The organism is Bacteroidetes Order II. bacterium (genome assembly GCA_016788705.1).
Taxonomy (GTDB): Bacteria; Bacteroidota; Rhodothermia; order Rhodothermales; family UBA2364; genus UBA2364.
Genome location: JAEUSQ010000039.1, coordinates 173015 through 230685 on the forward strand (window position 1 = coordinate 173015; position 57671 = coordinate 230685).

At 45.7% G+C, this 57671-nt stretch carries 49 protein-coding genes and 1 riboswitch (2 of these 50 running past the window's edge); of the genes, 25 read left to right on the forward strand and 24 right to left on the reverse strand.

All coding sequences use genetic code 11. The annotated features are described in order from the left end of the window. From JNN12_10500 to JNN12_10570, 15 genes are all read right to left on the reverse strand, one after another. Window positions 1-2114, reverse strand: the 5' portion of a protein-coding gene (locus tag JNN12_10500; GenBank protein ID MBL7978758.1) for a hypothetical protein. The gene continues 619 nt to the left of window position 1, outside the view; the window shows 2114 of its 2733 coding nt (coding positions 1-2114); it begins with the start codon at window positions 2112-2114; its stop codon lies off the left edge, out of view. Window positions 2115-2225: 111 nt separating this feature from the next. Next, window positions 2226-3158 (reverse strand): FecR domain-containing protein, encoded by a 933-nt coding sequence (locus JNN12_10505; GenBank protein ID MBL7978759.1) that lies wholly within the window; start codon window positions 3156-3158, stop codon window positions 2226-2228. Further along, window positions 3151-3756 carry an RNA polymerase sigma-70 factor gene (locus JNN12_10510; GenBank protein ID MBL7978760.1) on the reverse strand — a complete coding sequence of 202 codons (606 nt, stop codon included), beginning with the start codon at window positions 3754-3756 and terminating at the stop codon, window positions 3151-3153. Before JNN12_10510 ends, JNN12_10505 begins: the two co-directional genes overlap by 8 nt. A 73-nt stretch (window positions 3757-3829) precedes the next feature. Then, window positions 3830-5335, reverse strand: coding sequence for a TPM domain-containing protein (locus tag JNN12_10515; protein MBL7978761.1), 1506 nt, complete (start codon window positions 5333-5335; stop codon window positions 3830-3832). Beyond that, the gene (locus JNN12_10520) at window positions 5308-6447 is read right to left on the reverse strand and encodes an FAD-dependent monooxygenase (protein ID MBL7978762.1); all 1140 of its coding nucleotides are present in this window, start codon (window positions 6445-6447) and stop codon (window positions 5308-5310) included. Before JNN12_10520 ends, JNN12_10515 begins: the two co-directional genes overlap by 28 nt. 2 nt (window positions 6448-6449) lie before the next feature. After that, window positions 6450-7757: an argininosuccinate lyase gene (gene argH / locus JNN12_10525; GenBank protein MBL7978763.1), complete on the reverse strand. Its 1308-nt coding sequence runs from the start codon at window positions 7755-7757 to the stop codon at window positions 6450-6452. 19 nt (window positions 7758-7776) lie between these two features. Continuing rightward, entirely contained in the window at window positions 7777-8862 is a 1086-nt protein-coding gene (locus JNN12_10530; GenBank protein ID MBL7978764.1) for a M20/M25/M40 family metallo-hydrolase, read from the reverse strand. A gap of 243 nt (window positions 8863-9105) precedes the next feature. After that, complete coding sequence (gene argB, locus JNN12_10535; protein ID MBL7978765.1) at window positions 9106-9882, reverse strand: acetylglutamate kinase; 777 nt, start codon at window positions 9880-9882, stop codon at window positions 9106-9108. 13 nt (window positions 9883-9895) lie between these two features. Beyond that, entirely contained in the window at window positions 9896-10900 is a 1005-nt protein-coding gene (locus JNN12_10540; protein MBL7978766.1) for an N-acetylornithine carbamoyltransferase, read from the reverse strand. An 8-nt stretch (window positions 10901-10908) separates the two neighbouring features. Further along, window positions 10909-12093: an aspartate aminotransferase family protein gene (locus tag JNN12_10545; protein ID MBL7978767.1), complete on the reverse strand. Its 1185-nt coding sequence runs from the start codon at window positions 12091-12093 to the stop codon at window positions 10909-10911. A 19-nt stretch (window positions 12094-12112) separates the two neighbouring features. Then, the gene (locus JNN12_10550) at window positions 12113-12526 is read right to left on the reverse strand and encodes a DUF2177 family protein (GenBank protein MBL7978768.1); all 414 of its coding nucleotides are present in this window, start codon (window positions 12524-12526) and stop codon (window positions 12113-12115) included. 21 nt (window positions 12527-12547) lie between these two features. After that, on the reverse strand, window positions 12548-13561 hold the full coding sequence (gene argC / locus JNN12_10555; protein MBL7978769.1) for an N-acetyl-gamma-glutamyl-phosphate reductase: 1014 nt from the start codon (window positions 13559-13561) through the stop codon (window positions 12548-12550). Continuing rightward, window positions 13551-14615 (reverse strand): hypothetical protein, encoded by a 1065-nt coding sequence (locus tag JNN12_10560; protein ID MBL7978770.1) that lies wholly within the window; start codon window positions 14613-14615, stop codon window positions 13551-13553. The genes argC and JNN12_10560 overlap by 11 nt, the downstream gene beginning before the upstream one ends. Before the next feature lie 36 nt (window positions 14616-14651). Then, window positions 14652-15875, reverse strand: coding sequence for an argininosuccinate synthase (locus JNN12_10565; GenBank protein MBL7978771.1), 1224 nt, complete (start codon window positions 15873-15875; stop codon window positions 14652-14654). Between the two features lie 598 nt (window positions 15876-16473). Beyond that, the gene (locus JNN12_10570) at window positions 16474-17178 is read right to left on the reverse strand and encodes a 16S rRNA (uracil(1498)-N(3))-methyltransferase (protein ID MBL7978772.1); all 705 of its coding nucleotides are present in this window, start codon (window positions 17176-17178) and stop codon (window positions 16474-16476) included. A 61-nt stretch (window positions 17179-17239) separates the two neighbouring features. Between JNN12_10570 and JNN12_10575 the strand changes: the two genes are divergently transcribed. From JNN12_10575 to JNN12_10620, 10 genes are all read left to right on the forward strand, one after another. Next, window positions 17240-18214 (forward strand): GNAT family N-acetyltransferase, encoded by a 975-nt coding sequence (locus JNN12_10575; GenBank protein ID MBL7978773.1) that lies wholly within the window; start codon window positions 17240-17242, stop codon window positions 18212-18214. Between the two features lie 5 nt (window positions 18215-18219). After that, window positions 18220-19839 carry a hypothetical protein gene (locus JNN12_10580; GenBank protein MBL7978774.1) on the forward strand — a complete coding sequence of 540 codons (1620 nt, stop codon included), beginning with the start codon at window positions 18220-18222 and terminating at the stop codon, window positions 19837-19839. After that, the gene (locus JNN12_10585) at window positions 19833-21290 is read left to right on the forward strand and encodes an oligosaccharide flippase family protein (protein MBL7978775.1); all 1458 of its coding nucleotides are present in this window, start codon (window positions 19833-19835) and stop codon (window positions 21288-21290) included. Before JNN12_10580 ends, JNN12_10585 begins: the two co-directional genes overlap by 7 nt. Window positions 21291-21532: 242 nt before the next feature. After that, window positions 21533-21625, forward strand: a riboswitch (TPP riboswitch). Between the two features lie 66 nt (window positions 21626-21691). Continuing rightward, complete coding sequence (locus tag JNN12_10590; protein ID MBL7978776.1) at window positions 21692-24130, forward strand: TonB-dependent receptor; 2439 nt, start codon at window positions 21692-21694, stop codon at window positions 24128-24130. Between the two features lie 174 nt (window positions 24131-24304). After that, window positions 24305-24595: a co-chaperone GroES gene (locus JNN12_10595; protein ID MBL7978777.1), complete on the forward strand. Its 291-nt coding sequence runs from the start codon at window positions 24305-24307 to the stop codon at window positions 24593-24595. A gap of 55 nt (window positions 24596-24650) precedes the next feature. Continuing rightward, a complete protein-coding gene (gene groL, locus JNN12_10600) occupies window positions 24651-26282 on the forward strand; it encodes a chaperonin GroEL (GenBank protein ID MBL7978778.1) in 1632 nt (543 codons plus the stop codon). Window positions 26283-26672: 390 nt separating this feature from the next. After that, window positions 26673-27896, forward strand: coding sequence for a hypothetical protein (locus JNN12_10605; protein MBL7978779.1), 1224 nt, complete (start codon window positions 26673-26675; stop codon window positions 27894-27896). Between the two features lie 119 nt (window positions 27897-28015). Beyond that, complete coding sequence (locus tag JNN12_10610) at window positions 28016-28588, forward strand: hypothetical protein (protein ID MBL7978780.1); 573 nt, start codon at window positions 28016-28018, stop codon at window positions 28586-28588. 85 nt (window positions 28589-28673) lie between these two features. Beyond that, window positions 28674-29399 (forward strand): hypothetical protein, encoded by a 726-nt coding sequence (locus tag JNN12_10615; GenBank protein MBL7978781.1) that lies wholly within the window; start codon window positions 28674-28676, stop codon window positions 29397-29399. Window positions 29400-29423: 24 nt separating this feature from the next. Next, on the forward strand, window positions 29424-30149 hold the full coding sequence (locus tag JNN12_10620; GenBank protein ID MBL7978782.1) for a hypothetical protein: 726 nt from the start codon (window positions 29424-29426) through the stop codon (window positions 30147-30149). A gap of 98 nt (window positions 30150-30247) precedes the next feature. Here JNN12_10620 and JNN12_10625 read toward each other — a convergent pair whose 3' ends face one another. Then, window positions 30248-32386, reverse strand: coding sequence for a T9SS type A sorting domain-containing protein (locus JNN12_10625; GenBank protein MBL7978783.1), 2139 nt, complete (start codon window positions 32384-32386; stop codon window positions 30248-30250). 713 nt (window positions 32387-33099) lie between these two features. Between JNN12_10625 and JNN12_10630 the strand changes: the two genes are divergently transcribed. The 8 genes from JNN12_10630 to JNN12_10665 are packed head-to-tail and all read left to right on the forward strand — an operon-like array spanning window position 33100 to window position 43389. Beyond that, entirely contained in the window at window positions 33100-33579 is a 480-nt protein-coding gene (locus JNN12_10630; protein ID MBL7978784.1) for a nucleoside deaminase, read from the forward strand. A gap of 2 nt (window positions 33580-33581) precedes the next feature. Then, complete coding sequence (locus tag JNN12_10635) at window positions 33582-34991, forward strand: FAD binding domain-containing protein (GenBank protein ID MBL7978785.1); 1410 nt, start codon at window positions 33582-33584, stop codon at window positions 34989-34991. A 9-nt stretch (window positions 34992-35000) separates the two neighbouring features. Further along, window positions 35001-37289: a molybdopterin-dependent oxidoreductase gene (locus tag JNN12_10640; protein ID MBL7978786.1), complete on the forward strand. Its 2289-nt coding sequence runs from the start codon at window positions 35001-35003 to the stop codon at window positions 37287-37289. After that, the gene (allB, locus tag JNN12_10645; protein ID MBL7978787.1) at window positions 37286-38638 is read left to right on the forward strand and encodes an allantoinase AllB; all 1353 of its coding nucleotides are present in this window, start codon (window positions 37286-37288) and stop codon (window positions 38636-38638) included. The genes JNN12_10640 and allB overlap by 4 nt, the downstream gene beginning before the upstream one ends. Further along, window positions 38608-39633 (forward strand): allantoicase, encoded by a 1026-nt coding sequence (gene alc, locus JNN12_10650; GenBank protein MBL7978788.1) that lies wholly within the window; start codon window positions 38608-38610, stop codon window positions 39631-39633. Before allB ends, alc begins: the two co-directional genes overlap by 31 nt. Window positions 39634-39645: 12 nt before the next feature. Continuing rightward, window positions 39646-41025 carry a urate hydroxylase PuuD gene (locus JNN12_10655; protein ID MBL7978789.1) on the forward strand — a complete coding sequence of 460 codons (1380 nt, stop codon included), beginning with the start codon at window positions 39646-39648 and terminating at the stop codon, window positions 41023-41025. Between the two features lie 16 nt (window positions 41026-41041). Next, entirely contained in the window at window positions 41042-41911 is an 870-nt protein-coding gene (uraD, locus tag JNN12_10660) for a 2-oxo-4-hydroxy-4-carboxy-5-ureidoimidazoline decarboxylase (GenBank protein MBL7978790.1), read from the forward strand. A gap of 41 nt (window positions 41912-41952) precedes the next feature. Further along, the gene (locus JNN12_10665) at window positions 41953-43389 is read left to right on the forward strand and encodes a hypothetical protein (protein MBL7978791.1); all 1437 of its coding nucleotides are present in this window, start codon (window positions 41953-41955) and stop codon (window positions 43387-43389) included. A gap of 4 nt (window positions 43390-43393) precedes the next feature. On the opposite strand, the gene JNN12_10670 is transcribed toward JNN12_10665, so the two are convergent. Further along, a complete protein-coding gene (locus tag JNN12_10670) occupies window positions 43394-43852 on the reverse strand; it encodes a TonB-dependent receptor plug domain-containing protein (GenBank protein ID MBL7978792.1) in 459 nt (152 codons plus the stop codon). Between the two features lie 290 nt (window positions 43853-44142). Here JNN12_10670 and JNN12_10675 point away from each other — a divergent pair, with 290 nt between their 5' ends. The 7 genes from JNN12_10675 (at window position 44143) to JNN12_10705 (ending at window position 52018) form a co-directional block, all read left to right on the forward strand. Then, on the forward strand, window positions 44143-46722 hold the full coding sequence (locus tag JNN12_10675) for a hypothetical protein (protein ID MBL7978793.1): 2580 nt from the start codon (window positions 44143-44145) through the stop codon (window positions 46720-46722). Window positions 46723-46865: 143 nt separating this feature from the next. Then, entirely contained in the window at window positions 46866-47726 is an 861-nt protein-coding gene (locus tag JNN12_10680) for a dienelactone hydrolase family protein (protein ID MBL7978794.1), read from the forward strand. Window positions 47727-47881: 155 nt separating this feature from the next. Continuing rightward, a complete protein-coding gene (gene rpsF / locus JNN12_10685; GenBank protein MBL7978795.1) occupies window positions 47882-48211 on the forward strand; it encodes a 30S ribosomal protein S6 in 330 nt (109 codons plus the stop codon). A 20-nt stretch (window positions 48212-48231) separates the two neighbouring features. Next, window positions 48232-48525: a 30S ribosomal protein S18 gene (locus JNN12_10690; protein ID MBL7978796.1), complete on the forward strand. Its 294-nt coding sequence runs from the start codon at window positions 48232-48234 to the stop codon at window positions 48523-48525. Window positions 48526-48555: 30 nt separating this feature from the next. Next, complete coding sequence (locus JNN12_10695) at window positions 48556-49002, forward strand: 50S ribosomal protein L9 (GenBank protein MBL7978797.1); 447 nt, start codon at window positions 48556-48558, stop codon at window positions 49000-49002. Window positions 49003-49146: 144 nt separating this feature from the next. Continuing rightward, complete coding sequence (locus JNN12_10700) at window positions 49147-49620, forward strand: hypothetical protein (GenBank protein MBL7978798.1); 474 nt, start codon at window positions 49147-49149, stop codon at window positions 49618-49620. Window positions 49621-49747: 127 nt separating this feature from the next. Next, on the forward strand, window positions 49748-52018 hold the full coding sequence (locus JNN12_10705; protein MBL7978799.1) for a glutamine--tRNA ligase/YqeY domain fusion protein: 2271 nt from the start codon (window positions 49748-49750) through the stop codon (window positions 52016-52018). Between the two features lie 7 nt (window positions 52019-52025). Here the strand turns inward: JNN12_10705 and JNN12_10710 are convergent, their stop codons facing one another. The 7 genes from JNN12_10710 to secD form a co-directional block, all read right to left on the reverse strand. Continuing rightward, the gene (locus JNN12_10710; protein MBL7978800.1) at window positions 52026-52616 is read right to left on the reverse strand and encodes a hypothetical protein; all 591 of its coding nucleotides are present in this window, start codon (window positions 52614-52616) and stop codon (window positions 52026-52028) included. Then, window positions 52613-53308 (reverse strand): DNA alkylation repair protein, encoded by a 696-nt coding sequence (locus JNN12_10715; protein ID MBL7978801.1) that lies wholly within the window; start codon window positions 53306-53308, stop codon window positions 52613-52615. Before JNN12_10715 ends, JNN12_10710 begins: the two co-directional genes overlap by 4 nt. Before the next feature lie 81 nt (window positions 53309-53389). Further along, window positions 53390-54685 (reverse strand): adenylosuccinate synthase, encoded by a 1296-nt coding sequence (locus JNN12_10720; protein ID MBL7978802.1) that lies wholly within the window; start codon window positions 54683-54685, stop codon window positions 53390-53392. A gap of 123 nt (window positions 54686-54808) precedes the next feature. Beyond that, window positions 54809-55138: an STAS domain-containing protein gene (locus JNN12_10725; GenBank protein MBL7978803.1), complete on the reverse strand. Its 330-nt coding sequence runs from the start codon at window positions 55136-55138 to the stop codon at window positions 54809-54811. Window positions 55139-55236: 98 nt separating this feature from the next. Then, a complete protein-coding gene (locus tag JNN12_10730) occupies window positions 55237-56322 on the reverse strand; it encodes a calcium/sodium antiporter (GenBank protein ID MBL7978804.1) in 1086 nt (361 codons plus the stop codon). 101 nt (window positions 56323-56423) lie between these two features. Continuing rightward, window positions 56424-57341, reverse strand: coding sequence for a protein translocase subunit SecF (gene secF, locus JNN12_10735; protein ID MBL7978805.1), 918 nt, complete (start codon window positions 57339-57341; stop codon window positions 56424-56426). 65 nt (window positions 57342-57406) lie between these two features. Further along, window positions 57407-57671, reverse strand: partial view of a protein translocase subunit SecD gene (gene secD, locus JNN12_10740; protein MBL7978806.1) — the end only. Its footprint extends 1490 nt past the window's final position; the window shows 265 of its 1755 coding nt (coding positions 1491-1755); its start codon lies beyond the right edge, outside the window; it ends in the stop codon at window positions 57407-57409.

Sequence of the window (57671 nt, forward strand, 5' to 3'; positions counted from 1 at the left end):
GACAATGCCCACAATTGCCCGTAGTCTAAAATACGTAGGTTTCTGAGTTTTTTTTGATAAACCTCGCCCCCCAATTCCAGCCCAAAACCTGTTTTCCAGTCCAGTCGGGCCGCAATATGTCGGGCATAAGGGACGTAGCGATCCGAAACGGGAACCCAAAAACGCAAAGAAGGCAATAAGGCGCTTGGGCTAAAGCTACTATACTCGAATTGTTGTATGAACTGACGAAAGATACCGAAGGATAAAAAGCCCGAAAATGTACCGTATTTGGCAGGACGGTTCAAAAGCCGTACCGTGAACCTTGGTTCGGGATAAACCCCTTTTCCGATAAGCCATGTCCCACGAAACCCACTTTCTAAAATAGTATAGGTGCCAATATGATGAGAATATGTTCCATAGACAGCCCATCGTGGTTGTTTTATCGCCATGTCCACGGTTTGCGTGGTCCAATGTTTTAATCCAACACGGTTTACCGCATACACGCCTTCGGCCCCCACTGTCCAACGTAAGGCCGTCCATTTTGTCTGGAGCCAACCTTCCTGATAGCGGTTGCCATCATCGGCGGGAACGGGGTCATCGCGCAATTCGAGCACGGTTCCATCTGGCAAGACGATTGGAACAAACCTTAAGTTATCCAAATAGTTGTATTGGTGTGCAAGTTGGTAGATTGCCGCCATCACTGTTACCGTTCTCAAAATACCTTTGGGGGACAAATAGCGCCAAGAAACCCGGCCAGCCCCGTTTCCCCAGCGGTAAAAGTCTCGATTGATGACCTGCGCAGTGGTGTCGGTTGTTAAGGCATTACCACTCAAGGTATTCCAACCGAGGTAAAAGGCGACTTGCAGGGCATGGCTTTTGCCCCAATCCCATCTTCCGGCCCCATGAAGGTCGTTAAAATCGGCTTTGGTTTGCCCAAACGCGGCCAAGTCGGGGTTTTTCAAGGTACGTGCTGCTTCAAAAAACAGCGGATTACGTTGTACAATGGCGGCAAAGGGCAAAAACTCATCCGGATAGCCCCAGTTTTGCAATACACGCGACATCGTGGTGGATTGGTACATTTTACCCAAGCTGAGGCGTGCGGAAATCATGGCTTTCACCCGGACCTCTTTATTTTCTCGCCGCATCGCCCACCGAGTATTTAGGCTCAAATGGTCTATTTGGGTTTCTATCGCCCGATTCTGGTGCTCAGGAAGCCGCAAATTGTGCTCAAAGGCCATAACGCCTGCCAATGCACTGCCTTCTTCCACCCCAAATCCGGCCTTATGCAAGGTCATTTGCCCTACGGCAAAAGGAGAAAACGTACTAACAATCCCCCTCAATTGTAAGGGTTCAAAAACGGGCATGTCGTCCAAGCGAATCAGGTGTTCACCTGATTCGCCGCCCTGTATGTGTACTTCGCCCCGTGCGTCGTTCATATACACCCCGTTCAAGGTAGCTGTACTTTGGAGCACATCTGCCGTCCCCAACCCCCGTAGAGCAAGGCGTACCTCGTCCATCACCTCGCTTTCACCCAACCCTAAATGTCCTTGTTTGCCCTCGATGATGACCGGAAGCACTTCTAAAGGTAGGGGTTTTACGCGGATTTGAAGAGAGTCTGAACGTGTTGCGGTGTGGCGTATCTGAATGGTCAGGGGTTCATAGCCCAATAACCGAACGTGCAAGGCATAGTGCGGTAGCGACAAGCCCTCCACCGAAAACCCCGCTTTCTCGTCCAAAACAATCCGCTGCTGGTTTTCCGCCAACCAAACCGTGGCGTACGGCAAGGGTTTTCCTGTCCCGGCTTCTCGTATGCTTCCATACAGTGCATAGGATAGCGAAGGTGGACGAACGATCTGTTTTTCCTTCGCTGGCTCAATCAGATAGGTATTGTGGCCAATTTTCCGAAACTGCAATCCTGTATTTTGAAGCAAACAAGATAAAACCTGTTCCGCTTTTCCTTGTAATCGAACACATTGTGTAGAGACGCCCAAAGGTATTTCGGCCCGATAGACCAAATTAATCCCCAAAGCACTGGCCGAGGTCAATAAGGCACTTTGTAGGCTCGCCATTTGTGCTGTCAGAGGCGGAGGAAGCGTCGCCAAAAAAAGGAAAAAAAATCGGAGAATATGCGACACGTATTTTAAAAAAAAGCCCATTCATTTAATCTGGCCCATCAGGCCAAATAATGGATTATTTTAATAAATCAAGCGGCTTTTATGCTTCAAAAGTGGGTTTCATCCCAAAACTTAGCGTAGGACAAATCCATTTTTTTGCGGTACCACCTGACAGGATGCCGAGGCACACACGTCGGTCAATAAGGCTTCCAAAGCTGGTCTTTGCGCGTAATGCAACGTAATGGCAATGGCGCCAAGCCGCTTGTTTTCCACAAAAATGGGGCGATCATAAAGCCGCACCAAATGCGCTGCAAGGTCTTGTACAGCAACATTCGTCATTGCAAACCCACCGTTAAGCCAAGAAAGTTCAGTTTTCACTTCAATGTTTTGCGGGTCTTCTACCTTTCCGTCATATACCTCGGCCCATTGACCTGGCAAGAGCAACAAGGCTTGTCCCTCTTGGCTACCCGCTAAGGCCACTTTCCCCGTTTCCAGAACCACTTCCGTTTTCTGGCCAATGGTTCGAACGTTAAACCGCGTCCCCATCACCCGAACAATTGCATTAAACGTTTGAACCGAGAAGGGTTTCCCATTGTGTGACACTTCAAAAAAAGCTTCTCCTTTTAATAAAACTTTACGGTGGGCATCCGTTTGTAAAAATCGTATTTCGGAGCCACTATTGAGTTTCACCTGCGAACCATCTGGTAGTTTTTCAGTCCGAATTTCGCCCGCTTTTGCTAAAAACACCCGTTCTTGGGGTATTTCTGGTTGCACCATTTTATACAAAACAACCGAGGCCACCAGAAAAACCAGCGAGGCCACAATGCCATACATCCAAGAATTGCGCACCATGGGACGTACCTGAGCCAGACGTTTGGATGTTTCCGAAGGCACGATGGTTTTTTGCGCAATGGCTTCCCACATACGGGCTTCCTGCGTTGCATCGTTAAACCGAGGCGAGAAATCCGCTTTATCGGTTATTTGCCACATCAACGCAAGGTCTGCAACCTCTTCGGTGGGCAGTTCGGGCAGTTCCTTGAATACGTCTTGTAACTTTTTAGGCATTTTTGGTGTTAAATTCGACATATTTTTTCCAATCAGAATCATTTTTTATCATCAAATCCCGCAACGTTTGCAGCGCCAGTCCAATATGGCGGTTCACTGTTGCAGGCGAAAGCGACATCAATTCAGCAATCTCGTCGTGGCTTAGCCCTTCAAAGCGGCTCAGCCGAAAAGCCTCTCTTCTACGTTCCGGCAAGGCTTCGATCCAATCATCTAATTGCTCCGCCAGCGCACTGGTTTCCAGACTTTCCAATGGGTTCGGATCAGCAGATAACGTGTGATTTGCCGCCTCTATTTGCACCATTTGTTGATGGAAACTTCGTTTGGCATTCAGCGCCAAGTTCCTGGCAATGGTATAAAGCAAGGCGCGAATGGATTTATGTCCGTCTATCTCTGAGCGGATGTTCCATAATTTGATAAACACTTCCTGCACAATGTCCTCCGTTACCGCTTCGTCTCGAACAATCCACCAAACATAGTTCATTAAAGGAACCCTAAAAAGCTGGAACAATGCCGAAAATGCTTCTTGATCTTCGTTTTTCAGCCGAAGTCCCAATAGTTGCGGATCTTGTATTTGCGCTATCGCACGAATGGGGTGCATAAGGGATCAAACTTAGAGGTAACTAATGTAAATACAACGCAAACACGGCCTACAATCAATTCATCCAATTATTTTACCAAGTTCCGCTTGCACCCGCTCCACCAGATGCACCGCCGCCCCATTCGCTCTGGCCGGAAGAAGTATCCCTTATGGGTGTGTGGACTGTGGTGGGACGGTCATTCGGTTCATAAATTTGCGAAGAAGGGGCATTGGAAAGGCCAGTGGCACTACTACGATTTTTTTCTTCATAAGAGTGTCCACAAAATTGGCACCGATATAGATAACGACGTGGCGATTCATCCTCATAACCACCTATCATCGTCAGGTATTTGCACTTTTCACATGTCAGGTAGCCAAATAGACGAAGGTTATACGCCACTTTTTCCACCACCTTGCCGTTTTGGTCCACCCAAACATCATGGCGACACGTTTTTAAGGCTTCTTCCATGTGTTCACCTGCATTCAATTTGTTGGTTTTCTCGCTGGCAGATAAACGTCTAACTCCCGCAAAGGGTTTTTTTGCCTGTGATTTGCGTGTTTTTTCGCTCCATTGATTTTGTTGATGCCGGATATACCACTGTTTCCACCACGCATAAACCAAGAGCGTTAGTGGAAAAATTATTTTTTTTAATTTGCAATAACGATTCTCTTCCGCCAGTACCAGGGCCAGAGCAGGATGAAATTTGTATGGGATGGCCGCTTCTTTCCCCTTTCGAATGCAGTCTGCGAGCAAGGCGAACCCAACTCCAGTATAAATCCCAATCCCAATCCGGTTGACCAATGGCAGTTGCACGCCAAGCCATTTTACAACAAGCACCAAGACATCGCCCCCCGACAGCGTAAGAAGCCCTACTGCAGCGGCAAATGGTAAACGCTTATAAGGAGATGATATTAGTAAATATAAACCCAATAAAAACAACAATAATACTAAAACAAACCAAACATTTTCCCACCAATCTGCTGTGGCTTCATTCTCCGCTTTCTGGTGCAACTCACGTGCCCGACTGGGTTGTAGGAGCAATGTATGTATCTCTTTCACCACATTTGAAATCCCCATTGCATAGGCGGCCTTTTTGAAATGCGGCACCAATATACTGCCTCCCAATTGTGCGGTTACATAATCTGTTAATACAGGTTCCAAGCCATACCCGATTTCAAAGGCCCACTCACGGTTTTCGACGGCCACCAAAAGCAATATCCCGTTGTTTATACCACGTTGCCCAACCCCCCAACGATTCAGCAATTCGGTGGCAAGCATTTTAGCTGACTTACCCTTCAGTTCTTTTACCACAACAACGGCCATTTGCGCCTTTGTCTCGTGTTCCATATTCATCAAAAGACGATTGAGATGGGCTACTTCAGCGATGGTCAAGAGGTTGTTCGGGTTGCTTACATAGGCGTTTGGACCCCATTTTTTAGGATTAGGCAGGTCTTGCGCGGCTGTCAGATCACCTAAGCCCAATAAGCAAAACCAACATGTTATTACCAGAAATATTTTTCCCATCATTTTGAAACCATTCAACTTAAGAGGCCCATATTTTTTGGCCAAAATCAGTACCAATCGGTTGAATAAAGCCATGCCAAGGATTTCTGAGCAGGAGGTGTGAGACGTAAAAGGGCATTCCGCCACGGTTGTAACCACCCCGGCGTTTTCTGGGCAACGGCTCCAATCTGACGAGACATTTGTACAACTTTCCGAACCCTTGGTTGTCGCTTTCGGACATACGCTTGCAAGGCCAGCTCAAGCGAGGAGTGGTCGTTAAGAACTTTCGATAATACCAATGCATCTTCTATCGCCATGCCTGCACCTTGGCCCAAGTTAGGCGTCGTTGCGTGGGCAGCGTCTCCCAATAAAATCAAGCGTTTATGGGCAAAATTTTGTAATGGTTTCAGGTCTCCAATATCTGCCCAGTGGGTCTCTGTGGTATGTGTTGCACGTAGTACTTCCGGTATAGGGGCATGAAAATTCCGAAAGAGGACTGAGAGCTTTTCTGGTGTTAAGGCAGCCATTTCGGGGTCATTTTGCTTGGCATTTAGGCAGGCAAACCAATATAAACGGTTGTTCGACAACGGGACGAGGCCAAACCGCTTACCCTTTCCCCAAGATTCTGAAAACCGGGTGATGGGCTTTGGGAGCCTATTTTGGTCTATCACCCCACGCCAACAAGTATAACCCGCATAACGATATACCGAATCTGGCCAAAACTGCTTCCGAATGAAGGAATGGATCCCATCGGCCGCCACCAATAAATCGCAGGCATGCGTCAATCCAGAAGCAAACAAGGTTGTTATCTCATGGTCATTTACTTGCACTTCTACGCAGTTTTCATTCAGAAACAATGAACCTGATTTTAATTGACCCCGCAACAAACGGTGAAGGTCTGCCCGGTGTACGGTGAAATTCCGGCCCTCTGCTATGCTTTCAGCACCATCAAAGTCAGTTCCCAAAATCACTTTGCCGTACTGATCCAGAACATATGCATCCCCTATCCATTGACCGATGGACTCCACAGGAAGGTCTTGATTCAACAAAGAAAGGGCTTTGATGGCATTTGCCGCCAAAACCAAGCCTGCGCCAACAGCCTTGATTTCATTTGCTTGTTCAAAAACAAACACCTCATGGCCATTTTGTTGCAAGGCGATGGCCGCTGTAAGCCCACCGATCCCTGCTCCGATGATGCCAATTTTCATTTTTAGCGGTTTATTTGTTCCATTACAGCCTGCGCCTGCGCCAAGATCCAGTGGCCTTGTAAATTGCCCAGTGTTCCAGGTGTACGATAAGCATGTAAAATATCGGAAAGATCGGGCGTTTTCAGGTTGGGTAAATTTTCGGCGGCCATGCGATAGGCATCGCGAAATGGAACCCCTTGAGACACCCGCTCCAAGGCATCTGCCGTGGCAAAAAGGTCAGGAGAAAGTTGTGCGGCCAAAAAATCCCGATTAAAAGACAACTTAGGGACGATGAGGTTCAGGGCTGTGAGCATATCCTGTGCCACCATCATGGCCCGCATCACCGCTTCTTTGGTCAATTGTAAATCGCGATGATATCCGGAAGGCAAATTGGCCGGAAGCGATAGGAGAAGTTGTAGTTCTGCAACCAAACGATGGTAGCTGGCGCGTGCAATTTCTAAAATATCTGGATTTTGCTTTTGCGGCATGATGCTGCTGCCCGTACAGTATTCCGGAGGTAATTTCACCGCATCAAATTCGGCTGAGTTCATCAAAACTAAATCGGCAGCGGCCCGGTTGATGCTGGCCCCCACTTGTGCCAATGCCTGCACTACGTTCATTTCCATTTTACCACGAGAAAGTTGCGCGGCAGTCACATGAAGTTGTACCTCTGCAAAACCGAGTACAGCGGCCACTTCCCGCCTTGGTAATGTCAAAAATGGAACCCCATATCCGGCAGCACTTCCCATTGGTGAAATATTTACCACTTCATACGCACCCTTCAGAACCCGCAAGTCCATGGTTAAAACTTCCGCATACCCCATCGCCCAAAGACCTACGGATGAAGGCATGGCGCGTTGGTAGTGGGTGTACCCCGGCATCAAAACCTCGGCATTTTCGGTTCCAAGAGCCACAAAAGCATGGATCAATGTATGGGTTTCTTCCATGACATGGTAAAGGGCCTCTTTGAGATAGAGACGTAAAGCCGTCAAAACCTGATCGTTTCTCGAACGGCCTGTATGGATTTTCTTCCCAAGGTCTCCCAACTTTTGTATCAGCAACCGTTCTATAACGGTATGGCAGTCCTCGTCTTCGGGCAAGACATGCAGGGTTTCTGCCATAGCATCCAGTTCATCGAGTGCCAACTGGATGTCCACCAATTCGACTTCGGTTAAAACACCAATCTGGGCCAAACCGATGGCATGACCACGGGTACCTTTAAGGTCATAGGGCAACAAAATAGTATCCCAGCGCCAATCTTCCCCAACCGTAAATCGAATCATCCAATCATTTACTGTGTTGCCTTTACTCCAGATATTTTCATTGGCCATATACTTATTTTTTAATGGATTATGTCAATTCAAAATAGGCTTTTATGATGTCGCGATAAGCCTCAACCCCACGAACCACTTCGGCAAGTTCCACATGTTCGTCTGGTGTATGGGAAAGTTCAGAAAACCCCGGCCCAATTTTTACGGTTGGAATGTCTTTCAAAAAAATCCAGTCGCTGGCCGTTGGAGATCCAAAAGGAGTGGCCGTAGGCATGGCTTTTAGACACGCCCGGACAATGGCTTCTTCCGGCATCGTCCCCACCGGAATAATGCGTTTACTATGCACTTCTACGTCCGAAGAAACCGCTTCCTGCACCAATAATACCATTTCATCGTGATCGTAAGCAGGCGTAGAACGAATATCCACTTTCATCCAGACATAATCTGGGATGATATTGTGGGCTTTCCCGCCTTCGATCATCGTGACATGAAGGGTTGGGAAGCCCAAGTAAGCGTCTTCACGACCAAAACGAAAGTCCGATAAGGTTAAAACATCTTTCGCGGCTATGGTGATGGCATTCACGCCTAAGTGTCCACGGGCCGCATGGGCAGTTCTTCCGCGTGCATGTAAGTTCAGGATTAACAAACCTTTTTGGGCAATGCAAGGCTGAAGGTTCGTTGGTTCACCCACCAATGCCGCCGAGATTGGGGGCAGGAATCCGTTTGTGGTCAGGTCTTCAAGGCCGTCGTAGGTTTTTGAGTTTTCCTCTCCGGCGGTCAGTGCAACCAACAGTTTTCCCTTAAGAGGCACATATCCTTCTTCCAACAACAATAAAAATGCCCACAGCATCGCCGCGCCACTGGCTTTTGCATCTACTGCACCCCGGCCATACACTTTCCCGTCCACTACCGTTGGTTCAAACGGTGGGTATGGATGTGTCTTTGAAGCCGGCACAACATCTAAATGCGAATTGAGAAGCAGCACGTTTTCGCCCGAACCCAATTCACACCATACATTATCTGCATGTCGGAAGACGGAGGCCCCACGTGAACGCATAAAAGCTTCTACAAAATCGGCAATGGGCTTTTCTTCAAAACTGAGGCAAGGAAATCGGATCAGCGCATGGTGCAAGTCGGTAACTGTTGTGATGTTATGGAATAACATGATCTTATCCGTTTTATAATCCCAAGAATCTCAATGTTTGCTCTAAAGTCTTGGTTTTTGTGGGTTTGAAGTATTTGAAACGGATTTGTAGGCAGAAAATGTCCACAAAGAAATGCTCGGAGTGAGGATCAGTTTTTTCATGGCGACTTACGGGTAAAAAGTGTAAAAATACGGCTGGTAACTATTCTATTAAGTACGTATTTTTGCGCTAAAAGGCTGCTTAAACCCCTTAATGACCAAGTTTTACAAAATAACCTTGGTTCCTTTCTCAGGCTGTGCCATATCTTCTGCCCGAATCAGGAGCACGGCGCCAATACCCGCCCGCAACGCATTTTGTGCCTCTACCAACTTCACCAACATCCCCCCTTGAATCCATCCTGCGTCAATTCCCGACGTTGTAAGTGAGGCATCACATACCGAAATATGGCTTTCTGGATCGTGTTGGTTACGGCGCAGGCCACCAGATTCCGTCACCAGAATCATTTCATCGGCCTTTAGCGCTTTCGCAAGTTCCAACCCCACCGTATCCCCATTCACATTGTATATTTGGCCCGCTTCATCCACGCCCATTGTGGCTACGATTGGCACAAACCCGGCCTTCATCAACGCCAGCAAAGGTTCCGGACGGATTTCTTGCACATCTCCCACCCAACCAAAATCTACGTCCCGGCCCTCTACGTGCCACACAGGGCGCTTCGTCACCCGAACCAATCCACCATCAACACCCGAAACACCCACCGCTTTCACACCAGCGACCATGGCTTGAGCAGATAGCTGCGCATTCAATTCTCCGCGAATGATCCACTGAATAAGGTGCAGGTCCAAATCATTCGTCACCCGCCTCCCTTGGACAATTTCCGGCGTATGGCCTAATTCCTTCGCCAATTTGGTGATTTGCGGTCCTCCACCATGTACCACCACCACCGATTCGCCCGCCAGTTGCTGCATACGGATATAGGCCCAAACGGTCGCCATATGTGGCGATTTGACTTGTGCTCCTCCGATCTTAATGACTTTCATATCTCCCTCCGCTTCAAATCAATCCCCATATCGCTTCTAAAATGGCCTTTTGCGCAAAGAGACGATGGTGTGCCTGACGCAGATGCAGCGCTTGTGAACTTTCCAGCACCTCCGAAGCCACAACCACATCGCGCCGGACGGGCAAACAATGCATAAAGACCCCATTATCCGTTTTGCGCATTCGCTCCGCCGTAATCTGCCAATTTGTGCCCGCCAATCGGTGTGCTGCTTCATTTTCCGGTTTATGATACACCATCGGACCGCCCCAGGCTTTGGCATAGACCACCGCTGCGCCCTCCATTGCCCCTTCCAAATCTTCGGTGACCTGTAACGCACCACCCGACTTTGCTGCTGTTTGCGTGGCCAAATCCATTATAGCCGGATCTAAAGCATGACTTTCGGGCCTTGCCACTACTACGTCCATGCCTTGCCGAGCGGCTTGCAATAAGGCAGAGTTCGGAACAGCCATCGGCAAGGGTTTAGGATGATGTGCCCATGCCAATACAAATCTTTTCTTCTTTTGTTGACCCTTAAAGTGTTCATGGATCGTGGCGGCATCGGCCAATGCCTGACAAGGGTGGTAATAGGCCGATTCCAAATTGATGACCGGCACAATAGAGGCTTGCATAATTTCGCGCATCTTCACCTCCGCTCGGTCGGCTTCCAGATCGGTTCCAGAAGCAAAAAGACGCACCCCCAAAGCATCGTAATAGCGGGACAAGACGCCGATGGCTTCCACGATATGTTCGGCTTCTGCCCCATCCATTTTACCAGGCCCAAATTTAAACCCCCACGTCCCTTGTCCGGGTGTGAGTGTGGAAGTAAAAGCACCTAATTGTGCCGCCGCAAGTTCCATCGAAGTTCTCGTCCGAAGCGATGGATTAAAGAACACCATGCCAAGGCTTTTTCCAGCCGCTGTTTGGTTCCAAGTTGGGTATTGTGCATGTTCAACAGTACGTTCCACCAACTTACTCCATAAGGCGTCTTCTATGTCTTGCCAGTCTAAAAGATGGTTCATGGATTAAATTAGGATAAGGATGAAACAGGCATAGAGACCGACGCATAGGCCGTATGAAAAGCCTGCGCAAAAACGGCAATATCAGAGGGTTGGGTATTAAGTGGAGGCATTAACCGCATGACTTTGGGATCGGCAGAACCACCTGTTAAGACGCCATTTTTCCGGAGGGCAGCCACCATTGGTGCAACAGGTATATCCATTTCTAATCCAATTAAACACCCCCTACCCCGCAAACGAACGGGATAATCCGCCAGTTCGGTTTGCAGATGTCGGAAAATTTTGGGGGCATTCAGCATTAACTTTTCATCACGAATATGCTTGAGGGTTGCGGATACTGCCGCCATCGCCACCATGCCTCCCCCAAAAGTAGTACCTTGGTCTTCTATCTGAATGGTTTCTGAAATGGCTTCACTCACCAAAACGGCCCCAACCGGAATCCCCGCCCCCAAACTTTTCGCGAGCGTGATCATGTCTGGATGCATCCCATAGGCTTCGGAAATGGAAAAAGTACCTGTACGGCCCACACCCGTTTGCACCTCGTCAAATATCAACATTACGCCATATTGATCGCAATAGGTGCGTACCTTGCGGTAGTAGTCGGCCTCTGCTTGCGTAACACCAGCAATACTTTGAATGGGCTCAAGGATAAAAGCAGCAATATCTGGGTTTTCCGAAAGCAAAGATTGTAAGGCATCGGCGTCTCCAAATGGGATAAAGTGGGTGTGGGGTAAGACCGCTTCGTACCCTTCGTGGTATTTTTTTCCCCACGTCACCGCCAAACTTCCCAGCGTCCGGCCATGAAATCCGCCTATGGTCGCCACCACGCCCGATTTTGTGGTAATTTTCCGGGCTAACTTGAGCGCAGTCTCATTGGCTTCGGTGCCAGAATTGCAAAAAAATGCCTTTTTCAACCCTTCCGGCGCAAAAGAAGTCAATACCTCGGTCGCTTCCGCCCGAATGTCGCTATATACCAAGTTGGAATAGAACAACATGGTTTCGGCCTGTTTTTGAATGGCTTTTACCACAGGGGGCGGACAATGCCCCAAAATGGCCACACAATGACCACCATAAAAGTCTAAATAGCGGTTTCCATCATGATCCCAAACATAGGCTCCCTCTCCCTTCACCAGTGCGAGCGGAAGTTTTTTATAGGTGGGAACCTGAAACGAATCCTCGGTTTCAAAAATACGCATCTTATTGTTTATTTACAGATTAGGAAGATGAAAATATCCATTTGGATGCCAGTAGAAAACTCCCCCCAGAAACCAGTGCGGTTAGCACTGTTCCCCAAATCATATCCACTACCACCATCGAGACGGGCCAGCCTGCTAATGTGGCCATGTTGGTCAGGTCATAAGTGGCATAACACAACAAACCGAGCAAGGCGCCTTTGAACAAAGCCGCCTCCACTCCACCACCGGATTCGACAACCGGAAGTACCACAAAATACAGGACCCCAAAGATGTATAAAACATAAAACACCACCGCCGCTCCCCAACGAACGTCTTTGGCCATCAAAAAACCAATTTTGTCTCGGTAAAAATCTTTCATCAAGACCCCAATCCACAATAGGTCTATGACCATAAAAATGACAAAAGTTCCGACAAATAAGTATATATATTTCATTGTTTTAGGTCTTGGTAAAACTTATAAAAGTCCCTTCATCACCGGAAGCCCAGTCATCAAGTTCATGTTTTGAATGGCTTGGGAAGAGGCCCCTTTCCACAAATTGTCTATGGCCACCACCACCACCCCTTCTCGTTTGCCAGCAGCCGTGCCAAGATCACAAAAAGGTGTCCCAACCACAGGCAACAATTCTGGCAACGACGGCCAAAGCCTGATACCTGGTTGGTTCCCATATGCTTCTAAGTACCATTCATCCAATTGTTTTTTTGTAACTTCTGCCGAGAACTGGATACTTGCCCAAATGCCATATGTCCAAGGGCCGGAAACGGGAACAAAACTAAACATGGTTTCTACCCCGCAAGTTTGTAAGATTTCGGGCTGGTGCTGATGATTTAGGACTTTATACGTCCGAACATTGCCACTCCGATTGGGAAAGTGCGTTCCCGCAGAGGCTTTGTTCCCAGAGCCAGAAGCACCTGTCATGGCCGTTATGTGGAAATGTGTCTCAGGCAAAGAACGAGACAAAGGATATAAAGCGAGGTTAAGCGCCGTAGCAAAACACCCTGGATTGGCTACATAACGGCTTTCACGAATTTGCGCTTCATATATTTCCACCAATCCATACTGAAACAGCGGCAATACATCTGGTGCAGGGTGTTCATACCCAAACCAAGTGGAATAAAGAGACGCATTCTGAAATCTAAAATCTGCGGAAAGGTCAATAATTTTACCATTATACCCTTTTTCCAGTAGATTCATCACCACATACACCCCTTGTTTGTGTTCGGCTGTAATAAAGACCACATCCAACTCGTTGTAATCCACTGCTTCGGGTGCAGAAAAAAGAAGGTCCGTTTTCCCAAATAATGTAGGATGCACCGAATGAATCGGACGCCCAGCCCCACTTCGACTGGTAACCCATTTTAACGATACCTCTGGATGACGCAAGAGCAGTTCAATCATCCACATCCCCACATATCCGCCCCCATGCAACACTGCTGCTTGAATAGATGGCTTCGGAGAATTAGTTTGCATCGCCATTCCCGTTTTTCTGCATGATTTTCTTCAGCATCCCACCGATTGCGTCGCCGTCTTGTTTGGCGTTATACGCGGTAATTCCAAGGGTTTGTTGTATATACCGCTTTCCCACGGCATTGTCGGTAACAGGCCCGGTTATCAAGGCAATGCTTTGGCCATAACGATTTTGGAAAATCTCGCGGGAAGCCCAAGCCCCCACCAAATCCACCGTAGCTACAATATGGGCCTTAACAAACTTTTGAATTTCTTTGTCTATTAGGATATCATCTACGCCATAATAACCGATAAAGCCATCGCCCAGTTCTGCGACAATTACATCGGGTTGATAGGAATTCAGTTTCTGGATAATCCCTTTGGCGGCAGGAACAATATTATGACTAGTAGAGGTGACAATCCCTGCATCGGTAAAGGTATGTACTGCCACCGCCCCAGCATCACGCATCGCACGGGTATCACGCATCAGCGAAGCACCCGTCAGTTTTGCCGCAGCCACCCGAAATCCCATTTGCGAAAGTTGGGCCACAATCTGTGCACAGGCATAGGTTTTGCCTGTATTCATGCTGGTCCCACTGACCATAATAATAGGGGCAGAATGGTCTAAGGTTTCCTTAGGCTCAATGGCGTAATCTTGAATACAAACATGGCGGGCGGATTTTCCTTCCTCGTGTCGTACAACGGCCCCCAATACCCGTACCTTCAGTGGCGGCCCCAACTCCGGATGCTCCGACACACACATGCCGATAATGCCTCCCATATTCAGGACGTTGAGGGTATCCCCTACGGCAATTTGGCGCGGCAAACGACCACTGTACCCCTTTAATGCCTGTCGCTCTCCCAAAACCCCAACAAAAATATCCCCTTTATAAATTGTACGGAAAGTATGATCTGTACATTCTATCTGGTTGTAGGTTTCTTTGTCTTCCAGGGCTTCTACCACCACACAATAACCATCCTCGGCCAGAAGATAGTCCGTCATGTAGATATTGCGACCTAATCCGCAGGGAAAGGTGCTGGAACCGATATAGGAAACAACCTGCTCTGAGTATTGCATTTATTTCTGAGGAATAGAGATGATAGAAACTTTTAATTACGAATCATGACGACTGGCTTGATCTCCAATGGCCTTTGACCGATGTGCCAGCATTGCAGGAACCGTGTAGATTTTGGTGAACCCCTCTGCATCCCTGGAATCCCATAAAGAATTAGATTCTCCATAGGTCGCTACATGGGTATTAAACATCGAGTAGTCACTTTCTGCCCCCAATACCGAGAAGTGACCTTTAAATAACCGTACCCGAACCATCCCATGTACCACCTCCTGACTGGAGTCCATAAAGGCCTCTATGTCTCGCATAACGGGGTCATAATACTGCCCTTCATGAAGCAACATTCCATAAAAATCCGCCAAATGGTCTTTCTGGAATCGTTGCCATTTCGTAAGCACCAATTTTTCTAATTCCTGATGGGACTTTATCAGCATCAGCGCGGCAGGCGCTTCAAAGCCAACCCGCCCTTTAATCCCCAGAATCGTGTCTCCAACGTGCATACCACGCCCTACCCCGTGTTTAGCCCCAATTTCATTTAGGCGACGTATGAGTGAGATGGGATCGAAAGACTGATTATTCAACGCATAAGGTAAGCCATGCCTAAACAGGATAGACACGTCTTCGGGCTGCTCAGGTGCAACGGCTGGTGCAACCGTGTCAGGGTAGGCTTCGTCTGGAAGCGGTGAACGGCTATCGTGGGTTTCTCTTCCCCCAATGGTGGTTCCCCAAAGTCCTTGGTTGATTGAATAGTCTTTTCTGGCATCCGATACCGGAAACCCTCGTTCACGCAAAAACATCGTGGAGGCTTCGCGGCTCAGTCCTAATTCCCGAATAGGGGTTAGTACCGTGATATTCTCGGCCAGAATCCGCATGGTCCCATCAAAACGTACCTGATCATTTCCAGCGCCGGTTGAGCCATGTGCAACAGCATCAGCCCCTATTTCACGCGCAAATTCCAGCACTTTCCGTGCCTGAACCACCCGCTCCACCCCTACACACAGCGGATAGACACCGCCCCGTAACACATTGCCTTTAATGATGTAAGCAATATGCTGGTCATACATATCTTGTGTGGCATTCATGGTTATATGGCTTGCAGCCCCCAACGCCAACGCCCGCTCCTCAATGGCCATGCGAGCGTTTTCATCCAAGCCAACGGTATCCACAAAGGCGGTATAGACATCGGCGCCGTAGGTTTCTTTCAGATAAGGGACACAAAATGAGGTATCCAATCCGCCACTAAAGGCTAAGACTATTTTTTTCATAGACAGATAAAAAAAGAGCACCAATCCGGTTTTTGGACTGGCGCTCGGTAAAATATTTATGCGCAAATCGGTAGTGCCATTACAGCATACACGACAGTCCGTCTCCATGTACCACCCGTCGGATACGTCGGGTGGGTAAACGTCGAAATTGGACTTCGAGGGTGTTATGACAATAGCTGGTATTCATGGAGTGCATTATAAGGGGTTTTGGCATTCGGATTCAAGCCTAAATTATTAAGATCGTCCCCATGAATGTTTAAGATTTGATAAAGGAAACCAATAACATCACCAACGCTCATTGGACGTAGCCACCATCTTCTTGGCATCCTCTATCCTCCCTAAATTTACAGTTTTGCCCACTCCCTTATTATCACCCCCCAGTTCTTCATTCCCAGCATGGAACGATTCAGGTATTCATTTTTTAGAACTAAGTAACAAAATTTAATTTTTATTTTCTGAATTTATAATTTAATTTATCAAATAAATAACAATTGAACTATTATATATTTTAATTTTCCATATATATTAATATGTTTTTATTAAATTTAATAATGCTTTACACCCAATATTTCATTCTACGGCGACCAATAAAGAATATTTAATCCCAAATACCAAGTCCTGCTGCCATTACGGCTGCTGTTTCGGCACGCAACCGCCTGCGTCCCAATGAGGCCATGTGCCAACCCGCTTCTAAGGCAGCCCGCACTTCCACTTCCGAGAACCCCCCTTCTGGTCCCACCACAATCAGCGTATGATGCGGTTTAAGGACTTGCCACCGCTCGAACAAATTAGGTTCGGTTGTTTTTTCATGAAGTAGGAATCGGGCATCCACTTCCGTCGAGAGACATTTTTGGAGTTCGGTTGTAGGATGTAAAAGGGGTAAACGGGTTCTGCCACATTGTTTTAGGGCCGCAATCATCACCTTTTGGGCCCGCTCCGGTTTAAAGCGACGCATTTCCGTATGATGTGTCAACAATGGGTACACAGCCGTTACCCCCAGTTCTACCGCCTTTTCAAGGAACCACTCATACCGATCGGTACTTTTCAAGAGCGCGAGACCAATGGATAATTGGCGGGATGGTTCTCCTTTACCTATTTGTTTTTCAATGACTTCTGCAATAATTTTATCCTTCTTTGCAAAGCGGATCACAACCCGGAACCACCCTCCAACACCATCCGTTACCACCAACTCATCCCCCACTCCATGCCGTAGGACTTGTACCACATGTCGTGCTTCTTCAGGTGGCAGGGTCACATGATTGCCTTCAAAACATGCTGGCGGGGCAAAATATTGCGTGGTCATGGGATTTGGGTTAAAACGTCTTACATTTAGAAAAAGAAAACCAAATAAGTTACACAAACTTTTGAGTGTCACAAAACACATCCGCCTCCTGCTTCCAGAGGAAAACCACAAATGGATCCATGTTTTCCAAAAGGCAGCAGGGGCGCACCCCTTTACCTCCTTGCCCTTTCTGCGAGCCTACCAAGAGGCCCTTCCCCAACTTCAAGTCAAGGCCATGGGCCTTTTTGAAGACAACCAATTGGTGGGAGGGTTCCCCATTTTCGAGCGTCGCTGGGGGCCTTTTCGCCGGGCGGTAAATCCTCCATTGGTTCCTTATGGCTCGCCCTTTTGGCTACCCAACCAACACCCAAACGAGGTTTTTTATGCTACCCTGCAATACCTGCATAACACGTATCACAGTGCGGTTTTGGAGTGTACACCAGAAAGCGTAAACCACCTCCATCTTGCCCCCCAACATTGGCAACAGCATCCCCGCAAGACATTGTACCGCACCCTTGCCAACCCAGCCGAAACCCTAAAATCGGTCTCTGGCAAACGAAGGAATGCTTTTCGTCGTGCCTCAGAATCATTGGTTTTCCGGTCTATGGCCCCTATTTCAGAAAAGTTGGTTCAACTTATTGCCACCTCGTATGCCCGCCATGAACGGTCTTTACCGCTTCTCCCCACCGCGCTAACCACGTTAATCCAGCACCTACAAGCACATCAAATGGCAACCGTATGTACAGCAGCCTTCCAATCGGAGCCTCATGAACCCGTTGCCATGGCCGTTTTTTTAACCCTCCATGAATGTTGTTACTACTGGCTTGCGGGTACAAAATCTTGCCAACCCTTAGAACCAATGACCTATTTATTACTTTCGGCATTTTCCTACTTTTATGAACAAGGCATAAAAACCATAGACTTTATCGGGGCAAATCACCCCTCCATTGCAGCCTTTAAACGCAAATTTGCAGACCGAGAGGTCCCGTATGCCTATGTTCAGTCCACCTCAAACCATGTCCTTTACGTATTAGAATGGATGCGCAACCTACGATAAAACCCTTGCCCAAATACCTACCCATTGGCATCATTGGGCTATTTTGGATCATCTACTTTATTCGTTTTGGATATGATTTTGGCGCATCAGACCAAGACGAGATGTTGCCTTATTTATACCGCCTGCTGGATCCAACGTTGTACTCCACCGATTGGTTTGTCCGAAACATGACCGATCACCTGAATGTTCGAACGTATTTTATCTATGCCTTATATTTGCCTGCCCTTGTATTACCCGTCTGGTTGGTAGCAGCACTGGGCTATGCTGCTTGTTGGATCGTCATTGTGCAGTCGGTTTACCAAATCAGTTTGCGGATTCTCCGTGACGCATTCGGGGCCGTGCTGGCAACTCTGCTTGTAATCGTTTTCTTTCATAAAGTAACACTGGGCGCAAACGACCTGGTTTATCATTTGCTGGTGCCAGAATTGGTGGCGTGGGCCTTTGTTTTGCCTGCCTTACTGATGTACTGGAACAGAAAAATGCAGACGACGGCGCTATTATTGGGCATCGGCACTTGTTTTCACCTCATCACGGGCCTCACCACCGGATTGGTTTTGGTGCTACTTGTCCTCTGGCAAATACGGGAAAACGCATTTTCGCGGCGGTCCGGCTTGCAATTTATTGGGATTTATGGCCTTGCGGCACTCCCTATCGTAGGACCTATCGCTTTTCAACAATTAACAACCCTGCCCACTACAACCCTTACGGCTTTATTAGAAACCGGAACGCCTTATGAAATATTGGTCTATTTCAGGCTTCCTCTTCACCATTTATCCGGCTATGCCCCAAGTCGCACCTTCGGATGGCTTTTTTTGATAATCCTTGGCATTGGAGCCTTTTACAGCCTACGGAAAAGTGGTGTTTTACGACATCAGACCTTCTTGATCCGATTTGCACTCATCTCTTCGATTCTAATGGGCCTTTCATTTTTAGGTGTAGAAGTGTTGCACGACCTGACGTTGGCAAAGTTTCAATTCTATAAACTCGCGGTTTGGCTTAAGCTGTTTGCACTTGCATTGGTAGCTGGTACGATAAGCAACCTCCTAAAGAACCACCTTCCGAAGATTCATGAAGCAGTTGCCCACGTTATATTTCAATTACCACGGATCACGATGGCGCTATTTTTTGCGGCAATTTTTCTGCTGGCTATAGGCATATGGTCAAAAAACGAACGCCTTTGGGAGAAGGCCGGACCTTTATCCTACGAAACCTCAGAACTGGCCAAGATGGAAAAATGGATTACCCAAAACACCCCAAAAAATGCCCTTTTTGCCATCCCACCATCCAATACCACGTTTCGGAGTCATGCCCAACGCAGTATAGTGGTTAATTGGTTATCCTTTCCGTTTAAAGAGGCAGAAATGGTTTTTTGGCGACATCAGTTACAACAAGTGGCCCCTCTGACCGATACCCCAATTCCTTTCCGCAACGCCCCAGCCACTTTAGATATTGCCTATCACGACCATCACACGGTCGCCCACCCCCCCGAATGGAGATGGGCAAACCTGCTGCCAAGCAAGCCCGATTTCATCTTGCGGCATCTTAAAAGTGAAAAAAAACCTTATACCCTACCAGTTGCCCATCAAAACCGCGAATGGGTGTTGTATAAATGGCCAAAATGGTGAACAAAAAAGCGGAACATCCAGAAAACTTGTCTTTTGGCAGGTCGGTTACCACCCTGTTATCCGGCTCAACCTTTGGAATGGCCATTGGTTTTTTTGCCCAACTCTTGCTCATCCACTTCTACCAGGATGCCGATTTTGGTATTTTTGCCACCTTTCAGGCACTCGCGATGTTGTTCTCCGTTATCGTAAGTTTACGGTTTGAAGATGCCATTGCCCTCCCCAAAAATATACAGGGAGCAACCAATGTCATGATTTTATCCATTCTCACCAGCCTCGCTTTTTGCACCATCTTACAAATTATTTTTTATTTTTTTTCAGCGCTTATTTCATTTTATTTCAGAACACCTCCCCTACAAGAATGGCTTTGGCTGGTTCCTTTAACTACTTTTTTATCCAATACGGTTCGTGTTTTAGAGCTATACCTGACACGCATACGGTCTTTTAGGCAGATTTCTTTATCCCGCATTATTTGGAATCTTGGCACTTCTTCTGGCCAATTAATAGGGGGTATTCTGCGGATGGGCACTCCGGGTCTCATTGGTGGCGCCTTAGCAGGACGGGCTTTTTCCTTAATTAATCTATCACTAAATGCTTTTTTTCTAAATCGTTCTTTAATTTCGAGGGCCTTTCAACCTAAGTACCTGGTACATGCCCTCCGGCGATACCAACGTTTTGCTTTTTTTGCCATGCCTGCGGCGTTGCTTAATGCTTTACCTACTCAATTAATTATTTTGGGCCTAGCCTACTTTTTTGACGAAGCAATTGTAGGCGTTTATGACCGTGGATACCGATATCTTGTCATTCCCGCCGGACTCATCGGGAATGCCATCAGCAGCGTGTATTTGGCGAAAGCTTCTGAAGCCCTCCACCGCAACGGATTAAACGCAGTCACCGAGTTTACTTATCGCCGCATGTTATGGATAATGGCTTTTCCAACTTTGGCCGTCATGCTTGCTGGCCCGCAACTGTATGCGTTTGTTCTACAAAATCCACACTGGGCCATATCCGGTCAATATGCCCAATGGATCGCCCCTTGGTTGCTTTTTATTACGATTTCCTCTTCCCTAACCCCCATTTTTGACTTGCTCCAACGGCAACGCTTAGACCTTTTCTTTAGTTTAAGTGCCTTTGTCTTCCAGGTGCTGGTCCTTTGGTTTTTTGGCACACTTGGCAACCCTTTATGGGCGGTCGCAGCAATCAGTATATCGGGTATTTTCCTTCGGCTGATCCAATTAATCATTCTTTTTCGTCTTGCCGAAACATCATTACAATGTTTATTTGCTGATTGGATTCCCATCCTGCTTTCAGCAATTCCAGGGCTTGTCGTCATTCACTTGAGTTTATATCTGCCACTTTGGGGAAATGTCTTTTGGGGGTTTATTATGGGGTTCTTATTTTTTGGAATAGGATTTTATCTATATCATAAAAAATATACATCAACCATTTTGTAATTAATGTTTTTTATAATTATTCATCAATCTGCAACCCTTATTCATCTTATCAAAAATATGATCTAATACCTTTATTAGGTACCCCTCCTTTAATCAAGTTAATTCTGGATTTAATGGAATAATTAAGTTCCCTTAACCATCAGACCTTGCGACTTAAATCATGTTTTCATCTTCTTTCCAATTTTCCATGAAACCCTCATTATGAGGAAACACCAACGATGCTTAATCGTTATCAAGCCCACACCAACGATTAGGGGTGCCCGTTTGGGGCTGAGATCATACCCTTTGCACCTGAACCAGATCATGCTGGCGTAGGAAAATCGTGCGAACATGGCTTCGTTTCGAGCAGGGCATTCCAAGTGGTTGGTTGCCTTTTTTCTTTTATCCGAAATGATACAACCATGTTACGATTTTTTGCCCTCCTCTTCCTTCTTAGTCCATCGTCATTTGCCCAAAACATTACGGGTAGGGTCTTGGACGCCAACGACCAAACACCACTTATGGGGGCAACCCTTCAATTACGGACATATAGTGATACTATTTTAATCAGCAATACCACCACGGATACGAATGGATACTTTGTCTTCAAAAATATCCCATCAGGCGCATACCTCCTGATTACTTCGTTTGTAGGCTATGAAACAATTCAGCAAAATATCCATATACCTTCAGAAAAACTTATAGAAATAAAACTTAAAAAAGAATATATCTTATCTAAAACTATCATGATTACCGCACAACGTGCAGAAGCACAAGTTAACCCCATCACCTTCTCTAACCTAACAGCACGCGACCTTAAAGAGCGACCCCAAACCCGCGACTTACCTGCCCTGCTCTCAGAATTGCCCTCTGTAACTTATTATTCCGAAAACGGCAACAACATGGGGTATGCCTATTTGCGAATGCGCGGATTTGATCAGAGGCGGATTGCGGTTACCGTAAATGGCATTCCACAAAACGATGCCGAAGACCACAATGTTTATTGGATTAATTTTTTCGATCAGCAAGAAGCCATTACCGATATTCAGGTGCAACGGGGAGCAGGATCCGCATTTTACGGCTCCTCCGGTATTGGAGGCGCAATCAATATCTTGGCAGATCCATATAAAAAACAAAAAGCCGCTAACTTCACGCTCGGATACGGGAATTTCAACACCCGTCGTTATGGCCTATCGCTCAATACAGGTGCCAATAAAAAGGGAACAATGGCCTTTTTTAGACTCTCTCGTGTAGCATCAGATGGATATCGCGAAGGAAGTTGGACCGATTTTTGGCGGTATTTTGCAGGGGTAAAGCAGGTTAAACCACAGTCTTCTTTAACCTTACAGGCATGGGGTGGTCCACAAAAAGATGGTTTAGCCTATTATGGAATTGATAAAAAAGATAATTCAGACACCATAAAACGCCGTACCAATTATTCAGCCTTTTTTGATGAAAACGAGTGGTTTCATCAACCACATTTTGAGGTTTTATACGACCAATCTGTTGCGAAAAACCAAACCATGAGCCACAAATTATACGCTTTTATTGGGCGTGGGTATTTTGATTTTGATGCCACTTGGCGAACACCTAACTATTTCCGTTTACCCAATAATTGGGGAAGCCTGAACGAATCAGAACGAAACCTTGATTTTTATACCATTTCCCCCAATACCTTCATCACCCAACGTGCACGGGTAAACAATACAGACCTCGGCTGGTTGCCTTCGTGGACCTACAAATCGGATAACACCCAAACCACTCTTGGTGGGGAAGTGCGTTGGCATCGCTCCGAGCATTGGGGCCGCATCCAAGACGCAAGCCCAGACATCCCTGAGCACCTGATTGGGGAGGCCGATGCCCGAGTCTATAACTATCGCGGTAAAAAATGGGTGGCGGCACTTTATGCTTCTCATTTCCGAAAATATGCAGCGCGTATCCAAGTACAAAGTGATGTACAAGTGATTAAAATGGCCTATCGGTTATACAACGAATCTTTTTTTCAGAATGAGTTCTCCGTCCCTTATCTATTTGTAAATCCAAGACTTGGCTTCACTTTTAACTTAAAGCCCTCTACAACCATTTATAGTAGCATAGCACTTGCCAACCGAGAACCACGCTTAAAAGAACTCTATGATGCCGAAGAAGCTGGTGCAGGCAGTACACCCAAATTTGAAACAAAAAACGGAAACCTTGACTTTACACGGCCAATAGTGAGACCAGAACACCTCCTCAACTCCGAACTCGGTGTGTCTTTTCGGAACGCCCACTTCCAAATGACCCTGAATGGCTACTTCATGGGGTTCCGCAACGAGATTGTGCCGAGTGGCGGCCTCGACCAATTTGGCGTACCACGATACGGAAATGCTGCTGAAACCCGCCACCTTGGTCTTGAAGCCGAAGCCACTTATTCGCCCTCCCAAAAAGTTGAGGTTAGTGGAAATGCTGCTTGGGGAAAACATCAACTCGTCCGTTTTACAGAATATAATACCAATGGAATCGCCGAAATAAGGGATGGAAACCCAATCGCCCTTTTTCCGGACTTAACAGCCAATCTTAGGGTAACCTATCGGTACAAAGCCTTGTTTTTCGCACTCTCTGCACAACATACAGGCGCTTTTTGTGTGGACAACAGCGGTTGTAACCCATCCGACCCATCCGCGCAAAATGATGCCTTTACCATTATAAATGCCACAATTCAACTCCAACCTAAGGGGGCGATTGGCCGCAATATGCAAATCAGTATGGATATTAACAACTTGTTGAACCACAAAATTTTATTACATGGCAATGAATCTCGTACCTTCTTCCCATTAGCCACCCGTAATACTTTTGTTCAGATACGCTATACGTTGCAGTAAAAGCCCTTTCACAAGCTGCCTTCACCGTTCATTCCATTATACTTCAAAAAACCTTCAATGGCAATCGGAACCTTTCCGGTTGTAAATTAGTCTTAGCACTCTCATTAGCCGAGTGCTAATAACCCAATAGAATCATTACATTCATTCATCCATTTAACCTAAAACGTTAATATTATGGCAAGCATCAAACCGTTGAGCGACCGCGTCGTGGTCCGTCCGATGGAAGCGGAAACCAAAACCGCCAGTGGCCTTTTCATCCCTGACACCGCAAAAGAAAAACCCCAACGGGGAACCGTTGTTGCTGCGGGTCCAGGTCGCGTAGAAAACGGAAACCACATTGAGATGGGCGTAAAAGAAGGCGATGTCGTTCTCTATGGCAAATATGCCGGAACCGAAATCCGTGTGGACGACGAAGACCTCCTCATCATGCGCGAGTCCGACATCCTCGGCATTGTTGCAGGTTAATCTTAGCCCTGAATCATTTTTAATTGTTATTAATTAACCAAAATACATTCTAAACATGGCATCCAAAATTATCAAATTTGACGTAGAAGCCCGCGACGCGCTCAAACGCGGCGTGGACGCGCTGGCAAATGCCGTTAAAGTAACCCTTGGCCCTAAAGGCCGCAACGTAATCATCGAGAAAAAATTTGGGGCTCCCACCGTCACCAAAGACGGTGTTTCGGTAGCCAAAGAAGTGGAACTCGAAGACAAGATTGAAAATGTTGGCGCACAAATGGTGAAAGAAGTGGCTTCTAAAACCAGCGATGTTGCCGGGGACGGAACCACCACCGCCACCGTTTTGGCACAAGCCATTGTAACGGCTGGTCTTAAAAACGTGACCGCTGGTGCAAACCCAATGGATCTGAAGCGTGGGATTGACAAAGCCGTTGAAGTCGTGGTTGGAGAATTAAAAAATATCAGCCGCGAAATCCAAGATAAAAACGAAATCGCACAGGTTGCGACCATCTCCGCCAATAACGACGAAGCCATCGGTAATCTGATTGCAGAAGCGATGGAGCGGGTAGGCAAAGATGGTGTTATCACCGTCGAAGAAGCCCGTGGTACCGAAACCCAACTTGATGTGGTAGAAGGGATGCAATTCGATCGTGGATACCTCTCGCCCTATTTTGTGACCAATGCCGACAAAATGGAAGCCGAGTTGGACAATCCGGTGATCCTGATCCACGACAAAAAAATCAGTTCCATGAAAGACCTGCTCCCGATTCTGGAGCCTGTTGCACAAGGTGGTCGTCAGTTGCTTCTCATTGCCGAAGACATCGAAGGCGAAGCCCTTGCTACCCTCGTGGTAAACAAACTCCGTGGAACAATTAAGGTAGCGGCTGTCAAAGCGCCAGGCTTTGGCGACCGCCGTAAGGCCATGCTCGAAGACATCGCCATCCTGACGGGTGGTACTGTGATCTCGGAAGAGCGCGGATACCGCCTCGAAAACGCAACCCTCGACTATTTGGGCCGTGCAAAAACCGTTCGGATTGACAAAGACAATACCACGATCGTGGATGGCGCTGGAAATCCAGAGGACATAAAAGCCCGTATCAACCAAATCAAAGCCCAAATCGAAACCACCACCAGCGACTACGACCGCGAGAAGTTGCAAGAACGCTTGGCCAAATTGGCCGGCGGGGTAGCCGTTCTGAAAATTGGGGCCGCTACCGAAGTGGAAATGAAGGAGAAAAAAGCCCGTGTGGAAGATGCCCTTCATGCCACCCGCGCTGCTGTGGAAGAAGGCATTGTACCGGGTGGTGGCGTGGCCATTATCCGCACTATTCCTAAGCTAGATGGCGTAAATACAGTTAATGAAGACGAAAAAATCGGGGTAAATATTATCCGTCGTGCCCTCGAAGAACCCCTTCGCCAAATCGTTGCAAACGCAGGTCTCGAAGGCTCCGTGATTGTGAATGAAGTAAAGAACGGCACAGGCGACTATGGCTTCAATGCCCGGACGGATAAATACACGAACCTCTATGCAGAAGGTGTGATTGATCCAACCAAGGTAACCCGTACTGCACTCCAAAACGCAGCTTCAGTAGCCTCCCTCCTGCTCACAACCGAGGCTGTTGTGGTCGAAAAACCCGAACCGGCTGCCCCTGCGATGCCAAATCCAGGCATGGGTGGAATGGACGGCTTCTAAGCTACCGCACGCTCTATATTTTTACAAAAGGCTCCGAAAGGGGCCTTTTGTGTTTATATACCAAATTTCACTTCCTGCTACAACTATGCTTAAAATTGTCTATAATGATACACATCCTCAAAATCGCTTCAAAACCACATGCCCTAAATAGGGATTGCAGATAGAGAAAAACATTTCTTGCGGACTTGACAAAATCATCACAATTTATTATACTTATACAAGTAATTTATTTCACTATACTTTTAAGCATAAATATCTTATGGACAAGCCACAAGCCACAAGCCACAAGCCACAAGCCACAAGCCACAAGCCACGTTGTAAATAGTTTAACAGCAACAGGTTCCCGCCTACCATTTTTTGCAGCCACTTCTTTTACGCTTATCATTCTGTTTGTACTCTTTTTTTTCGGCAGGATGTGATTTATTTACTTCTAAAAAGCAGCATCAAGAACAACAAACTGACTTGGTCTTTATGCCTTATCAAAAGGTAGCACTAAACAAAAGTGAAAGTTTTAATGCCTATGAAGCCGCACGCAATGGTGAATACACTTGTTTTATTAGCCAATTAGCGCCAGAAGGTTCACCCGTAAAATACTACTATGGGCAGATTAAGTTACTTTTCGCCCCCCGTTTATTGGCTGAGATATCCGATATAAAGAACATCCAAGGAATTCGGTATTCTCTGAATGACGAAACCCTTAGCACGACCACCCGATATGCAAGATGCCTGTTCCCGACTTCAGAAAAACTGTCTATGCTCTTGTTAAAACACTTACAGTTTGATCCTTCGAAGGCCTTGCCAGATGACCTATGGATTGACGAGGCGCCCTCGTCTGCCCCACTTTCTAAAACCTCGGTTCTTTTAAAAATAATTTGTGGTAGAACCATTAAAAGCAGCGAAGGGTATCCAACAGTCACCATTGAAATTAATTATGATGACTGTATTGAACTCCATCTTGAATTTCTTCTTCCCCCAGATTTGCCCACACATCCCGTTTGGAATGATGACTTCATTGGCGGCGGCGGCGGGGTCGGCGGCGATTTGGTGGACTCAGATGACAATGTGCCACCTATGTGTCCTAATAATAAGGATAAGTTGATTAAGAAGTATTATTGCGATAAAACCAGGGTTTTTGACCTAACTCCCAGTCAATATAAAGATATTAAGGAAATCATTGACCGGATAAGAAGGCGAGGTGTAACCTGTGCTAAATTAGCCGATATCGGTGATATGCTTCTGGTACAAAAGGGATTTGTTGTTTCAAAGATTGACCCAAAAGATCGAGGTGGCCATGAACCATTTGCCTTCACAGCAACAGTTCCCACACCTGCATACTTTTCTTCCGACGGTAGGTTACAAGGCGTGTCGGGCGCATGGATCACTATAGATCCCAAAAACTGGGATATTAGTCAGGTTAAATATCTCGGAAGTAAAAGGATTACATTAGAGTGGATTATTGTTCACGAGTTGGATCATATACTATTAGGTAGTAACGTGGAGCATATCTCATATACATACGAATTTGATGCCCCCCCGAATACTACTTTATACACAAAAAATACAGCCGAATGTTCTTATGATGCCAAAACGCCTCACCCCAAAACCATACTTTGATGCCCAAATTATTGATATACTGGTTCATTGGTGCGTGTTCAATGTCTATAAATGTATATGCACAATGTGAAGACATCATCCAGCCTACCAAACAGGAAATAAACGAAGGGTATGCACAAATGTCTGCAACGTTTATTCGAATTGTATTATCGTTTTTTTTAGAAGAAGGATCACCGAATGCAGACAAGTCAGTGGGCCCTCGGTTTGTTGACCACAAACGATTAACCAAACCTGGCGACTTTTTTGGGGATAAACTCTTTCATGATACCCCACCCTGTTGGGAAGGAACCTTGCCAGCAAAGAGAAAAATCGCCAGATTGATCCATAAAGAGGCTAAAAAATTAGGTGCTTTTTACATTGATTCCCGAAACGAAGTACAAACACTTGGAAAAATAACGGTTCATACACCAGACGATCATCAAGATAATTTTTGGAATCCCATACATTTTACCTATTTGATTTTATCCATCCCCAGAAAAGGAGGTCCCTATAGCCCTGGTTTGTACATTGACGAAAAAGATATATACCCAAATGCTTGGACGATGCGTGTGACCAGAGTTGATGAACAAGGCGTTGCTCATTATGATGTTACACTGCAAGAAATTAAGCCTAAAACATGGGTACTTATTCGTGCAAGATGGGTTTTGGGATTTCACTATGACTTCGTTTTTAAGAAGAAAAAAACGTCATAACTGCTTGCTTGATAAAAACGAATATAAACTCCCAACTAAAATCGTTTCAAAATCAAAAAAATATCCCTTTAAACAAAAATAACGCATGCTTCTTTTATTTAATTGCCTATTAAGTATCTTATTCATTGGTTCTACCCTAACTACACCAGAAGCCAGTGGAAAGAATCCTTATCTTGATTCGTCTTCATTTACCGGCTTTTCGTCGGACACATTGTGGGATTACGGTATGGGCTTGAGAAGCCATGCAAAAAACAAAATTAAAATAGGCAATAGCGCATATCGCCCCCCTCCCTGTCCAAATAATGATCAATTTATCCGAAAATATTATTGTGATAAATCACGTGTTTCTCACTTAAATACTGAACAATATGCTAAGCTTGAACAGATCATCGAAACAATAAGGACACGAGGCGATACCTGTAATAAGTTAGCAGGTATTGGAAGCCTTTTACTTTCTGAAAAAGGTATTGTCGTTGCTAAGATTGACCCCACGGATAGAGTAAATCGTAAGGTATTGGCTTTCCTTAAGATACCTGAATTTACTCAGTTTTTCCCTAACGAGGGCAGATTAATGTATCTGGATAACACCTTTATTACATTAGACCCATTGATATTAGATGACACACAAACAGGATATTACAAAGATAAAATTGCTTTAGAATGGGTATTTATACATTTATTAGATCATATTTTATTAAAGAATCAACAACATATACCTTTTTGGCTTGAGTTTGGAGTGGATTCTTATGACAAAAATTTTACATTATCAACCGAAAATATAAATACATGTATTTCCAAATCAATCAAGTAAATAAAAAACCTCTGAAACATAATCATGATGCATAAGCACTTTATATTATTTTTAATTTTAGGCTGCACATTCCATTTGCATGTATATGCACAATGTGAAGACGTCATCCAGCCTACCAAACAGGAAATAAACGAAGGATATGCCCAGATGTCCTCTCACTTTATTAGAACTGTTTTGACTTTATTCTTAAGGGATAGATATCCTGTATCTGGTAGGTTTACTTCAGATGAGATACGTCCCCGTTTTATTGATCATAAACGTTTAACGAAACCAGGCGGTAATTTTTATGGATATAAACTCTTTCATGACACGCCTTCATGTTGGGAAGGAACCTTGCCAACAAAGAAAAAGACGGCGAAACGAATTCTTCGGGAGGCCAAGAGATTAGGCGCTGTTTACATTGATTCTCGGAACGAAGAACAAACAATTGAAAGAATCACAATTGTTAAGCCAAGTAATAACGGCAAAATTTTGACTACAAAACCAAATAATATTAATGACTTCTTTGAACCTATTCAATTTGCTTATTTAATTTTAGGCATACCCCGAAAAGGAGGGCCGTATAGTACGGATCATTATTTAAATAGACGAGACATCTATCCGAGTTCATGGACCATGCGTGTGACTGAAGTTTCCGAGCAAAGCATCGCTTATTATGATATCATGTTACATAAGATTGAGCGAAACAAATGGGGGATTCTTGATGTGAAAAAAATTGCAGATTACCATTTTGATTTTCCATTAAAGTAGCCTCTTAAGTACAAGTATGCAACCCAAGCCATAGCTGAAAAAGAAAAAGAGTAGAAACCACTTAAATTAAACCTCTTTCTTGTTGCAATACTTTTAGGCTACTTTACTAACATCATTTTGTTTGTTAAAACATGATTACCTACTTGCAGGCGATAAATATATGTACCACTCGGCAAGTCTTCGGCATTAAATTGAACCTCATGTTTTCCTGCATTTTGCCACCCTGTTTTTAATACACTAATTTTCTTTCCTAAAACATCAAATACAGTAAGATTAATTTCGCTTGATTGGGGAAGCGTAAAAGTAATGGTCGTGTTTGGGTTAAAAGGATTAGGATAATTTTGTGAAAGTGTTATTTTAGCAGGCAACTCTACTTTTCCTTCGTTTGCGATAAGAATTTTCTCAGGTGATATAAAAATACCATTTCCTTGTGTCCCTGCTAAAACAGCACCATCCGGCATGGCAATTATTTTAGTAATGGGATCTCTATATGAGTCTATTGTTAATCGGGGTTCAAGAATTGAATTATTAATTTCTACAAAAGGTTCGTCAAATTTTGCTGATCTATATAAGCGATCTGTTCCTACAAAAATATTGCCTTTATTGTTCACATAAAAACCAGGCATATCATGATTGATCTTTAATCCATTAATGGGCATCCATTCCCAACGACCTTGGCTTGCATTGAGTTGGACCAAGACTCCCGCTCCTACTCCATACACCATACCATCATCTCCGGCAATCCAAGAGGTGAACGTACAGACATTATTACAAGGTCTTATTAACTTGACCCAATTTTGGTTATTTAGATCGTATCTAAAAATATCAATATCGTCCTTTATAAATATATTCCCCTCTTTATCTCGAATAATATCTCTTATACTTTTATCCTCAATGCCTGTTCTAATGGATTTAACAAGGCCACTATTCTCGACTAAAACGACATCTCCATTCTTCAATAATACCATAAATGATTTATCGGACTTAATTATTCTATGAATAGGATTAGAGAATTCAAAGTCTTTAATAATTATGGATTTAGCAATATAGTTATACTCAAATATTTTATTCATATCCAAAGAAAAGCCATAAATAATATTGCCTTCTATGATTAGATTTCTTGGATTTATTTTTTTCAGGTGTGTATCTTCAATCCAAGTCTTTCCTTTATCTGTAGTTTTATAAAGATTATGAACTCCTGTGAATGGATCTTCCCTTCTTATACTTTCAACGTAAATAACTTCTTTATTTTCTGAATGATACACTTCCCTTATTATAGTCTTAGGTATATTGGTATTTTCCCAGAATGAAACATCACCACTCAGTTTATAAACTCCAGAGTATGTTGCAACGAACAAGTTATTTTTTCCTTTGATAATTTTAAATGATGGCATATTTATATTCGTCTTAATCCATGTTTTTTCTTCAATTTTATAAATATAAAGTCCTTGTTCTGAAGCAAAGGCTATTTTATTATTGTCAATCTTATATATATCATATATTTTTTTACTTGGAAAAATTATTTCCCAAGTTTCGCCATGATCATTAGAACGCATTAGCCCGACATTTTCCGCCCCAGCAAATAAATTAGAAGGTAGATAAGGCTCTTGTTGTTCATAAAGTATGGATGTGATGTTGAAATTAGGAGATATTTTTTTCCAGCTACCATTTGTCAAACGTCGAAAAACCCCATATTTTGTACCTACCACAAGACCTTTATCTTGAAGTTGTTGAATAGTGGTTACGGAAGTGTCTTGGAATGCGATTATTTCCCATTTGGTGTCATCGCCTTTTAGTCCGTCAACAGATTTCCAAAGACCTGCTGATGTTGCCCAAATCATACTTCCAGAAGAATCTTTTATCATATCAAAAGCGCTACCCTTAGAACAGCTATAATTATAAGAATCTTTTGGACTAAGTAGCATATTATAACCAACAATACAGGCAGCATTCATACCAGAAATAGATAAAAATAATTCATTTTCTTTTTTTATCATAGCTTCTGTTTGATCATTTGAAAATCTTTGCACTTCCCATGATAAGCCTTCATCATTAGAGTAGTAAACAGGATCGCTATAAGCATCATGGCCAATAGAGCCTGTTATAATTGAATTTTCATGATATATAATGGTAGGAATAAATGTCTCCGTTGGCAAATTGGAACGAGACCAAAAGGGTTGTGCATTAGCAATGTCTGTGATAATAAATATCAGTACGAATGGAAAGTATTTTTTCATTTTGATAATATGGTTTTATATGTATATTCTTTTTCTTTAACACGAATCGTATAAATATATGTTCCATTAGGAACAGTATCTTTACTTTGGTCTTTTCAATTGAAATTACATCTTTAATATAATGAGGTAATTTCAACTTAATAAACTGAAATTCGGTTAGCGTTTCACTCTTTTTGAATTCAGTAAATCGTTCTGCTTGTTTTTTGACAATTTTCCATCAAAAGGTTCGAACAGCTCATGGGTCTGCGCATATATCCTTTTTGTTATAGAACAATAAATTAAATTTATAATTAGCTTAAATAGAAATCAAGTATTAGTATTTATTTGCACGTCTGAATATGTTTTAAAGAATTAAATTGCATTGTGATAGCAATATAGAGACAAACGCACTACTAAATCAATAGTTTTTTTTAATTTTATGTAAACAAATTATTTTAACATATCTATCTACTCCGGTTTGGGGTCAAATGTGTCCATCTTGTTGTAGCTACTTTGTGTAACGGTTTAAAATACTCCACGTTAGGCAATCCAGAGAGGCGCCCTGCCCCACTCGAATTCGGCAATAGCTGCTTGCGCTCCATGATTCACTTGAAAAACAATCGTTGTGTATTATACAGGCCCTTCTTGATTTCTCCAAGAAAAGGGCTTCCAAATTTATAAGAATGTTGTATATTGCGTCCCACCAAATTTTAAAAGACATGATCGGTTAATGCATGAACAACCCTCCTGACGCCCAATTTATGCACGAAGCCATCCGGTTATCGGAAGAGAACGTGGCTACTGGGCAAGGTGGGCCTTTTGGCGCGGTGGTCGTAAAAGAGGGAAAAATCATTGCCCGTGGCGTAAACAGTGTTACCCGACTTCATGACCCCACCGCCCATGCGGAAGTGATGGCGATTCGAGAGGCATGTAGTGTTTTACACACTTTTCAGCTTACGGGTTGCGAGATTTACAGCAGTTGTGAACCCTGTCCAATGTGTCTGGGTGCGATTTATTGGGCCAGACCAGATGCCTTGTATTTTGCCAACAGCAAAGAAGATGCCGCCGCCATTCAGTTCGACGATCAGTTTATCTACGAAGAGTTGGCACGTCCTTTAAGCGAACGCAAACTGTTTACCCGTCAGATGTTACGCGAAGAAGCCCTTGAAGCCTTCCGGAAATGGGCAGTCAGCACGGCCAAAATTGAGTATTGAACATGATTACCTTTCTTTTAAATCATCAATTGGTTCAAACGGATCATCCGGCAGGCAGTACACTTTTGGATTTTGTACGGTATCACAAGCGGCTTACGGGAACCAAAATTGGATGCCGAGAAGGCGATTGTGGCGCTTGCACACTTTTGGTTGGGGACTTTGAGGACGGTCGGTTGGTTTACAGGAGTGTCACCTCCTGCATCATGCCACTGGGAAATGTCAATGGTCGGCATGTGGTCACCGTAGAAGGCATCAATGTGCCGCACCTTAGTCCGGTTCAGGCCGCTTTGGTAGAAGAAAATGGAACGCAATGTGGATTTTGTACGGTTGGGTTTGTGATGTCGCTTACCGGACACATGATGACCGACCAAGCGCCAACCAAAGAAACAGGCATTACGGCAGTGGACGGGAATATTTGCCGCTGCACGGGCTATAAATCCATCGAGCGGGCGATTTTGCGCCTAACCGACACACTGGAGACCATTTCCGGACCCGATCGTTTGGTGGAACTAACACAGCAAGGCTTTCTTCCGGCATACTTTGCCCAAATCCCAGAACGACTGCGGGATTTACAGCACATGCTCTCCGAAAAATACCGCGGAATTCCAGAGGACCATAATGTGGTTTTGGGGGGTGGGACGGATTTATTGGTACAACGACCCGAAACTGTGCGCAGTAGCAGGCCTCGCTTGGTGGCACGGGAAATAGACTTGCAAGGAATTTGGATGGAGAATGGACGTTGTTTTTTGGGCGCTTCCACCACCGTCACCCAGTTGGCCGAGTCCGATTTACTCCAAAAGATGTTGCCCGCACTCCCGAAAGTCATCAAATTAGTTTCATCCACCCAGATACGCAACAAAGCGACTTTGGCAGGGAATATTGTGAATGCCTCGCCCATTGGGGATTTTAGTATTTTCTTTTTGGGACTCAACGCAGATGTTCACCTTTCTACACGGTCTGGCCGTTCACGGACCATTCCATTACGAGATTTTTATACTGGATACAAGCAATTAGCCAAGCGCCCAGAGGAACACCTCACCGCCATTTCGTTCGTACCGCCCGAAGAAGATGTTGTGGTTAATTTTGAAAAAGTATGTAAGCGGACGCATTTAGACATTGCTTCTGTAAACTCTGCCTGCACCATCAAAACCGATCAAGACGGAACAATCGTCCATCTCCACCTTTCGGCGGGTGGTGTGGCGCCATACCCCAAATATCTTAAAAAAACATGCCAGTTTTTGATGGGTAAAAAGCCGCAAGAAGCACTCTTCAAGGCCGCAAACGAAATCTTGCAACAAGAAATTGCCCCCATCAGCGATGTCCGTGGGCAAGAGGCGTATAAGCGGCTATTGGTCCGGCAATTGTTCTTTGCCCATTTACAAGTGGCGCTACCCGATATTCGATTTGTATAAGAGGCTCTTATGAAGCAAACACCATCCGTCCCTCTCCCTTCCTTCGGCAATCCGGATGCGATAGGCCACGTTACAGGGCGTTCTTTGTATTTAGACGACTTGCCCGTGATGCAAGAGACGTTGCATCTTTTGGTTTTGGACGCACCAATTGCACATGGCAAAATTACCCGTTTAGAGACCCAAATAGCGGCGGCACTCCCTGATGTAGTAGCTATTCTGACCGCAAAAGACATTCCTGGCGAGAACCAAATTGGGGGAATTTTCCCCGACGAGCCCCTATTTGCCGAAAGCGAGGTGCATTTCCAGGGGCAACCTGTTTTATTGATTGTTGCAGAAACAGCAGAGGCAGCAGAAGCAGCAAAAAAGGCTATTGTACTGGAGATAGCCCCGTTGCCTGTCATTACAGATCCTCGGGAAGCTTATGCAACAGGTCACTTGCTTTCCCCTTCGCGTACTTTTAAGATGGGCGATCCTCATGCTGCCTTTGAAAAATGTGCCTATGTTTTTTCCGGCATTGCCGAAAGTGGTGGTCAGGAGCACTTGTATTTGGAAACGCAAGGTGCTTATGCCTATCCAACTGAATCCGGCGGCATCAAAGTTCACGCTTCGACACAAGGCCCAACGGCGGTTCAGCGCACCATTGCACGGGTTTTGGGCTTACCCATGAACCGGATCGAAGTGGATGTTACCCGATTGGGCGGAGGGTTTGGCGGAAAAGAAGACCAGGCATCGCTTTGGGGCGCACTTGCGGCATTGGCCGCTTGGAAGACCGGAAAAGCGGCCAAATTAGTTCCTCATCGGATGCAAGACCTACGTATGACGGGCAAGCGCCATCCTTATTCCAGTGATTATAAAATTGGATTAGATAAAGATCTACGTATACTGGCCTATGAAGCCACATACTACCAAAATGGGGGCGCAGCGGCAGATCTGTCACCCGCCATTTTAGAGCGAACACTGTTTCATGCCACCAATAGTTATGCCATTCCCCATGTATCCGCAACGGCCCACTCGTGCAAGACCCACTTGCCCCCGAATACGGCTTTTCGCGGATTTGGCGGCCCCCAAGGCATGTTTGTCATTGAAGCAGCCATACATCATGCCGCAACCGAACTGGGCGTTCCAGCCTTCGAGATTCAAGAAAAAAATCTGGTGCAGGATGGATACGAAATGTCTTATGGCCAAGTCCTTTCAGGTACAAAAGCCATTGAAACATGGCGTAAGGCACGGCAGGAATTTAACCTTGATCAGATGCTGGAGGCGGTGACGAACTTTAATGCCACACATCCTTATCGCAAAAAAGGGCTTGCAATAATGCCCATTTGTTTTGGCATTTCCTTTACCAATACCATGATGAACCAAGCACGGGCCTTGGTACATGTGTATTCCGATGGGAGCGTGAGTGTGAGCACAGGGGCCATAGAAATGGGGCAAGGTGTGAATGCCAAAATGGTACAAGTTGCGGCCAAAACCTTGGGAATCCATACAAAACGTATTCGATTAGAAACCACCAATACAGGTAGGGTGGCCAATACCTCGCCCTCTGCGGCCAGTGCTACCGCCGATTTGAACGGTAAGGCAGTTTTAGATGCCTGTCAACAAATCCAATCTCGGCTTTTGACGGTCTTGGCGGAAGTAACAGGAAGCAATGAAGTATCTATTCATAATGATCAAATTTGGATTAATCAAACGCTTTCCGAATGGTCATGGGAGCAGTTAATCCAGACGTGTCATGCCAAGCGAATCAACCTAAGCGCCAAAGGACACTACGCCACCCCTGAAATACATTTTGACAAAACCCGCGAAAAAGGCCATCCTTTTGCTTACCACGTGTATGGTACCGCGATTACGCTTGCAGAAGTGGATTGTATCCGTGGAACTTATGGTTTTGATGCGGTAAAAATAATCCATGATGGCGGAAACAGCATGAACCCTGTGGTAGATATTGGACAGGTGGAAGGTGGACTGGTTCAGGGCATGGGCTGGATGACCATGGAAGAAGTGGTGTATGACCAAGAAGGGAAATTACGCGCCAATGCGCTTTCTACGTATAAAATTCCAGACATTTATGCGGTTCCCCACGAAATAGTGGTGCATTTTTTGGAGGAAGCAGGCCCAGAACTCGCCTTATTCAAATCCAAAGCAGTAGGAGAACCGCCGCTCATGTACGGCATTGGGGCTTATTTCGCACTCACAAATGCCATAACGGCTTTTAACCCTGACGCACATTTGGCCTATGCCGCGCCCATGACACCCGAAAAAGTACTCCTTGCCCTTTATTCGTCCTCAATGCCATGAAAAAACGAAACGGACTATATAGCCGTCGTTGTTTTATTAACGGTCGGTTAGAGGAAGCCATTATTTTTATTGAACAAGGTAAAATAACAGAAATCCGAAAAGCGCGTAAAATCCTTCGGAACGAAGCAATTCAGGACTATGGCGAAGCGGTATTGATGCCCGGCGTAATTGATGCTCATGTACACCTCAACGAACCGGGTCGGGCAACATGGGAAGGATTTAAAACGGGCACGCTGGCTGCCGCCTATGGTGGTACTACGTCTTTGATAGACATGCCGCTGAATGCCAGCCCCGTTACTACCCATACCAAAGCACTCAACGCCAAGTTGCAAGCTGCATCAGGCAAAATCAATGTTCATTGTGGGTTTTATGGCGGATTGATACCGGGTAACTTCCACCAACTTCCGGACTTGATCGCAGCGGGTGTCTTGGGGATCAAAGCATTTTTGGTTCATTCGGGCATAGACGAATTCCCCAATGCGGCGTTAGAAGACCTCGACAAGGCCATGCCACTTCTAGCCAAAGCCGAAATTCCGTTGTTGGTACATTGCGAAATACCAGACGGTACAGGTGGGTTCTCGGATTATTCCGACCCATTGCGGTACCAACACTACCTGAATAGCCGTCCCCCCTCGTGGGAAGTCAGGGCCATCGAAGCCGTGATTGATTTATGCAAGAAACACCACTGCAAGACCCATATTGTACATGTTTCTTCTGCACAAGCGCTTGGTTTAATTGAACAAGCACGTCATGAAGGCTTGCCCCTCACAGCAGAAACCTGCGCCCATTATTTATTCTTCGCTGCGGAAGAAGTTCCAGACAGACAGCCCATATACAAATGTGCGCCGCCCATTAGAACCGAGGCCAATAATCATCAATTAAAAAAAGCGCTCAAGCAAGGGATTTTAGATTTTATTACCTCCGATCATTCCCCCGCACCGCCAGAAATAAAATCCTTGGAAAGTGGTAATTTTAAAACGGCTTGGGGAGGTATTGCTGGGTTACAATCTCTGCTTTCTGCTAGTTGGACGGCACTCAAAGGATTGCTCACCATCGAAACATTTATCCCGCTGCTAACCGAAAATCCTGCCAAGTTTTTAGCTCTTTTCCCACAAAAAGGAATCATCCAAGTGGGTTCAGATGCCGATCTGGTGGTCTGGCAACCCGAAATCCCGTTTACGCTGAAGCCAGAAGACCTACAATACCGTCATAAAATATCGCCCTACGTTGGGAAGTCTATGGCTGGAAAAGTCATTGCCACCTATGTAGCAGGCGAAAATATCCTTATTCACCGCCAAAACCCTATCAAAACAGGAACATGTATTCTCAAACCATCAAAGAAACCATAAAAGAAGCGCCCAGTTTCACCAAACTCACCTATTTAGCCGCCGAAGCCATGGGTGGTGAGGTTTTGTATGCAACCGACGAGTTCTTTGCCGAAAAAGAAAACCTGATCAAACCGGGTCGCGGCGAATTTATTCCAGACAAATATACCGATCGTGGCAAGTGGATGGATGGCTGGGAATCTCGGCGGCGGCGCACACCCGGCCACGATTATGCTGTCATTCGTTTGGCTGCTACCGGAATTGTAGCAGGCTTCGACATAGATACCAACCATTTTACGGGCAATCATCCTCCTTTTGCCTCCGTAGAAGGCATCGTATTGGAACATAGACAAACCGTTACAAATTGGGATGACTCCGCGTTGCGCTGGGAAGTTTTATTGCCCCGTGTCCCGCTCGACCCCGGTAGCCACAACTACTATATTTGCCACAAAGCAACACCCGTTAATCACGTCCGGCTGCATATTTATCCAGATGGCGGGGTTGCGCGGTTTCGGGTGTACGGAGAGGTACAAAAAGACTGGTCTTCTGTTTCTAAGGACGAATCAATAGACTTGGCTGCAGCCTTAAACGGTGGACATGCCCTTGCCTGTAACGACATGTATTTTAGTGACATGCGGAATTTGATTCTCCCACAACGGGGCCTTAATATGGGTGATGGCTGGGAAACCAAACGCAGCCGAACGCCCAATCACCACGATTGGGTCATACTCCGGTTAGGGCATACAGGGTTGTTGCGCCAAGTACTGGTAGATACAGCGCATTTTAAAGGCAATTACCCCGATTTTTGCACGCTGGAGGGCTGCATGGCTTCAGACGACGAGCACGTCTTGGCAGGAAAAGTGGAATGGCAAGCCCTCATGCCTCCGCTCAAGTTGCATGCCGATCATGAGCATTGGGTAGATCTATCGAAAGACTTGCCTGCCGTCTCTCACGTCCGCTTTTCGATTTATCCCGATGGAGGCGTCAGCCGCCTACGTCTATTTGGCCACATAGTTTAACAGGCTAAACACATGTTATTTGCGTTCATTTTTGCGGCTCTGGCCTTTTTGGGTCTTTTTGGCATAACGGTTACATTCCACTTACGGAAGAAGGCTGATGATGCCAAGCAGCCCGACGAGCGGCAAAAAGGCTGGATTTATGGTGCTCTTTTGCTGTTGCTGGCAGTGGTCTTGTTTTTGGGATACCGCCTTATATTGGGTACACCATGGGAAGCCCATCTGTTTGAATGGATGAACTTGGTGATACGGCTCATGCACTTTACCTTTGGTATCGCATGGATTGGTGCTTCGTTTTATTTTGTCTTTTTAGAAAATGCACTTAACCGCACAGAAGGCATTCGTGAGGAGTTGGCAGGAAATCTTTGGGCCGTCCACGGTGGTGGGTTTTATTATTTAGAGAAATACAAAATAGCCCCTGCCGAGATCCCTAAAAAACTCCATTGGTTCAAGTATGAAGCCTATTTTACGTGGTTATCGGGTTTTTGTCTCTTGTTCGTGGTGTATTACTTCAACGCCAAGTCTATGTTGATAGACCCACAAATCATGGATTTACACCCTTTTACGGCCATCACCATTGGTATCATCTCGTTGTTGGCAGGTTGGCTACTCTATGACGGACTTTGTCGAACGTCCCTCGTTCAAAACAGCCTATTTTTTGGCCTTGTTTTTTTGGTCGTAGCCATTGGGTTTGCCTTTTTTTATACCCATGTCTTTAGTCCAAGGGCTGCCTTCATCCATTTTGGGGCGTTTTTGGGAACCATCATGGCGGCGAATGTTTTTTTCGTGATCATTCCTTCTCAAAAGGCATTGGTTGCCGCCGCAAAAAAGGGGGAAGCCCCCGACCCACAACTGGGGAAAAAAGCCGGCTTACGTTCCTTGCACAACAACTATTTTACCTTGCCTGTGTTGTTTGTAATGATCAGTAACCACTTTCCAACAACATTCGGGCACGAACATGCCTGGCTTATCCTTTTCGCCCTTTCGGTGGCACTGGCAGGCATTAAACATTACCTAAATGTCTTGGAGCGTCATGCATATAATGTATGGATTTTACCCGCCTCCATATTGATTTTGCTCGGCATCGCCTTTATCACAGGTCCCAAATCAATACCCAATGCTGCTGCTTGTCGCCCAATTAAATACGAAGAAATACATAGTATTATACAAACAAGATGTCAGACATGTCATGCATCCAACCCCACCGATGACATTTTTAAGGTTGCCCCAAATGGTGTACGGTTTGAAACACCAGCGCAGATTATCCATGCAAAAGATAAAATCTTACAACGGGTTGTACTAACGGAATCTATGCCTTTGCTCAACAAGACCAAAATGACACAAGCAGAACGAGAGGCCATGAAGTGCTGGATTGAGCAAGGCGCTAAACCTTAATAAACTATTATTTTAAATGAATTTAGATAACCTAAATCAATTACCTATCACAGATGCACACAATGGCTTTTTCGCTTGTTGTGGTTCCACTTCTTGGGCCGAAGGCATGACAACGGCGCGCCCATTCTCCTCTACCAAACACCTGATAGAGACCGCGACACGCTTGTGGTATAAAGAATGTACGGAAACCGATTGGCGTGCCTCTTTTGCACACCATCCCAAAATTGGTGATTTAGCTTCGCTTCAGAAAAGATTTGCGGCCACCCGCCATCTTGCAGGCGTCGAGCAGTCCGGCGTTTTAGAGGCCGATACCGATATTTTACATGCTTTGACTCAAGCAAATAATACTTATGAACAAGCCAATGGCTTTATTTTTATTGTTTGCGCAACGGGAAAACGTGCCGATGAGATGTTGATGCGCTTAAACGAACGGCTGACGCACGAAACCACCGAGGAAGTCCGCATAGCAATGGGTGAACAACACAAAATAACCCTCATCCGGTTGCAAAAATGGCTTCACGCCGCAGATTGGTCCGTGCTAAAAGTGAGCCAACTCACCACACATGTTTTGGATACTTCGTTGGGCGAAACTGGAAAAGATATCGCTATACGTCTTCAAGAACGCAATGCAAGAGGACATTGGCATACCTTTGCCTTTGGCATAACCAATCATGATGGCAGGGTTACAGATTTATTGCCTCCTAACTACCTTTTACCCCCCAAAACCTATCGCTTGGTATTTGATACCGGGCACTATTTTACCACACGCAACCTAGTAACCTTTTACCCCGAAGTAGAAATACAATTTAATATTTGGGATGCCAGTCATTACCACGTTCCCTTGCTACTCAATCCCTTTGGTTACGCTACGTATCGCGGCAGTTAAAGACATCCTTCCTCATTCAATGCCATAACCCCTTAAAAAATATGTCATTATTGACTATAACTCCCGATCAGAAAGAACAAGTTTTTAGTGAGCTCAGATCCGCCAATCTGGCCTTTCAGCAAAAATATCCCGGTGACCGTCCGGACCGCCAACCCGTACACACGGTCTATGGTGGTGCAAATTTATTCCGTCGCAACTCCATCCCGGCGTTGGGCAAGCGGGCTTTAGAAACCCTACATGCTTATGCGCCTGATTTTTTGACTTTTGGTCGCGTCTTTGGCTTGGATGGCATTGAACAGGTTTCCGAAAACGAGTCGGCTCTGGAATTGGAGGCCTACCTCATCACCCTCTCCGCAAAAGAGCGGCGGGCACACCCCGCTGGGTTGGCCTTAGAGATTTACCAGAAAGTACACCAAAAACTACAAATTGAGGCCATAGAGGACTTTCGGGTAGACTTTGAGGACGGTTATGGCAACCGTTCTAATGCAGAAGAGGACGAAACCGCCATTTTTACGGCAAAAGAAATGGCACAAGGTATGAAGGAAAATACCCTTTCGTCTTTTATCGGTATTCGGATTAAACCCTTTACTGAAGAGATGAAAGAACGCGGATTACGCACCTTAGACTTATTCCTGACCACGCTGGTACAAGAAACCAATGGCATCTTGCCGGAGAATTTTGTGGTTATGCTCCCAAAAGTAACCATTCCGGAACAGGTCAGTACCCTCGTCCGCTTTTTTGAATGGCTAGAAACGGCCTTGGGCCTGCCTCCCCAATCCCTTAAAATGGAGATTATGGTAGAAACCACACAATCTATTATGGATGACGTAGGCATCAACCCATTGTTCCGCTTTATTCGTGCCAGCAAAGGACGTTGCATCGCAACCCATTTTGGAACATATGATTACACTGCTTCGTGTAGTATCACCGCCAGATACCAAGAAATGGATCACCCTGTATGCGATTTTGCCCATCATATGACGAAAGTAGCCTTGGCCCACTCCGGTATTTGGTTATCCGATGGTGCGACCAATACCATGCCCATTGGCCCACATCGAGGCGAACACCTTACCGAGGCCCAGCTACTTGAAAACCGAACCGTGGTACACCGTGCCTGGCGAAAAGGCTACAACCATATCCGGCATTCCCTCTGGAATGGCTTTTATCAAGGCTGGGACCTAAATCCTGCTCAGTTGCCTATGCGCTATGCCGCTGTTTTTGCTTTCTTTCTGGAAAGTTATGAAGATGCCGTTGCCCGTCTTAAAACGTTTGTGGAAAAAGCCGCACGTGCCACCCTGATCGGCGATGTTTTTGACGATGCCGCAACCGGTCAAGGCTTGCTTAACTATTTCTTACGGGCACTAAACAGCGGCGCCATTACCGAGGAGGACGTTTTGGAAACAGGTCTCACCCTCGACGAAATTCGTGGCAGGTCTTTTAAGGCCATTTTGGAAAGCAGAAGAGCACAACAACTCTAAAAACTTACTGCCGACGGGTTTTGATTTCGATTACCCCATTATTGCCACGAAAACCATAAAGGGCCATGGCATCAGGGCCTTTTAATACCCGAATGTCTTCTACATCATATGGATTGACCATCAGCAGAAAAGCACCATTGGCTTCTTTGATAAGCGGGACGCCGTCTAAAACAAACAAAGGCTCGTTGTCTCCCTGAATTGAGTTGACGCCCCGTATCCGGATTTGATACCCGCCCGCAGTTGGGATAACCTGTACGCCTGGTACGCGTCCTCGGAGCATTTCAACCACGTTCGCTACAGGACGATCATAGACTTCCTGTCCCGACACCGTGGAAATATTCATGGTGTCGCGGCTTCTGTCACGGTTTTCTTCAGTGGCTTTGCCCGTGCTTTTACATCCGGCAAAGGGGAGCCAAAGCAAAGGCAAAAGCGCCCATAATAAGGTGTGTTTACGATTTTTCATGGATGACTCCATTTGGTAAAGAAGTATTTATTTTTTAACGCACCTCTTTATAAAAGGTTCAAAGAAGTGGTGGTCTAATGCTTTTCCATTGAGGCGCGTTCATAAGCAAAAAAATTACAGTACCTCTTCCCCCATGGCACCATAAAGAGGTTTCTAAGCCCTACTTCTCACCTCTTTTGGGATACGCTTTGGCTTATATTGGTTATTGAGGCGTATATAGAGCAACACACCTTATATTCTGGTGATATCTTACCTGCTTCCACGCCTGACATCCCAAACCCTTTTAAATCATGAAAAAAACCTTCTTTTTAATCCTATTTACGTCCATCTTTACAGTTCAGGCACAAAAAATTGAGGCCGTCAGCCGGTATAGTTATTACACCCACGAAACCAAAGCCGCTATTTTGGTTTTTGGCCCCGACATCGAGTTGGTTGAGCAAGTTTATGTAGAGAACCAAGTTTTAACCCGTATTGCACAGACCTTGGAGTATCAAGAGTTTGAATGGCGTTTGGGCACCTTGCCATTGGGGACAACACCACTTAACATTCAGGTACTGCTTAAAAATGGGCAGCGAATCACACAAAGTATTGAGATAACCCGATTAGAACCCAAGCCAAACGAGGTAAAAATTGACCGAATTACGGGTGGGCTATTGGTAAACCAGTTACCGTTTTTTCCGTTTGGATTTTATGCCTCTTCGCCGGTTGGGGATATTGCCCAACAAGAAGTGTATAATGCGATGAACCTGATTGGGGTTTATCAAACCAACGACGATGAAACCCTAGCCGAGCGAAAGGCTTATATGGATGAATGTGCCAGGCTGGGCATGAAAGTTAATTATGGCGTAAATGGATTGGTTGGGGGTGGGCACAATCGTCCTGACCTGAGCATATCGCCCGAAGAGGAAGCACGGCGTTGGACAATACTTCGCAAAGAGGTAGAAACCTTTCGCGACCATCCCGCCTTATTGTCATGGTATATGAACGATGAACCCGATGGGCAGAGCCGGCCACCAGCCTTATTGGAAAAAGCCTACCAAATTATTCGGGAAGTGGATCCCTACCATCCGGTTACGGTAGTATTTGTGATTCCGGAGAAAGCATCACTTTTTGCGTCATCTCACGATATCGCCATGACCGATCCTTATCCCATTCCTGGCGATGTAGATGCCGTTCGAGCATATATGCGCCCTCTGAATGAATACTTTCGGTTCAAAAAACCACTCTGGTTGGTTCCTCAGGCGTTTGGAGGCGGTGAGTTCTGGCTCCGAGAACCTACCGCAGACGAGATTCGGGTAATGACCTACTTGGGATTGATTGAAAATGCAATGGGCGTTCAGTATTTCATCCGGCAATATCCCAACATTCGCCCCCAGTCGAGGGTCACTTGGAATGGAGCGGTTGCCGTTGCACATGAAACGGCCATGTTATATCCTTGGCTGTTTTCCACCAAACAACGGATAGCAATTGAAACCAATGTGCCAACGGTTTCCGGAAAAGTATTTGATGATGGTGAATCACTATTGGTTCTTTTGGCCAATACCCAAAATCAACCTGCCCAACTCCAATTTAAGGTTCCATCCACTCGTAACGCCACAGCCGTTCAAGTGTTGTTTGAAAATAGAAGCATTCCAGTAGTAGATGGTCAAATACAAGATGTGATCATGGGCTATGGAACGAAAGCTTACCGCATTGATTTTACCACCCCCCCAACACAAACCAAAAACCTGTTTGTCAATCCGGGTTTTGAATCTTTTTTCAGCCCTGCCGCACCGTATGGTCTGTACCTAAGTACCAGTAAACGACCAGCATATAATGGAACCACCTTGTTCCTAACCGCCGAGACATCACATACGGGACGTTATGCCCTTCGATTACGAAATCCGGACGATCAACTTTCGCAAAAACTGACGTTCTTTCGCATGATGGTTCAACAAAATCAGTCGTATTTAATTCAGTTTTATGCAAAAGGAACCACCTCCCAAAAGCCGGCAAAGTTACAGGTCATGATCGAAGACTTGGCATGGAAACAAACCATCGCGCTTGACTCCACTTGGAAAGCCTTTTCGTTTTGGGTTCCGGTAGATAAATCCATTGCCGAAATGCAATTAGGTTTTGAAACCATCGGTGAGGGTACAATCTGGTTAGACGATGTAACAGTGGTACAAGAGCCTTCTTTTGATGTAGCTATGCTACCCGATAAATCCGCAGCGTTGCGCATAACGGCCAACTTACCAGATGTTTCGGTAAGAGTAACAACCCTTGCCTCCCCTAAAGACAACGACTTCCGGCCTTATAAAGGGCCTATTACCACCCGCCAAAATGTAACGTATCAGGTGGGCTTATTTAAAAACGGCCAACGCATACAGACGATCCCTGTTGAAATCCCTTTAAGCCAAGCAACCTTTGGAGAACTACAGTTAGATACGCCCAATAGCCCCAAATATGCAGGAAGAGGCCCTAAAACCTTAACCGACGGACAATTTGCACCATTGGATTTTAAAGACAAAGGATGGTTAGGATTTGACGGGAAAGATGTGGTTTTTACCCTGAAATTAGATAAGCCAACATCTATATCAACTGCTAAAATTCACTATTTGGTGAGTGTTTCAGATGGTATTCATGCACCATTGGCCCTTCAGGTGGACACTTCTTCCGATGGACGTCGGTTTGAACCCCTTGGCGCTACCGAAAATATAACAGGTTCTAAACATGGACCTGCACATTATCAGGAATTAGCGGTCAAAGGCACAAAACGAATGGCACACCAGCTACGGTTTACCATTAAAAGCCCTAAGATTATTGGCCCTTCTTTCCTCTTCGCCGGGACCAATGCCTGGATTTTCTTAGACGAAGTCTTGGCTTTTTGAGTAGGGCCACTTCGGTAGCTTCAAGTTTGGAACGTATCCATCCAGTTGCCAGTGAAACCGAATGTATCAACATCAGCAAACAACCGATCGAAATTTTGCAGCATGTTTCACCATATCCTTTCTCCACTTAATCATTCATTAACATGAAAACCTTACCTACACCCGTCACCCCTCTCCTTTGTCTCCTATTCCTCGGCGTTTGGGCTGCATGCACCCCACCCAAATCCGACAAGGATTATACCGACCGGATGCATGCCGAGCATCAGCACGAAAACCCAACTGCGACCCCTGCAACCACGCATGACATCCATAAAGATGCGGGTAAAATGATCACGTTTGGAAGAGAAGACGGACAAGAATTCAAGGGGTATTATGTAAAGCGTAGCGATACCAAAGCAAATGCGCCCGGTCTGATCATGATTCATGAATGGTGGGGATTAAATGACAACATCAAGGCCATGGCCGAAAAGTATGCCGCATTAGGGTATAAAGTTCTTGCAGTGGATATGTATAACGGAACCGTAGCAACCAAGTCCGATGAAGCCATGCCCCTTATGCGGGCCGCAACGAACGATTTTCTTGGAAGCCGCAAGATACTGAAGGCAGGTTATACGTTTTTGAAGAACGAAAAAGCCGCCAAAATTGGATCCATTGGCTGGTGTATGGGAGGTTTTTTCTCCCTTCAAGCCGCAATTGCACTGCCCCAAGCATTAAATGCCACAGTCATTTATTATGGCGATGTCTCCAAAGTCAGCCGAGACGAGCTTGCATCATTACAAATGCCCATTCTTGGACATTTTGGCGGATTAGACAAAGGAATCCCCCTTTCCTCGGTTCAGCAATTTGAAGCAACCCTGCGCGATTTAAAAAAGAACGTAACCATCAACGTATATGATCAGGCAGACCATGCATTTGCCAACCCTTCCGGCCAGCGTTATAATCCAGTTGCCGCCGAGGACGCCTGGAGCAAAACCCAATCCTTCTTTCAAAAGCATCTACAATAGCGGTCATAAATTTCTGCAACACATTTTCACCAACTTTAAAGCCGAGCAATACTTATATTTAGAGGCTAAATATCCCTGCTTCCTGATTTTTTTCAGTAAGCTCATTTAAAAACCGATCCATAGGGAACATCATCATGGCTCTAAACATGTACGACATGCTGTACATCCTCAACCCAGTGTTGACGGACGAGCAGCAAAAATCAGAAATTGAGCGCATCAATGCGTTCATAACCGAAAACGGTGGTACCATTCAAAAGGTGGACACTTGGGGACTTCAAAAGTTAGCCTATCCGATTCAGAAGAAGCGTAATGGGTATTATGTAAACGTGTACTTCGAGGCACCGGGTGAAATCATTGTTCGCCTTAAGCGTTTAATGGAAATCTCGGACAACCATTTACGTTATCTGGTGCTCAAATTTGATGCAAAAATGACCCGTAACTACGAAAAAACTGCTTCCACCAGCCAAGAAGAGGCCCAGGCTTAACCCTTAAAACCCAAACGATCATGGCACGCCGTACAGAAAAAAACAATACGCGCACAAACTCCGGCCTCGCTCCGCTTAATAGCAATACGCCGGTGACCCAACCCCGTCAAAAACGCAAAAACCGTCTCGGGGAAATTGAATTTGTAGATTACAAAAACGTGGAATTGCTCCAGCGTTTCATCAATGATCAGGGCAAATTACTCCCTCGCCGGATTACAGGCGTCACCGCCAAACAACAACGTTCGGTAGTAGAAGCGGTAAAACGCGCCCGCCAAATGGCCCTCTTGCCCTATGTTGCCGATAACCTCAGCTAATCCATCAAGACCAGAAAAGGAGACCTGATCATGAAACTGATTCTAAAACAAGATATTGATAAACTGGGCTTGGCCGGGGATATTGTAACGGTAAAAGATGGTTATGGCCGTAATTATCTGATTCCCCACGGCTTTGCGGTAATCGCTTCGCCCGGAAACATTCGCCATGCCGAGGAAATGAAAAAGCAGGCGTCCCTCAAATTGTCGAAAGTGAAGCAAAATGCAGAAGCACTTGCAGCACGGCTTGGGGGCATCGAACTGGAAATCCCAGCAAAAGTGGGCGAAGAAGGCCGTCTCTTCGGAACCATTACGACCACGACCATCGCAGAAGCCCTGACACATAAGGGTGTGGAACTGGACCGTCGGAAGTTGGTACTGAGCGAAGATATCCGGAATGTAGGGGTTTATTCCGTTACTGTTCGTTTACACAGTGAAGTGGAAGGCACTTTCAAAGTAAAAGTGGTTCCGGAAGCCTAATTGCAGGCAACAGCATACCATAATGGGGTTCTGAATTTTCAGCACCCCATTTTTGTTTGAGACGACGCTTTCATGGGATTTACGTTAAGACTTGCATCCCCAAGTCGAACACACGAACTTAGGCATACGACATCCCAAACATTCATGAATACCAACTCCCACACTCCAAACCGCCGCCATTGGTCCATGATCGTAAAAACCGTATTATTGGCTGCATTTTTTGGTTTCCTTTTTGTACTCTGGACGGCGTTCCAATCCTCTGGCAGAAGCATTCCATCCTATTTGATAGGATTATTCGGTGCATTTATTTTCTACTTCACGGGTTCCTATGTTTTATCCTTGGTGGGTTTTCTACAAAATCGTATTAAAAATGAATCTGCATCTGGAATATTATTGGATAAAGCCGCTCTATTGATTGCTCTTTTTACAATCGGTAGTACCGCCGGAGCCCATGCCATGAGCTGGTACACCCGAATATCATTGTCGGAAAGAACGGTCTTCTGGCTTTGGATTTTGGCCGTTTTAACGATTTTCTTAATGGGACTTTCAAAGTGGGTGCAGATTTTTTATCAAAAAAGGCTGTCCCAGCATATTTCGACCGGAGAAAGCCAGACCTAAACGGCTATCCTTCGGTATTTCACCTACTGAAAGGGTCAATTTGCTGTAAAAGCATTCCGCCTCTTTGCCCAAATGTCTTAGTTTGCGGCCAAAATGTTGGGGTTCATGATTTAATTTTATCAATCATATGTTCGAAAACACGCTATCTAAAGATTTTCTACGAGACATCGTAGGCGAAGATGTCACAAAAAAACGGTATCCAACCATCATTACCCGCTTCCCTCCAGAACCGAATGGGTATCTACATATCGGCCACGCCAAAAGTATTGTACTAAACTTTGGCATTGCCGCCGATTTCCACGGACGCTGTCACTTGCGTATGGACGATACCAATCCAGAAACAGAAGAAACCGAATACGTAGAGAAAATTATTGAAATGATACAATGGTTGGGGTATGACTGGGGGACACACCTCTATTTTGCATCCGACTATTTTGATCAGATGTATGAATATGCGCTGACGTTGATCCAGAAAGGGGTCGCATATGTGGACTCTCAGACCGACGAAGAAATCCGCAAAAATCGAGGATCATTAATTGAAGCGGGGGTAGAAAGCCCGTACCGCAACCGATCTATTGCTGAAAACCACGATTTGTTTATCCGGATGAAGGACGGAGAATTTCCAGATGGGGCACATGTATTGCGGGCAAAAGGTGATATGAGCAGCCCTAATATGAAGATGCGGGATCCCATTCTGTACCGCATCAAACATGCCAGCCATTACCGGACCGGAGATAAGTGGTGTATTTATCCACTCTATGATTATGCGCACCCCCTATCTGATGCCATTGAGCACGTTTCTCACTCGTTCTGTACGTTAGAATTTGACAACAACCGTGCCATCTACGATTGGCTAATGGAACATCTCTGGGAAGCCCCCCGTCCGTACCAATATGAATTCGCACGAATGAATCTAGATTATACAATTGTTTCCAAACGGAAATTATTGCAATTAGTGCGGGAGAAACATGTTTCTGGCTGGGACGATCCACGGATGCCAACATTGGCGGCCTTAAGAAGACGTGGTTTTACTCCTGCTTCCATCAGGACTTTTGCCGAGAAAATTGGGGTAGCCAAAACCGAAAATCGTATTGATATTGCGCTTTTAGAGTGGGCAATCCGCAATGATCTCAACTTTTCGGCCCCACGCAGGATGGCAGTCTTAGAACCCCTAAAAGTGGTTTTGACCAACTGGGCAGAAAACCAAACCGAAGTACTCCAACTTCAGAATTTCCCTCCGGATGTCATAGAAAAAGGAGGCGGAGACGACTCCGTCCGGGAACTGATCTTTGGAAAAACATTATACATTGAGCGGGAAGATTTTGCCGAAAACCCTCCCAAAGGCTGGAAACGCTTGGTTCCCGGCGGAGAAGTTAGATTAAAAGGAGCTTACATCATTCGTTGCGACGAAGTCATCTATGATGCTGATGGACACGTCTCGGAAATCAGGGCTACCTACGACCCTGCGACAAAATCTGGACAGGATACGACAGGTAAAAAAGCCACCGCCATCCACTGGGTTTCTATGGCAACAGGCATTCCCGCAACATTCCGTCTGTATGACCGCCTGTTTTCGGTCCCAAATCCAGAAGATGGAGTGGATGACTTTAAACAAAACCTAAATCCCCATTCCCTTGTACAATTACAAGGCTTTGTGGAACCGGCAATGGCTTATGATCCTCCCGAAACCCGTTGGCAATTGGAACGACAAGGTTATTTCTGGCCGGATCCAGTAGATTCTACACCCGATCATTTGGTTTTGAACCGGATTGTCACGCTGCGTGATAGCTGGGAAAAGCAGGCTTCCTCCGAAAAAACCATTGTTAAACCAAAAGAGAAAAAAGCCACCACGAAGACGACCCGCGCAGAAGCAAGCGATGCCGCCAAACAGTTGGCACAACAATATGGAATAGACCTGCGTCAAGCCGAAATCATCGCCCATAGGTTGGAATTGACAACCTTATTTAGCCAGACTGTTGATCTGGGCGCAGATGCCACTTCGGTGTCTGCATGGGTTTCCAATGAGGCCAATAAGATTTTGAACGACGGGCAACCCCTCGTCTTGAATCCAGCTCATTTATTCGCCTTGATTCAGTTGATCGCAAACGGTATAATCGGTGCAACCACTGCAAAACAGGTATTCTTGGCGGTACAAGCAAGTGGAAAAGACCCCGCTTTGGTAGTTGAAGAACAGGGATTACAACAAATTAGCGATCCTGACGTTATTCTTGGCTTTGTGCAAGATACCTTAGCCGCTTTTCCTGAACAATTGGCACAATACAAGAGCGGAAAAACGCAGTTATTGGGTTTTTTCACGGGAAAAGTTATGCAGGTTTCCGGCGGAAAAGCCCATGCAGCCATACTCCATCGGATATTAACCGAGGCGTTAGCATCCTAAATACGTTTTACTCGCGCATGGATTTTGCCGCCGCTTCTTCCTCTTCTAAGCGACGTTTGATTTCTTCACGAAGCCGCCGGGCCTTTTCCTCGGCGGCTTTTGTGGCTTGTAGTACCCGCTCCGCTTCTACGGTATCCAAGGCATGAAGGCGGTCCTTTGCCTGATTAATCCGTTCGCCTGATGGTCTTAAATCTAACTGTGCCAAACAATACCGGATTAATTCTTCGCGTCGGTCTGGATCTTCGATAAACCGATTCACCTCTATCCGTTTTGCGAGCGGATCCAATCCCGTGGCAAGCAATTTGAACGTGCGATCCACAAGATGGGTTTTCCCCTGAAACCAATCATCGTGTAAGAGATAGGTCACCAAAACCATCATGCGCAATCGGTTTCGGTCTAATCCAGAATTGGACGTAAAAGGGGATAAATCTGGCCAGTATGCGCCGGGTGTCCCTTGGATAAACCGCAACAAATCACCCACCAAGGCTGGTACCGATAAATCACCCTTGTTTTTGATTACAGGTTCGTACAAGATGACTTCGGGAGTGTCTATCAGGCGCCGGGTTAATTTTTCCAAACGCGGACCTTCTTGGTTCATGGCGTTTGTCGGTTTATACCTTTCAAGGCTTCTCGTTTGGACAGAGGCATAAGCGGATTTATTTTCAAAAATTCCGAAACAAAGGTGGGGTCCGTCGCTGCATAGGACCGCAAGGCCCAGCCGATTGCTTTTTGGAGGAAGAATACCTCGGAGGTTGCATTTTCGGCAATACTACGGGCCAACAACGCCACATCCGTTTTTTCCTTTAAACGACGTTGGAAGATAATAACTGTCCTGCGAAGCCAAAGATTATCGGATGAAAGCCATCGGTTTGTAACCGCTTGTTTTTGTTCGGGATACCGTTCAAAAAATGGCGCTACCCATTCGGTTGAAATTGCATCTACGGTATCCCACCAAGATTTAGAAAGAATACACCACTCGAACAAGCGCCATTCTTCGGGCTGCCATTGGTTTTTACATTTTGCTCCCAGTTCAATGGCATTATAGTGCCACTCACGCGGCAGTAAATCCCACATTTCGCGAACGACCACGCGGTAGTCGGCGGGAAGTCCATTCATTTTAAAAAAATCCCGTAAAACCGTTTTTCGTTCTGGACTTTTTAGTCCCAAAAACGGAAATTGATCCCGCATGTATCGGGCCATAGGCGCTGCATTGTCAGGCCGAGCCAACATTTTCATGGCCTCGGATAGGGGCCACAAATAAGACGAAGGAATCGGTACGTCTTTTCCCATGTTAAACAGATGCTAATAATGGCAAGCACTTCACAATTTGCTAACAATTTAAAACCAAGATACGTATTCTGTTTATTATTTTCAATAACGGATAATGGTTTGTTCTCTCGCAGGCCCTGTGGAGACCAACCTGATAGGAACACCCACAAAGGATTCTACAAATTGGAGGTAGTTTCTGGCTGTATCTGGCAAATCGTTATAGTCGGTAATATGCTCAATGTCTTCCTTCCATCCCGGATAGTCCGTAAAGACGGGCGTTACCCGTGCCAATGTTTGCAATTCACTTGGAAAGCGAGACGAGACTTTATCATCATAACGATAAGCGACTGCCGCTTGTACGGTTTCTAAGCCAGAGAGGACGTCTAATTTTGTAATGGCCAGCTCTGTGAGTCCGTTTATCATGGCTGTATATTTCAAGGCCACCAAATCCAGCCATCCTGTTCTACGTGGACGCCCAGTGGTGGCACCGAATTCATGCCCTACACGTCGTATTTCTTCTCCCACTTCGTTTTCCAATTCAGTTGGAAAGGGTCCATTTCCCACACGAGTAGCATAGGCTTTGGCAATCCCAATAATACGGTTGATGGCCGTTGGTGGAATACCGAGACCTGTACAACAGCCTCCAACGGTAGGATGACTAGAGGTGACATAAGGGTAGGTTCCAAAGTCCACGTCTAATAAAGCCCCTTGCGCACCTTCTGCCAATACATTTTTCCCTTCTTTCAGGGCAAGATTCAGGTATTCGGCGGTATCTGTCACAAAAGGATCTATGAGTTTATCAAACTCTACATACTCCTCGATGATTTGATTGACCTTTAATCCCTCAGAGCCATATAGGTGTTTTAGTAAGGCATTTTTTTCCTCGATAGCGTTTTTTAGCTTTTGCGCAAGGACATCTCGGTTCAACAAATCCACCACCCGAATACCAGAGCGGGCAAATTTATCCACATATGCAGGCCCAATCCCTCGTCCTGTGGTTCCAATGGCTGCTCCTCCGGAAGAGCGTTCCTTTGCTTGGTCTAACGCTTTATGGTAAGGCATGATGAGGTGGGCATTGTGGGATATGAAGAGGCGCCCATCCACTTCATATCCGAGATCCCGAATCATCCGAATTTCTTCCATCACCGCTACAGGGTCTATGACCACACCATTGCCAATTACACATGCCACCCCTTCCTGAAAAATCCCACTCGGTACCAAATGTAGGACAAATTTTTGTTGGACACCCGTTTTTTCGTCGGTCCAGATGATGGTATGGCCAGCATTTGCGCCGCCCTGATACCGTGCCACAATTTGACACTCTTTACTGAGCAAGTCCACCAATTTTCCCTTTCCTTCGTCGCCCCATTGCGCGCCAATAACAACCGAAACAGGCATATGATCATGATTTGGAAGTGACTAAAAAACAAAAAAGCACCACGGAATTACGCCCCGCGATGCTTTATACAAGATACAACTTTTTAGACAAGCCTAACTGTAAAATTTCCGTTCATCCATATCTCAGGCCAAGGCTTCTTCTAAGGTATCAAAACTAGTAAATACCGAATTTAGTTTTGTCAGATTGATCAAATTACGAATTTTATCTGGCACTCGACAAAGCCTTAGATCACCTCCGCCATTGCGCATGGTAATCATACCACTGATAAGCATTCCTAAGCCACTGGAGTTCATAAAGGAAACCTCGGCAAGATCTGCTATAACCCGTTTTTCCCCTTCATCCAACAACGTGTGCAACATTTCGTTTAAGCGGGCGCCATCCGGCCCCCCCATAGCAGGACCGTTTAAGGAAATAACGGTTCCGCTTGCTTGTTTTTCAATTTTTAGTTCCATATTGAGTATGCGTTAAAAGCCCAACATACGGAGATTCCAACAAATAGGTTGTACCCATTTTGTTTATTTTCGGTTAAGAGACATTAGCCATCATCGTTTTATTGCTTTTTCTGTTGGCGAATTCCACCGATCAATAGCCAAACGAGCATTAAGGCCGTTAAGGGCAGCGCAAAATACCACATGGCCGCTTGAAAAGAGCCAAGCCAATCATTTTCTGACCCGGTTGCCAAAATCAAGTAGAGGGTATAGGCTACGTAATACAGAAAAAACAGCGCTCCCCGCAAACGGGTAATGGTTTTACCTGCAAAGAAAATGGGAAAACAGGCCAAAGCAACGGCTATCATTACAGGAAGATCAAAAGCAAGTGCGGCATCAGAAATGTGTATGCCGTGAGGCGATACCAATCCTGATAAGCCCAATACACAAAGGATATTGAAAATATTGCTTCCAATAACATTACCCACGGCAATATCACGCTCGCCTTTAAGGGTGGCCGCCACCGAAGTCGCAACCTCTGGTAAAGAGGTACCAATGGCCACAATGGTCAGGCCAATCACCAACTCGGAGACACCGAGCGAACGGGCAATATCGGTTGCCGACGTGACGAGCCAGTTTGACCCCAGAATGAGCAGCACAAGCCCTGCCACAATCCAACCGATGTTTACCCAAAGAGCGCCTTGTTGTGCTTTCGGGAACTCCGCCTCAATCTCCGATCCTAACGCGCTGTTTTTTTCCTTGCGGCTTTGGTATATCTGAAACCACGTATAAGCAATTGCGCCTGCCGTTAAGACCAAGGCGTCTATCTTGCCCAATAAGCCATCAAACCCTAAAGCAAATAAAAGCAGCGAAGCTCCCATCATCACGGGAACATCTATTCGGATCAATTGGGTGTGGACAATGAGCGGCGAGATGAGGGCCGAAACGCCCAAAATAAATAACACGTTGAAGATATTGCTTCCTACCACATTTCCGATGCTAATGTCCGCAGATCCGGCATAGGCGGCCATGGTACTGACCGTAAACTCCGGCATACTGGTTCCATAGGCCACAATGGTTAGCCCAATGATGATTGGAGAAACGCCCAGAGACAAGGCAAGATTAGAAGCGCCTTTCACCAAATAATCTGCCCCTAGCACCAAAAGTACCAAGCCTGCGCCCAACATCAAAAAAGTTAAAAGGGTCATTTTAAAAGGTAATTTAAGAATAAGATAAATATTAAAAGCGCCGGAAGGAGGCTCTTTGGGAAAGACTACTTCCGGCGAAAAACACAAACCAAGGGCCGTTATTATTTTGTGCTCTTGCGTAGTTTTAGATCCAAAACCAACGCAGAGGCAATATAAACGGAGGAATACGTACCGAAAAGAATACCAACACTCATGGCAAAAGCAAAGCCACGAATGGTTTCCCCACCAAAGATAAACAATACGATAGCCGAGAATAGGGTTGTCATAGAAGTGATAATCGTCCTGCTGAGCGTACTATTCATGGCCTTATTCATGATGTTATAGAAGGTTTCGCTTTTCAGATCGTGCATGTATTCCCGCACGCGGTCAAATACGATTACGGTATCGTTTACGGAATACCCCACAATGGTAAGAAAAGCGGCAATAATGGTTTGGTCTATCTGAAGTGGAATCGGTAGTAGGCCATTCAGGAGCGAGAAAAGCCCCAACGTGATGGTCACATCATGAAAGGTTGCCGCCAAGGCCCCTACCCCAAACTGCCAGCCACCATAAGAATAAAAGCGTATCAAGATATACACAAAAATCATAACGAGTGCCGCTACTACCGAGTAAATGCCCGCTTGACGCATATCTTCGGCAAAGCGCGGCCCAACGACGTCCGATCCGACCATTTTGGCCTTTGCGGTAGGATAAAGTTTATTAATGGCTGCAAGGGTGGCAGCCTCTTGAGAAGCGTTGCCTTCGGTTGATGCCGAACGCACCAGAATATCCGAACCTCCATAGGCCTTCACCTCCACTTCAGAACCCAATATCGGCGCCAGTGTGGCCTTAATCCGGTTTACATCTACCGTGCCAGAAACACCAATCACCATTTCCTTCCCACCTTTAAAGTCAATGCCGACGGCTAATCCACGCACGACCAACGAAACAATGGCAATACTCGTCAGAATCAGCGAAAAAATGTACGCTTGTTTCCGATACGCCATAAAATCAAAATCTAAGTTATGTAGAACTCTCATGGAATTAAAATCTTTGGGTCAAAAAAATTGTAAAGTCGCTCTTTTAAGCAACATCAGGAGACCGATCAACCGTAAGTGACGGTGCGTTTTCCATCTCCACTATACCACTCCGAGAACATCCGTGTTACCACGAGAGCGGTAAACAAGGTGGTCGCAATACCTGCCATCAGCGTTACCGCAAACCCCTTAATGGGACCAATCCCAAAGGAGTATAAGATGGCCGCAGACAAGAATGTGGTGATGTTGGAGTCTAAAATGGCTGAGAGCGCTTTCGCGTATCCATCGTGAACGGCCATTTTATAGCCCTTTCCGTGATCCAGTTCTTCCCGA

Excerpts from the sequence above, each read along its gene's own strand:
- JNN12_10565 (MBL7978771.1), bottom strand. The coding sequence starts at position 15,875 with ATGAAAAAAATAGTCTTAGCCTTTAGTGGCGGATTGGATACCTCATTT.
- JNN12_10690 (MBL7978796.1), top strand. The coding sequence starts at position 48,232 with ATGGCACGCCGTACAGAAAAAAACAATACGCGCACAAACTCCGGCCTC.
- secF (MBL7978805.1), bottom strand. The coding sequence starts at position 57,341 with ATGAGAGTTCTACATAACTTAGATTTTGATTTTATGGCGTATCGGAAA.
- JNN12_10550 (MBL7978768.1), bottom strand. The coding sequence starts at position 12,526 with ATGAAATATATATACTTATTTGTCGGAACTTTTGTCATTTTTATGGTC.
- JNN12_10540 (MBL7978766.1), bottom strand. The coding sequence starts at position 10,900 with ATGAACCATCTTTTAGACTGGCAAGACATAGAAGACGCCTTATGGAGT.
- JNN12_10505 (MBL7978759.1), bottom strand. The coding sequence starts at position 3,158 with ATGCCTAAAAAGTTACAAGACGTATTCAAGGAACTGCCCGAACTGCCC.
- allB (MBL7978787.1), top strand. The coding sequence starts at position 37,286 with ATGAAAAAACGAAACGGACTATATAGCCGTCGTTGTTTTATTAACGGT.
- JNN12_10715 (MBL7978801.1), bottom strand. The coding sequence starts at position 53,308 with ATGGGAAAAGACGTACCGATTCCTTCGTCTTATTTGTGGCCCCTATCC.
- JNN12_10695 (MBL7978797.1), top strand. The coding sequence starts at position 48,556 with ATGAAACTGATTCTAAAACAAGATATTGATAAACTGGGCTTGGCCGGG.
- argH (MBL7978763.1), bottom strand. The coding sequence starts at position 7,757 with ATGGCCAATGAAAATATCTGGAGTAAAGGCAACACAGTAAATGATTGG.
- JNN12_10520 (MBL7978762.1), bottom strand. The coding sequence starts at position 6,447 with ATGAAAATTGGCATCATCGGAGCAGGGATCGGTGGGCTTACAGCGGCC.
- JNN12_10655 (MBL7978789.1), top strand. The coding sequence starts at position 39,646 with ATGTTATTTGCGTTCATTTTTGCGGCTCTGGCCTTTTTGGGTCTTTTT.
- JNN12_10630 (MBL7978784.1), top strand. The coding sequence starts at position 33,100 with ATGAACAACCCTCCTGACGCCCAATTTATGCACGAAGCCATCCGGTTA.
- JNN12_10515 (MBL7978761.1), bottom strand. The coding sequence starts at position 5,335 with ATGGCTTTATTCAACCGATTGGTACTGATTTTGGCCAAAAAATATGGG.
- argB (MBL7978765.1), bottom strand. The coding sequence starts at position 9,882 with ATGAAAGTCATTAAGATCGGAGGAGCACAAGTCAAATCGCCACATATG.
- JNN12_10725 (MBL7978803.1), bottom strand. The coding sequence starts at position 55,138 with ATGGAACTAAAAATTGAAAAACAAGCAAGCGGAACCGTTATTTCCTTA.
- JNN12_10545 (MBL7978767.1), bottom strand. The coding sequence starts at position 12,093 with ATGCGTATTTTTGAAACCGAGGATTCGTTTCAGGTTCCCACCTATAAA.
- argC (MBL7978769.1), bottom strand. The coding sequence starts at position 13,561 with ATGCAAACTAATTCTCCGAAGCCATCTATTCAAGCAGCAGTGTTGCAT.
- JNN12_10590 (MBL7978776.1), top strand. The coding sequence starts at position 21,692 with ATGTTACGATTTTTTGCCCTCCTCTTCCTTCTTAGTCCATCGTCATTT.
- uraD (MBL7978790.1), top strand. The coding sequence starts at position 41,042 with ATGAATTTAGATAACCTAAATCAATTACCTATCACAGATGCACACAAT.
- JNN12_10700 (MBL7978798.1), top strand. The coding sequence starts at position 49,147 with ATGAATACCAACTCCCACACTCCAAACCGCCGCCATTGGTCCATGATC.
- JNN12_10560 (MBL7978770.1), bottom strand. The coding sequence starts at position 14,615 with ATGCAATACTCAGAGCAGGTTGTTTCCTATATCGGTTCCAGCACCTTT.
- JNN12_10670 (MBL7978792.1), bottom strand. The coding sequence starts at position 43,852 with ATGAAAAATCGTAAACACACCTTATTATGGGCGCTTTTGCCTTTGCTT.
- JNN12_10720 (MBL7978802.1), bottom strand. The coding sequence starts at position 54,685 with ATGCCTGTTTCGGTTGTTATTGGCGCGCAATGGGGCGACGAAGGAAAG.
- JNN12_10710 (MBL7978800.1), bottom strand. The coding sequence starts at position 52,616 with ATGAACCAAGAAGGTCCGCGTTTGGAAAAATTAACCCGGCGCCTGATA.
- JNN12_10705 (MBL7978799.1), top strand. The coding sequence starts at position 49,748 with ATGTTCGAAAACACGCTATCTAAAGATTTTCTACGAGACATCGTAGGC.
- JNN12_10635 (MBL7978785.1), top strand. The coding sequence starts at position 33,582 with ATGATTACCTTTCTTTTAAATCATCAATTGGTTCAAACGGATCATCCG.
- JNN12_10610 (MBL7978780.1), top strand. The coding sequence starts at position 28,016 with ATGTCTGCAACGTTTATTCGAATTGTATTATCGTTTTTTTTAGAAGAA.
- JNN12_10625 (MBL7978783.1), bottom strand. The coding sequence starts at position 32,386 with ATGAAAAAATACTTTCCATTCGTACTGATATTTATTATCACAGACATT.
- JNN12_10570 (MBL7978772.1), bottom strand. The coding sequence starts at position 17,178 with ATGACCACGCAATATTTTGCCCCGCCAGCATGTTTTGAAGGCAATCAT.
- JNN12_10510 (MBL7978760.1), bottom strand. The coding sequence starts at position 3,756 with ATGCACCCCATTCGTGCGATAGCGCAAATACAAGATCCGCAACTATTG.
- JNN12_10615 (MBL7978781.1), top strand. The coding sequence starts at position 28,674 with ATGCTTCTTTTATTTAATTGCCTATTAAGTATCTTATTCATTGGTTCT.
- JNN12_10675 (MBL7978793.1), top strand. The coding sequence starts at position 44,143 with ATGAAAAAAACCTTCTTTTTAATCCTATTTACGTCCATCTTTACAGTT.
- alc (MBL7978788.1), top strand. The coding sequence starts at position 38,608 with ATGTATTCTCAAACCATCAAAGAAACCATAAAAGAAGCGCCCAGTTTC.
- JNN12_10595 (MBL7978777.1), top strand. The coding sequence starts at position 24,305 with ATGGCAAGCATCAAACCGTTGAGCGACCGCGTCGTGGTCCGTCCGATG.
- rpsF (MBL7978795.1), top strand. The coding sequence starts at position 47,882 with ATGCTGTACATCCTCAACCCAGTGTTGACGGACGAGCAGCAAAAATCA.
- groL (MBL7978778.1), top strand. The coding sequence starts at position 24,651 with ATGGCATCCAAAATTATCAAATTTGACGTAGAAGCCCGCGACGCGCTC.
- JNN12_10640 (MBL7978786.1), top strand. The coding sequence starts at position 35,001 with ATGAAGCAAACACCATCCGTCCCTCTCCCTTCCTTCGGCAATCCGGAT.
- JNN12_10680 (MBL7978794.1), top strand. The coding sequence starts at position 46,866 with ATGAAAACCTTACCTACACCCGTCACCCCTCTCCTTTGTCTCCTATTC.
- JNN12_10730 (MBL7978804.1), bottom strand. The coding sequence starts at position 56,322 with ATGACCCTTTTAACTTTTTTGATGTTGGGCGCAGGCTTGGTACTTTTG.
- JNN12_10585 (MBL7978775.1), top strand. The coding sequence starts at position 19,833 with ATGGTGAACAAAAAAGCGGAACATCCAGAAAACTTGTCTTTTGGCAGG.
- JNN12_10620 (MBL7978782.1), top strand. The coding sequence starts at position 29,424 with ATGATGCATAAGCACTTTATATTATTTTTAATTTTAGGCTGCACATTC.
- JNN12_10665 (MBL7978791.1), top strand. The coding sequence starts at position 41,953 with ATGTCATTATTGACTATAACTCCCGATCAGAAAGAACAAGTTTTTAGT.
- JNN12_10530 (MBL7978764.1), bottom strand. The coding sequence starts at position 8,862 with ATGTTATTCCATAACATCACAACAGTTACCGACTTGCACCATGCGCTG.